Raw genomic sequence first — 54102 nt, 5'->3', positions numbered from 1 at the left:
ATCACTGCCCATTGCCGATCATCAAGCCAGAATTCTCCTGCCATGCTCCAAAACTCCCGTTATCAGGAGAGTGAATCATGAAGAAGTAATTTGATCAAATGTTTAATTGGGTTTGGAGCTAAAGCATGTCTCCCAAAATGGGACCCGGTTTTGGGATAAAGACATGCGTAAAAACAAATAGTTACTGCGGTTCCAACGATTCAGTCTTAATTGGAACCGCTATAAGACATATCGGATCGATATGACTAACCGCGACCTCAAATAGTTTGAATTGTGTTATGGTAGATGCTGAATAAACGGATCAGCCAATAAAAAACCTCCGACGATGTCGGAGGCTTTGATATTCATATTCGTAATATTTTACTCTCAGGCAGCTGATACATTCGCCGCATTGGCAACCAGACGACGAAGCATTTCTTCAGCCTGCGGTTCGCGCTCTGAGCGCCCGATAAACCCACCGCCAAACACGCGCGCCGTATTGCTGTCATCAGAATAGAGAACGCATGCCTGTCCGGGTGCAATGCCGCTTTCGCCGTCAACGAGCTCTACCCATGTCTTTCCATCAGCATGATGGAGCACAGCAGGCCGTGGCGGGCGTGTCGAACGAACCTTGGCGAAGACCTCCACACCACCTTCTGGCAGCGCATCAAGGGAACCATCCCCTAGCCAGTTCACGTCGCGCAGGAACACCTTGTGTGTTTCCAGTGCCTCACGTGGGCCAACGATAACGCGCGTATTGGCGGCATCCAGATGCACTACATAAAGTGGCTCACCCGTTGCAACACCGATACCGCGGCGCTGACCAACGGTATAATGCACGATGCCTTCATGACGCCCCAGAACACGGCCATCGATATGTACGATATCGCCAGGGGTCGCTGCTTCAGGCTTCAGCTTGGAAATAATGTCAGAATATTTGCCCTGCGGCACGAAGCAAATGTCCTGGCTATCCTGCTTCTTCGCAACCGTCAGCCCCATCTCTTCTGCAATTTCGCGGACCTGCGCCTTCGGCAGATGTCCAAGCGGGAAGCGCAGATAATCAACCTGGTCCTGCGTGGTGGCAAAGAGGAAATAGCTCTGATCACGATCAGAATCGACCGGACGGAACATCGCGCGATGGTCGCCATTCTGGCTGCTGCGGATATAATGACCGGTTGCCAAAGCGTCCGCACCCAATTCGCGCGCAGTCTGCAAAAGATCAGCAAACTTGACGGTCTGATTGCACGAAACACACGGAATCGGCGTTTCACCACTCACATAGGAATTTGCAAATGGATCGATAACCGCTTCACGGAAGCGCGCTTCATAATCCAGTACATAATGCGGAATGCCGAGGCTTTCAGAAACGCGACGCGCATCTTCGATGTCCTGGCCCGCGCAACATGAACCCGCGCGATGCACCGCCGCACCGTGATCGTAAAGCTGCAGCGTCACGCCAACGACATCATAGCCCTCACGTTTGAGTATCCCCGCCACAACGGATGAATCGACGCCGCCCGACATGGCGACGACAACGCGCGTGTCTTCCGGCTTTCCCGGCAGATCGAGGCTGTTCAGGCTCATGATTGATTCCAGCTTCCGGGCAAATGCCCTGCTTCTCAAAGTTTAGGTTTGCGCCCTATATAGGTCACACAAAGGGTGCTTGCCAAGATGTCGCAGCAAAAACAACGCGCATTTTGCAGCGTTGCAGTCACAATTTCGCGTGAGACATAAAATAAAATACCGGCATAAGCGGGTTTTTTTATGACTTTCTCTCTAAATAAGGCATTTTTTTGCAAGTGTTACCAGAGAGTTACCGGCTGTTTAGGTAATTCTTAAAGCTGTGGCGCTAGTCTCGGTCTCGATTAGGTCCTTGAGTGTTGTGTAGAGAGTACAATGACCGATCTGACAAGACCGCGTATAAAATATGTTATTGGTCCAGATGGCAGTCCGCTGACCATCGCAGACCTCCCCCCCGCCACTACGAGGCGCTGGGTCATTCGCCGAAAGGCAGAAGTTGTCGCCGCTGTACGCGGCGGCCTTCTCAGCCTTGAGGAGGCATGCCAGCGTTATACGTTGACGGTGGAGGAATTTCTGGGCTGGCAGTCCTCGATCGATGAGCATGGTCTCGCCGGTCTAAGGACCACACGTATCCAGCAGTATAGACACTAAGATTCTGCCGGTTCTTCGGAAACAGCAGATACGCAAATTAAGCCCCGGCCGGGTCAATCGGCCGGGGTTTTTCTTTGGCCAGTACTGCCTATATGAAGAGAGGAGCCAAGCCTTGTGAAGGAGTTCGCCGATGAGCGAAAACATCCAGATAAAGAAAAATGATGATGCTGATAGCGGACGTTACTTTGTCGTCATTGATGGTGATGAAGCAGAGATGACCTACACAACGCTGGGTCCCGCTCTGATTTCCATTGATCACACCTTCGTACCCGATTCGATGCGCGGTAAAGGTGTGGCACAGGCATTGGCATTGAACGCCGTCGAAGATGCTCGCAAAACCGGCTGGAAGATCATTCCACGCTGCAGCTTCATGCAGGCACAGGTGAAACGGCATGCCGATTGGGCCGATGTTATCAAAGCAGAATAGGGAGCGAGCAGTTTTAACTCGCAGCTCCCGTTTTCAAGCTTTAGCGTAAATCGCGAATGCGGCTGGCAAGACTTTTAGGGCGAGTCGTGTTGCCCTCATTTCCACCTTCTGATCCGCTTGCATTCACGAGAGCGTCGATGGGCGAATCTTCGCCTTCTTTTTCCGCAGTTGCTGCAACCATCCGGGCCGCTAGAGCCGCCATCTCCTCGCGGAGTGCGGCATTTTCCTTTGAAATCTCCGCGGACTGCTCACCCCCCACAATAGAGCTGGAGCCATTACGCGTATAACGCTCCAGTTTCTCCTGCGCATCGGAAAAATCAGAAATCAGCTTATCCAATCTTTGCTGCAGCTCGGTGTTCCGGCGCCGTTCGCTCTTCAGTTCAGTTTGTGCTGCGGTCAATTGCGTCGAAACCTCGTTATAGCGCACAGATGCATCTTTGCGTTCCCGACGCATCTCGCTCATCTCATTTGCCAGACGACCGTGTTCGGCCTCCTTGGCACTTATTTCAATACGAAGCGTATCGGCCAGATCTTGCAGAGATGAAAGGTGTTTCTGAAGGCGCTCCACTTCGGCTTCGACAATTTCTGCCTTTTCCGATGCATTATCACGTTCGATAATCGTCTCCTCGACGACCCTTTCGCGCTCAGACAAAGTCTGTCTGAGCTGGGAAATGTCACTCTCAAGGGACGCGAAGCGTTTGAGTTCGTCATGCTGCTTGCCAAGTTGGATCAGCTGCTCGGACGATTGTCCACGTTCCTGCTTGAGTTTCTGTTCAAGTTTGCTGAAAGCCACCGCATGTTCGGCACGTAATCCATCGCGATCCGCTCGGATTTCCGCAAGCGTTACCGGAAGTTCGGCGTGCACCTGCCGCCGCGCCAGAAAAAACGCACGTCGCCAAACCGAGGGGCCAAGCAGAACCACGACGAAAACCGCCACGAGAACGCCGAGAATGAAAATGAGCGCAGACTGGATCACGGCTTTGTCACAAAGAGAAAAAAGGACCAGCCAAACGACAATGGCTGGCTATTATTCGTAGATCGGCACTTCCGATGCTAGCTGCGCGACTTACGCCACGCAATATGTATCAGAATGGGTTCCAGGTCGGTGCAGCTGAAAGCTTGAGATAGCCGATATTGACACCCAATCTTGCGCCAACGCCCGTGCGGATGGGCAACAGCATAATATTCTGACGCTTAAGCACGTTAAAACCAGCACCCGCGATCACATAAGCTGAGCCTGCAACGCCGGCATAACGACCGTAGAGGCTCTGGACGTCGTCAAGGTTATAGACGAGCATCATCACGCGTGAGCCTTGGCCACCAAAATCCCAACCCAGCGAAGGGCCCTGCCAGAATGTGCGATGGTCGCCAGCATTCTTTGTATAGAGCGTGCCTTCACCATATGTGAGACCGCCTATGAAGGCACCAGAACCTTCTTCACCTAGAATATATCCATTCGGAAGGCCAAAGCTCTGAAAAGCTTTTTCGACGGCACTGGCGATTCCGCCGGACGTAGATCCAAAGAACCGGTGTCCGGATTCAACAACTTCCTCGGCCGTGTATGTGTTGCTGCTCTGTGCCTGCGCTTTGTGCGGCACGACGATAATGGAGATCAGAAACGCCGCAAAAAACGCTACAAAATACGCCGCGTTGCGGAACCTGATCTGCGACAGGGACGGTATGGCCATTTATAATTCCTTTTGCCTACCAGCTTCTCTGCCTGACGGCCCTGTTAAAAGCCTAGCTACTACGTCTCTTGCGAACGCTTTGCCGAATCGCGCTTATTCTAACCGCGAATTTATTGTCTAAATCTTTATGCTCTGAAATTGGCTTTAGAATGGCGGCAAAAAACAGCTTTGTTGCGGCAACCCAATGTCGCGTGTATCCAGATTCTCAAGGTTCCTGATGATGATTCGTCAGGATTTACGCTCACCAACTGATAGCGGCCCGTCATTCGGCTTGAATGTCGATTTTCAGGGTCGGTTCGTGCCTGGAGAAATCACCATGCCATTGCCCGTTACCCTTTCCGCACTCGATCTCGGTGCGCTTCTGTGCAGCAGGATCTGTCATGACATCATCTCGCCGGTTGGCGCGATCAATAATGGTCTCGAACTGCTTGAAGAAGGTGGTGCGGACGAAGACGCAATGGCGCTTATCAAATCGAGCGCGCGCAATGCCTCTGCCCGCCTTCAGTTTGCTCGCATCGCTTTTGGTGCAGCTGGTTCTGCAGGCGTGCAAATTGATACCGGCGATGCACAGCATGTTGCCACACAATATTTTGCCAATGAAAAGCCGGAACTGACCTGGGAAGGTACACGCGTTCTGCTGCCCAAGAACAAAGTCAAGTTGCTGCTCAACCTGCTGCTTATCAGCAATGCAGCCATTCCGCGTGGCGGCTCGCTAGCTGTACGGCTGGAAAATGGCGACGCCGATCCACGCTTTGTCATTACCGCCAAGGGTCGTATGCTGCGCGTACCACCAAAATTTCTGGAATTGCATTCAGGCGCTGAACCAGAAGAGCCGATCGATGCACATTCCGTGCAGCCCTATTATACGCTGCTGCTCGCTGAAGAAGCTGGCATGAAGATTTCTATTCACGCGACTGCAGAAGACATCGTTTTCGCCGCTGAATAATTCCATTCTGATCGAACACAAAAGGCGCAAGATAAAACCTGCGACTTTTATTTTTCCAATATTCAAAAGAAAAAGCTCCGCCGAAGCGGAGCTTTTTGTCATTTCACTATCTACAGCGTCCTGTTGTGCGCGCCCAAGAAGGCGCACGCGCTCTAAGACGCTTATGCGCTTTCACGCAGTTCGCTGCCATCTGGCTCGCGCAGCACATAACCACGGCCCCACACGGTTTCGATGTAGCTCTGGCTGCCGGAAACGGCATCGAGCTTCTTGCGCAGCTTGCAGATAAACACGTCGATAATCTTCAGCTCAGGCTCGTCCATACCGCCATAAAGGTGGTTGAGGAACATTTCCTTGGTAAGCGTCGTGCCCTTACGCAGGGAAAGAAGCTCAAGCATCTGATACTCTTTGCCGGTCAGGTGAACGCGCTGACCGCCAACTTCAACCGTCTTGGCATCAAGATTGACAACCAGATCGCCAGTTGTGATGACCGACTGAGCGTGGCCCTTCGAACGGCGGACGATCGCATGAATGCGAGCGATCAACTCATCCTTGTGGAACGGCTTCGTCATATAGTCATCTGCGCCAAAACCAAGGCCGCGAACCTTATCCTCAATGCCGGCCATACCGGAAAGGATCAGGATTGGCGTCTTAACCTTCGAAAGGCGCAAGGTACGCAGAACTTCGTAACCGGACATATCCGGCAAGTTCAGGTCCAGCAAGATGATGTCGTAATCATAAAGCTTGCCGAGATCGATGCCTTCTTCACCCAGATCGGTGGTGTAGACATTGAAGCTCTCGGACTTCAGCATCAACTCAATGCTCTGTGCGATAGCACTGTCGTCTTCAATTAAAAGGACGCGCATATCTTATCCCCTTTCCGCCGCTGACCAGATATCCCTCACGGCAGCACACGGAACTGTCGTTGCCATAGCATGAAGGTGCCTGCAAATGGTTAACAAAATATGATTCCTGTTGGCAAGCATAATTCTATCCTGTTTAGAAAAAACTCTTATCCGACTGAATCATATGCAATTATTCAATTCGATCGACTCTTATGAATCACATTAAGAAGTTCCCTTAAGTGATTCATTCGACTCTATGTTTCACCTGTTACCCAAAAACCACACAAGATTTACCGAGCCTTAATTCCTAACGCGTATGATTAACGTTGCCGGTAAAGGAATGGTTACCAAAAGCGCAAAATCTTAACTTTTTGTTTCGCTTATGAAGACTGTTCTTATGATTGGCGGCAAAGCCGAGGCCCTGAAAAGCAAGGCATTGCAACGGATTTCGCGGTATATTGCAGGAAAATCGCCCGCATATATGCCTGTTAATAAAGTCGGGGGGAACGCCCCAACGGTAGGAGCGCATCCCGAAAAACGTGAAACGGTTTTCGGACAATGCGTGTGAAACAAAAAGTTAGAGCGCCGGTCTGATAAAAATCGGATCGAAACACGCTTTAATAAAGCTGGTTGGTGTTCAAGGAGTATTGCGTAATGAAGCCACGTGAAAGCCTCGTCAGGCTTAAACTGTTCCAGGTGAAGGAAAAACGCCGTCAGCTGGGCCAGCTCGACCTGATGATTGGCGAGTTCGAACGTATGGCGGGAGAACTCGACGCCCAGATTCTATCCGAGGAAAAGAAGGCAGGCATCACTGACATCAATCATTTCGCCTATCCGACCTTCGCAAAGGCAGCGCGCCAGCGACGCGACAACCTGTTTGGATCGATTCGCGATTTGATGTCTCAGAAAGAAGCTGCTGAAGCCGAACTGGTCTATGCGGAAACCGAACTGTCAAAGGCGGAAGCACTCGAAGAACGTGACGGTGGCAAAGCGCCTCGTGAAATCGTCGAGCGCCCGGTCAATCAGCGCCGCGCTATGATCGGCTAAAGCATCGTTTGACCGGCGCGAAATTGCGCGCCGGTGAACGAGTTATTGAAACAATGGGCTTGGAGTGCCGATCATTCAGCGCTCTACGCCGTACTTTAGTAATATTCGTAATGCTGCCCGTCAGAGGGGCGCAACTTTTTAGACAACGACCCCAAATCTTGGTTTGCCTTTGTCCCACACACGGTTGTAGGGAAGAAGCGCAATGCAGAAACTCGTCTCATCAGGACCGGAAAAAGTCCCCAGTAAATTCAATTTCGGCAAGGCGCCCAAACCTGTTCAATGGGGCGCAATGCTGATCATATCTGCATTTCTTATCTTCATCGGAGAGATGCTGGGTCTGCCAGCCGCCCTTCTTTTAGGCGCAATGCTTGGTGCGATCATTCTTGCCACCCATGAAAGCACGATCCGGGTTCATAAAAGTTTCTCGCTGCTGGCGCAGGCAATCGTCGGTCTGCTGATCGCGCGCGCCATGACCGCTGAGTTCTTCAGCAATATGGGGCAGCATCTGCCAATCATACTGTTTTCAACCGGCTTCACGTTGCTGGCCAGCACAACGATTGGTTATCTTCTGGCACGCTTCCGCGTTTTGCCCGGCACAACCGCCGTATGGGGTGCCTCGCCCGGCGCTGCCACCGCAATCGTCCTGATGGCTGAATCCTTTGGATCTGACGCGCGCCTCATCGCCTTTATGCAATATTTGCGTGTGGTATTGGTCGCAACCACCGCTTCACTTGTAGTGATGTTCACCGCTGACGTCGAAACAGTCACCCCAGCGGCCGTGGAGTGGTTTCCAGTGATTAACTGGCACACTCTTGGCCCTACCCTCGCCTTGATCGTCTGCGGGGCCTTTCTGGGTGAATTATCGCGCATTCCAACGGGAGCGATGCTCGTACCGCTCGCACTTGGCGCATTATTGCAGGATACAGGTCTGATGACCATTGATCTGCCGCCGTGGTTGCTGGCCGCAAGCTACATCTTCATCGGCTGGCGGATTGGCCTTGGCTTCACACGCGCAATCATTGCTCACGCAGCGCGCGCCTTCCCGGCAGTGCTGGCTTCAGCCCTTATTCTGATCGCGGTCTGCGGTCTGTTTGGCATGACACTTGGCCATGTGCTGGGGCTTGATCCCCTCACCGCTTATCTGGCCACCAGCCCTGGCGGCGCGGACACTGTCGCCATCATTGCAGCATCAAGTAATGTCGATCTACCGTTCATCATCGCCATGCAAACCAGCCGCTTTTTCATCGTTCTGCTGGCGGGCCCGGCAATTGCGCGATTCGTCGCTTCCCGTATTGCCAAGCGGCAAAAATAAAAAACCCGACTTTCGCCGGGTTTTTCTAATCAATAATTTTTCAGCTTATTTGCCGTGGAAACCACGGATAGCGCCAATAATCTTGTCCTGATCTTCTTCCGAAAGATACGGATGCATCGGCAAGCTCAGAATGCGTGCAGGTAGCGCCTCGGAAACAGGCAGACCACCCGGTGCGATTGGATAATGCTTGTAAGCGGTCTGTAGATGCAGCGGTTTCACGTAATAAATAACCGACGGAACTCCCGCCGCCTGAAGATGCGCCTTCAGACCATCGCGGTTTTCGCTTTCAATCGAATACTGCGCCCAGGCCGAACGGTTGCCAGCAGGCAAGCCCGGAACCTTGACCACATCCTTGAGCAGTTCATTGTAACGCTTGGCAATACGATCACGCGCTTCCATTTCATCTTCAAGGATCGCCAGCTTTTCCAGAAGAATAGCTGCCTGAATCGTATCGAGACGCGAGTTGAGACCAATGCGAACATTGTCATACTGCGTTTCGCCCTTGCCGTGGAACAGCACGGAGCGCAGCGTGTCGGCCAGTTCAGCGTCATTGGTGAACATTGCACCGCCATCGCCATAGCAGCCGAGCGGCTTGGCAGGATAAAAGCTCGTCGCACCGACATGGCCAAAAGCGCCGCACATGACGTTGTCGCGCTTGCCGCCAATTGACTGCGCCGCGTCTTCAATAACGAACAGACCTTCACGATCAGCAACTGCGCTAATACGGTTGTAATCGGCAGCTAGGCCGAACAGATCAACAGGGATGATTGCCTTTGGCTCGAGGCGGCCTTCCTTGCGGATGGCTGCAATAGCGGCTTCCAGCTGTTCGATATTCAGGTTGTAGGTGTCGGCATCGACATCGACGAAAACCGGCTCCGCACCAACAAGCGCAACCACTTCGGCGGTTGCCGCGAACGTAAAGGACGGAACGAAAACGGCATGGCCAGGGCCAATGCCGCGCGCCATCAAAGGCATCTGCAAGGCGTCGGTGCCATTGGCGCAAGCAATGACATGTTCCACGCCCAGATATTCACCAAGCTTCTTTTCGAACTCAGCCACTTCAGGGCCCAAAATGTAACGGCCTTCCGCAACAACCTTGGAAACGGCGGCATTAAGACGGTCTTCGATACGCGCGCGCTGCGCCCCAAGATCAATGAACTGCATGTTGGCTCCAATTTATCTGGTTCGCCCTATCAAAAGCGAATCCACGGCAACCTGTTTATTCCTTCACGCCCCGCCCTGCCATGGGTGGAGCGTTCAAAGTTTTGCTAACTCCGTAACACCGCTTGACAGAAGCTTCCGTCAAAAGCGGATTAGCTGGAATGATTGACCGAACCTTCAGTCAGAATGCGCAAGACGCTGATTGCCTCCCGCCCATCGGTACGCGGCGTTTCGCGCGTTTCGATGCAATGCAGGAAGTGCTGCAATTCGCGTGTCAGCGGCATCCCTTCTTCAACGGGGATATATACCGGATCGACCGATTTGAAAGCCCACTGATCATTCTCGCGCCATACTTCGTGCTTGTAGAAGGCGAGCTTGCGATCCCACGGTTCAGCATCGTCAAAAACCAGCATACCCTTGGTTCCAGTCACACTCAAACGGCGCTCGCGATATGAGTTCAGTCTGGATGCAAAAAGATGACCACGAATACCGCTCGGGAATTCAAGATGCACATGCGCAAAATCGCTGATCTTATCGATGATTGCAGCGCCCTCGCCGCGGACCGCTGACGGTTCTTCACCGGTGATGGCGAGGATCATTGAAAGATCGTGAGGGGCAAGATCCCAAAGCGCATCGAACTTGTCGTGGAACTTGCCGAAACCGACGCGGTGCGAATGCACATAGCGGATATCGCCAAGTTCGCCGCTTTTCACCATATCGAGCAGTTTTTCAAACGCTGGATGAAAACGAAGGATATGACCGACCATGAAGACGCGGCCATTGGCGCGTGCAGCTTCGACTTCGGCTTCTGCATCCGCCACTTCAAGCGCGATCGGCTTTTCAACCAGAACGTCTTTGCCGTTCTTCACCGCTTCAATAGCATACTGCGCATGAAACTGCGCTGGCAGCGCCAAAACGATGCCGTCAATGTCGGGACGCGTGAAGAGTTCATCGACGGGAATATTGGGAACGCCGAACTCAGAAGCGAATCTTTCCGCGTTCTGTGGATTGGCGTCTGAAACACCCTGAAGCACGCCGAGGCTCTTCAGGGTACGAATATGGTTGCCGCCCCAATAGCCACAACCCAAAACCGCAATACGAGGTGCCATAAAACTAAGCCTTTGCTTTCCGCTAGTTACTTATCTACGCAAATCATGGAAAACAAGACGAAAGCTATGCGAAGAGTGCTTGACAGGGTTTCATTCCCCACATATACCGCCGCCATTCCTTGCATGAAAACGGTTCGTTAAACGCTGGAGACGGCGCTGAAAACTGTTTCACTGCAATGTGTGGCGGAGTAGCTCAGTAGGTTAGAGCAGAGGAATCATAATCCTTGTGTCGGCGGTTCGAATCCGTCCTCCGCTACCATCACTTCACTGTGAAGCAACTTCTTTCCCAAAAAATCAGGCTGATAATCTTAAAGCTGCAACTGCTTTGCGCAGGACGCTGCTTGTCTCAGACCAATATTTTCGCGCAGATCGTGATATCTCGGTGGAAATGCGGCGTAAATCATAAGCTGTGCCGAATATCCATTTCCATTCAACAGTTCGACAAAGCGGCGCTGCAATAAAAACGGCGTAACCCGATCTCTCGGATTTCCAATCACAATGATATTCAACCGCGGATTTCGTGCGATTCCGCTGATATGTTCCATTGGATCATAGGGCGCTGGCAGTCCAGTCGTGTCACGCCCCGGCCGTTGCTTCAGTCCAGACTCGGCACGCAACATCTGCGCACGCTCCAGAAGACCGAATGCCCCCGAAGTCAGCACCGCACAGGAAACATCGCCTCGCCCAAGCGTCAGCAAGGCGGCAGCCGCAGTTGCACCGCCGCTATGCCCCATCAGCACAAACTGCTTGATGCCATATCGCTGTTTAATTGCATCTAACGCAGAATTCAGCGCCATGAACTCGGCGGCCTGTCGTCGCCGCAAGTGGTTGCCACTTGAACCGAAGGTTCCAGGCCGCGCCAGTACGATTACAGGGACACCAGTCACCTGCGCCGTTCGTTCCGCGCGGCCTTTCTGTGCTTCCACCGTATTATCGGGAATATCTGCTGGCTTGCGCTTCACCCAGCCCTCAGTGTCCCCCCGCAAAAGAACCAGCGCAATAGGCGCATTCTTAATGGTGCCGCCGGAGAAGAAACGGATGCAATCCTGTCCCCCGGCATATTCAACCCAGACAGCATCGTCTGTTTTCTGGCAGGTCGCAAAATCGGGTTTCAAGCTCCACTGTAGCAGCTCAGCTCTGGCAGCACCAATGCCGACAATACTCAGCAGCAGCCCCAACGAAAGAACCCAACTACCTCTGAACCGGTGACTTTCGCAAACCATTCTCCACATCGCACCGCCTCAGCACCTAACGTTCGCGCAGCGCTTCGCTTGCCCTGTTCAGTGGCTTGATCAAATAATCGAAGACTGTCTTGCTGCCCGTGTGAATATCGACTGTTGCAACCATACCAGGAACGATGGGAAAGCGTTCTTCGTGCTTGTTCAGAAGCGCATCTTTCTCTGTCTTGATGAAGACACGATAATAGTAATTTTCAGGCTTTGCCTCGTCCTGGATCGTGTCTGCAGAGATACTGACAACCTTGCCTTCGAGACCGCCATAAATCGCATAATCATAAGCGGTAATTTTAACGGTCGCCCTCTGATCAGGGTGGATATAAGCAATATCCCTCGGTGAAATACGGGTTTCAATCAGCAACTGCTCATCGAGCGGCACGATAATCATCAGCTTGCCGTTAGGAGGTACGACGCCACCGATTGTCGACACTTCTATATTCTTGACGATACCACGCACAGGCGAACGCAAGGTCAGGCGAGCGAGTGCATCGGATCGCCCACGAATGACGGAGGAGAGCGATTCCACCTCGGCATTTGCCTTCGCCAGTTCCTCTCGCGCCTGCACGATATAGTCGGATTTGATTTCCGTTTCCTTGAGCTGAAGCTCGACCAGCTGCCGTTTCAGACGGATCACTTCGACATTGCTGGCCGCACCCATTTTGCTCAGTGACTGGCTGATGTTGAGTTCATCCTGCACGAGCTTCTTGGATTCGGCGATCCATTCAAGCGACTCTTGCAAACTGCGTTTACGCGCTTCAAAAAGCCGTGTCTCCGCACCGACCAACATCGGAAATGCATCAAGCTCCGGCGAAAACTGTAACTCTGTTTGGCTGACTTCGGCGTTTAGACGAGCAGAGCTTGCCAATGCCGCGCGATATTTCGCAGCGCTTTCCTGTACGCTCGATTCCGTAACCGTTGGATCGAGTTGTGCCAAAATCTGTCCCGGCTCCACGACATCATCCTGTCGTACCATCAGTTTGGCGACAACACCGCCTTCCAACGATTGAATGACCTGTTCTTGTGAAGTCGGCACCACTTTGCCTGTCCCGTTAGAGACTTCATCAAGCAAAGCCCAATAAGACCAGCCCATCAAAATGATCAAGAAAACGAAAACGAGCCGAACAAAGCGCTTCTTCTTCTTGAGCTGAAGCCCTTGCTCACTTCCGTTTACCCAGGCACCAAAGTCTCCGCCGATGGCCGCCATGCTGTATCCCTCCGGATCATGCCTATTTTGGTGTTTCTACCTTGCTCATTCCCAACAACGTCTGCAGACCGCGTTCCTTGCCGTCGTCCAATGCGACCTGCCCGTTCTCAACGACGATCAGGCGCTGTACGAGTTCGAGCACGCGCATTCGATGCGTTGCGATGACGACCGTGCGTCCGACGCTCCATTTCGCGAATTGTTCGATGAAATGCCGTTCTGTGGCCTCGTCCATTGTTGATGTCGGCTCATCGAGAAGCACAACCGATGGATCGCGGATCAGAAGTCGCGCCAGCAGAATGGCCTGTTTCTGGCCACCAGAAAGACCGCCGCCGCCTTCCTGAACCAGATGTTCCAATCCTTTCGGCAAACGTCGCACAAAGCCATCCGCGCCAACCATGGCCAGCACCCGCTGGATCTCGGCATCCGAAGCGTCGGACGCCCCCATGGTGATATTCTCGCGCAGTGTCCCAAAGAACAGACGAGAATTCTGTGTCAGCAGCCCTACATCCCGGCGTACATCAGCAGGATCTATCTGTGGCAATGCGAGATCATCGAGCAGGACCTCGCCTTCGGCCGCATCAAGCAACCCGGAAAGAGCGAGCAACAGGGTGGATTTACCTGCGCCATTGCGCCCAAGCACGGCAATGCGGTCACCATGTTTGATCTTCAGATCCTTGATCAGAAGAACGGGAAGCGAATTTTCATCGCCATAACGAAACAGAGCGTCTTTAAGCCGATAAGAACCGTCGATCTTCGGGCAATGAATACGGGTTTCGCTATCGGGATGATCGACCGGCATTTTCATCAGCTGGTCGAGGCCCTTTTTGGCAATGCGTGCATGTTGCAGGCGTCCCATGATCTGAGACAGTTGCCCCATCGGCGCAAGCATGCGTGATCCGAGGATGGATGCACCAACAAGCGCGCCGGTGGTCATATCGCCTGAAATGATCAGCGGTGCGCCCACGAAAACCGTCAGCGCATAGACCCCGCCCTGCACATTTTGCGTCCACACGCTGAGACTATTCGTCAGGGCACGGAGCCTGATCTGCGCTTCGCCAGTTACGGCATTGAAGTGGTTCCACTGCTGCTGGAAGCGATCTTCGGCCTGCAGGCCCTTAATATCTTCGATGCCCTGCACGGTTTCAACCAGCATGGCATTGCGAAGTGACGCTTCGCGCATGGCTGCATTGGCATAAGCGCGCAAACGCCGCTGCAAGAACAAGCCCGGCAAAATCAGGAGAACCAGCGCGCCAAGTGGTATGAAGACCATCCAGCCAACCAGCGCTGAGTAGATAACCAGGAACAGGAAAAAGAACGGCAGATCGGCGAGTGCTGAAACCGTTGTTGAGGTCAGTAATTCACGTACCTGATCGACGTCCCGCAACTGAGCAATAAACGACCCTGTCGATGTCGGTCGGGCGCGATTGCGAACGCGTAAAGCGTGGCCGAACACCACATCGGACATCTGCAGGTCCGTCTGCTTGCCCAGCATATCGATGATGCCCATGCGTGCGCGACGCATCATGAAATCGAAGAATATCGCCAGCAGAACACCGCTGAACAGCACATAGAGCGTGTTGAAAGACTGTGCGGGGACGACGCGGTCATAGACCTGCATCGAGAACAGAATGCCTGCCAAGCCCAAGGTATTCGCGATCAGCGAGGCAACCAGCACATGGCTATAAGAGCCAATGTCGCGGAAAATGATCTTTCGAAGCCAGTTCTCTTCATATGGTTTGATGTACGCATCGACACGCGCATCAGGCACGGTTTTCGAAGGGCGAGCGAGAACAACCCGCTCAGTCTCGGCCAGAAGATCGGCCAGCGCAAATGGCTGTTCAAGCCCTTCTTCACCGCTCAGCCAGACGCTGGCCCGCCCATCCTTCGAAAGCGTATGAACGACTGCGAGCTGGTTATCCTTGAGCATCAAAACAAAAGGAAGATGCCATGTCGAAAGACTGATCTTGGACGGTTCAACAAGCCTGACGCCAAGGCCCATATGACGGGCCATCGCTCGGATTTTTGCATTATCGTCGGTGTTGAGATCAGCAGCTGCCGCAAGCTTGGTGCCTTGAACGGACATCGGCATACGATAATGCTTTGCCACCAGTTCGAGCGCTTCTAGCCAGCCTTCGACATTGAAGCGTGATGGCGTGTCAGGCTCTGGTTGTTCACCAATCAGACCAAATTCAATCGACGGATCGATAATTGGAGGGTTCTCGCCGCGCTTCATTGATTGCTCCCGCCTCCCCGCAATGCTGATGCCTGAAGACCAAAACTCTGACGCATTTTTCCTGAGCTATAGAGACAGTTCAGATTCAGGCGCCTGATATCATGCACTGTGTTGGCTGACTGGAAGCGCGCCTCATGCAACTCCTGCTCTGCATTGAGCAGATCAAGCAGGGTTCTCGTACCCAATTCGACATATTGTTCGCGATAGAGATCGCGCGTCTTGACCATCATGTCGGCACGCAATTCGAGTGAAGACATCAGCCGGCTCAATGTGCCGATCTGGCTCCGCGATTCCATGAGATTGCGCTCCATGTCGATGCGCGCGGTGCTGATCGCAGACTCCGCTGCCTGAAGACCATAAGTCGCCGCCCGCTTGCGTGCGCCGGTCTGTCCACCATTGTAAAGGTTTGAGGAGACGTTCACGCCTACCGAATATTCAGGCTGACGATCATTGCTCGTCGTATTGTCGCGCGAAGCGTTCAGGTCATAACCCGTAGTCGCTTCAAGCGAGACCGTTGGATAAGCTTCTGCCTTGCTTGCTGCCAGCTGCGCTTTCGCTTCTTCCTTCTCAGCCTTGGCCTGTAACATAGCCGGAACCTGATCCCAATCGGGGGCGGCAATATCACAAGACTTGCCAAGCCATGCAGGAGCTTCCGAGGACGGATTAGGCGCTCCCCCGCCGATCATGGCTGCAAGTACTACCTGCCAGCGATTAAGCTCAGACTGATACTGCAATTGCGTCGCCAACGCAGATTCCACACGCGCATCGGCCTGAATCTTATCGGACATGGTGCTTGCACCCTTGTCCGTCCTCTCATGAACCAAGCCAGCAATGCGTTTGACACCATCAACCTGTTGCTGTGCAAGAGAGGAAAGACTGCGATAGCGCTGTATCTCGACAACCGCGTTTGCTGTGTCTCGCGACAGATTATCAACGGCAAGCAGCAAACGCGCCTGATTAATATCCTTGCCCGCGCGTTCAGCATCGACGACGCTCGAGACTTTGCCGAAATCATAAAGTAGCTGAGAAGCAGCGACATTGAGTTGAGGACGCCAACCTTCCCGATTGCTGCTTTGATAGCCAGAGTTCACACCTGCATTGAGCTTCGGATAATAGCCAGCTTGCGCGGCCCTGATCCGTTCATCGGCCTGATAGATACGGTCTGAAGCTTCATTGATGGTGGGATGCCATCCAACAGCACGGCGGACCGCAGTTTCCATCGTAAGGGAACCGCGGTCCGACGCCTTGGGGGCGCTGGCATTTGTCACGTTTTCCCTGTCAACAGCAGGTACGGGGGTGGAACCCGCCGCTGACAGGGGCCGTGAGGCCTCGGTGTTCTTTGACTGCGTAAGTGTCTTCTCGCCCAAAGCGAGATTGTTTGCAGACATCTGGCACGCAGCCAAAAGGCATGAAGTAAACATTATTGTCGCGAAACGTCTTAAAATCAGAATTTTTCGCATTTATTTCCCATTATAACCGGCAATAGCGCCGGTGATCTGTCATCTGAGCCTCCGCCGCCAAAAGGCTCAGCGGCGAAGGGGGGAAGCTGAAAGATCAGACAGTATGTGTGGTATGAAGATCATCCTCCTGCGTGAGCGGATCTGGAACCAGATGTCCGAGCGGATCATCCACTGCTGCCGTTTCTTCAACTGCGGCCGTACCCAGACCTGCTTCAGATATCTGAGTGGGGCTGTCCTCGCTGGACGGCTGATCGTTGCCGGATGGCAATGTCACTTCGCCGCTGCCGTCGTCGAGCAATATGCCTTCGGTCAGACTGTGCTCAAGTGGGGTTTCTCCAGCGTCTGCATCTGATGTCGCCAGATGATCGCCAAGCGGAACAACATCGCTTTCATGTTGATCTGCAACGGTTTCACCCTCACCGGCTTCAGCCGAAGCACTTTGCTCGGTCGTCTGTGTGGCCTCCTGATCCACAGGTGTCTGAGTTGAAGCGGCAACATCACCACTGCCATCATCCGGTGCGTCATTGTCCGCGGCCTGATGCTCATCCGCCTGATGGGTCGTATGTGCATCAGAACTATCACTATGCTCACTCAAGGATGCAGCAGCAGCCGTGTCGTGATTTGCCGCAGCCACGGCATCATCATGGACAGTGTCCTCTGCAATCCGAGCACTAAATGCCTGAGTGCCCTCTTCCAGTGTGATGGTGATATTCGCCGCCGTCTCATGACCGTTTGGCAGCACGATCTTGTAGTTGAAGGTGTCCGTCGCAAACCGATCCGCATAAGCAAGATCGGTATGCGGCTGATACTTGTACTCACCGTTGCTGTAGATTGTCAGATCGCCATGCAGCCCCTGAATGACGGTGCCGGTAGCACTTGCATTCACAAAACCACTACTGCCCTGAACCTGCAGTTTTGCAGCAAGTGGCAAGGTTCCGTCATTATCGAACAGATTCCCTGTTGTGCCCGGATTGTTCTGGATCACATGCTGGTCGGTCAAGGTGACATTGACATCCGAGATCGTATTAACCGCACCGGCAACACCACTGATCGTGGTATGGACACGATACTGGCCTGGAACCAGATTAAGGCTGCCAACGTCAAGGGTCTTCACCACGCCTAGGAGACCGAGCGTCATATTGTAGGTTTCTGGCGTACCTACATTCTGCCAAGTACCACCAACGAACCTTTGAATGACAACCGTACCACTCGCAACAGCCGCGACCGTAACCGAAATGGTTATGGTTCCAGTGGCATCCATATTACTGCCGATAGTGAACGTATTACTGTCCGATTGGCCGCTACCCAGAACGGCTGCGAGAGGCTGCGTTTGGTCAAAGAAGCTATTATTGACCGCATTGACCCAGACAATTCCCGACGTATCGGTATCGTTAGCGGCAACGAACTCATAGGTTGCTGGTTCTGTGAAGTTTTCTTCGTTCCAGACAAGACCCTGACCATCGCTACCGATACGAATATTCAGGTTTGCTGTCGTGTCTGCATTGGTGAGTGGGTCATGTACCGTGTAGGTAAACTGCTCAACCTGACCAATGACCGCCGCATTCGCATTTGGCGTGTAGGTATAGGAACCATCCTGATGAATAACCAGTGTTCCGTACTGCCCGACGATCGTCGAACCCTGTGCGCCGGCAACCACATCATGTGGAACACCATTGACGGTGATGCTGGTTACCAGATGGCCGGCTTCGATCGCAGTGCCGTCATTGGCCATGACGTTGCCCTGAATAGGCGAGGCCTGAACACCGGCAGGTTCATGATAGTTCAGATCTTGACCCGAAACAGCAAGGTTACCTAACAGGCCAAGGCTAACGGTATTCTGTACGGCAGCAAAGGCGCGATATGTGCCCTCGCCGAGAAGGACATTGGCTTCAGCACGATTACCCAGCAAGGTCAGGGTAAGGAGCGTAGCATTGCCATTACCGTCAACGGATGACCACGTACCATCCGGCATCAGCTTCTGAACCACAATTGCCGTGCCACCGGCAAGGTCGACACCAAGCAGCTGCTCATAGCTCAGCTGCAGGTTCTGCTGATGGCCTTGCGCCACCGTAATACTGACGGAGTCCACGCTCAGAACACGCAAGTCGATACCGAGAAGGCCAACAAGCGCGAGATAGGACGCACCCGGATAAGTGACGGCAGTCGTCGTAGGCTGAATGACTACTTCTGCAGTCACGTTATCGTCTATCGGAGCAGTACTCCCGGGGTCGATAATCGGTGCGGTTACCGAGCCTGGGCCTGACACATTGCCTGCAGCATCTTCCAATGTGACCGAAAGTTGCTGACCATCTCTCTGCGGAGTTGTAAGCGTGATCTGGAAATCACCATTCCCGTCTACATCGCCTTCACCGATCACGTTATTATCCGGATCGCGGATCTCCACCTTTGAATTCGGCTCGCCCTTACCACTTACGGTTACACCATCTGGCGTGATGACAATATCCGTTGGAGCAGGCGGTGCCAGCGTGTCTGGCAATGTGGCCGGGCTTGCTCCCGACTCATTCCCCGCAGCGTCACTCTGGGTGACCAACACATCCTGACCGTTACTTGGATCCAACGTATAGGTCGCAGTGCCACCAGCGCCGAGTTCGACTGTGGCAATCGGCTCACCAAGAGCGTTATGGATCGTGGCCGTGCCATTCGGCTCACCTGTTATCGTGAGCGTCAGTCCGTCCGCCCCGACAACCACTATTGGCGCATCTGGTGCAAGCGTGTCCGGCAAGGTTGCAGGCGTCTCCAGGGATTCGTTGTTGGCAGCGTCGGTCAAAGTCACAGTGACGTCTTGACCATTGCTCGGATCGAGCAAGAAGGTCGCCGTGCCCTCACCCGATAGACCGACGGTGCCAATCACTCCACCAGTAGAATTGTAGATCGTAGCAGTGGTGTTCGGCTCGCCGGTGATGGTGAGCGTGCGACCGTCTGCACCAACTGTCACGCCGGGCGCATCTGGAGCATCCGAGTCCGCGTCAGCATCAGCGTCGGCGTCGGCATCAGCATCCGCGTCGGCGTCCGCATCGGCATCAGCGTCAGCGTCAGCGTCGGCATCAGCGTCCGCGTCTGCGTCGGCATCCGCATCAGCATCAGCATCAGCATCCGCGTCGGCATCAGCATCGGCGTCCGCATCCGCGTCGGCATCCGCATCGGCATCAGCATCCGCATCAGCATCCGCATCTGCGTCGGCATCAGCGTCAGCATCCGCATCCGCATCGGCATCAGCGTCAGCATCCGCGTCAGCATCCGCATCAGCGTCAGCATCAGCATCCGCGTCAGCATCGGCATCAGCGTCGGCGTCAGCATCCGCATCGGCATCAGCGTCAGCATCAGCATCAGCATCCGCATCGGCATCGGCATCCGCGTCAGCATCGGCATCAGCGTCAGCATCCGCATCCGCATCAGCGTCGGCGTCAGCATCCGCATCCGCGTCAGCATCAGCATCGGCATCCGCATCAGCGTCAGCGTCAGCATCCGCATCCGCATCAGCGTCGGCGTCAGCATCCGCGTCCGCATCAGCGTCGGCATCCGCATCAGCGTCAGCATCCGCATCGGCATCAGCGTCCGCGTCGGCATCCGCATCGGCATCAGCGTCGGCATCCGCATCAGCATCAGCATCAGCATCAGCGTCGGCATCCGCATCAGCATCGGCATCAGCATCCGCGTCTGCGTCGGCATCAGCATCAGCGTCAGCATCAGCATCCGCATCGGCATCAGCGTCCGCGTCGGCGTCGGCATCCGCATCGGCGTCGGCGTCGGCATCCGCATCGGCATCCGCATCAGCGTCAGCGTCGGCATCAGCATCAGCGTCAGCATCCGCATCCGCATCAGCGTCGGCGTCAGCATCCGCATCGGCATCAGCGTCCGCGTCGGCGTCGGCATCCGCATCAGCGTCTGCGTCAGCATCCGCGTCCGCATCAGCGTCCGCATCGGCATCCGCATCGGCATCAGCGTCCGCGTCGGCATCTGCGTCAGCGTCTGCATCGGCGTCCGCATCAGCGTCCGCATCGGCATCCGCATCGGCATCAGCGTCCGCGTCTGCGTCGGCATCTGCGTCAGCGTCAGCGTCGGCATCAGCGTCACCTTCAACAACATTTGGTGCGATTACTGAGCCGGGACCAGAAACGTTTTGAGCAGCGTCGGTGAGAGTCACCGAAAGGTGCTGGCCATCATCTTGTGGAGGGTTGAGATCAACGGTGAAATTACCATTTTGATCAACGGTGCCTTCACCAATAATATTTCCATTAGGATCTCTTACTATAACCTTTGCACCCGGTTCGCCTTTACCGCTCAGCTGACTTCCATCATTGCTCACAACAAGGTCAGTCGGCGCATTTGGGGCCAACGTATCTGGCAAAGTTACCGGTGTCTCAGAAGACTCATTCCCCGATCCATCGGTCAAGGTAACGGTGACGTTCTGACCATTGCTTGAAGGAAGCGTAAACGTGGCAGTACCATCGCCCGAAAGCACGACGGTACCAATAACGTCCCCTGCAGCGTTGTAGATCGTTGCGGTTGAGTTCGGCTCACCTTTGATCGTTATGGTTCGACCATCTTCTCCAACTGTCACCGTCGGAGCACTTGGTGCTTCAGTATCAGTATCAGCATCGGCGTCGGCATCAGCATCGGCATCAGCATCAGCATCATTGTCGTCGTCACTTCCAGAAGATGCAGCGATCGCAGCGCCAACTGCGCCCAAACCAAGAAGGCCCAGCAGAACCGGGCCTAGATCACCACCACCTCCTGCGAGCTGATCAACAGATTGAATTTCCGAAAAGTTGAAATCGGCCAGACCATCACTGTGGCTACCAGCCCAAAGCTTGCCATCCTCGTCCTGAAGAACGAGGTCATTATCCTGACCATCCTGATAATGTGTGTAAAAATTTACGATTCGAACGGTTTCGCCATTGTGCAACCGAATAAGAAGATCGTCGCCAATTCTTTGATATTCTGAGATAGCATTAGGATTAAGCGATAGTTTTACAACGCTCGGCCCCGACAGAATAACGTCATTCCCAGCAACGGTACGAGAACTGCCACTCGCCTTATTCGTTACAACTGCAACCATGACTCTCTCCTCAATTCGAAACTGAGCTTCAAGGGTCGATGTGAAACAGAACGCAGACTACTATCAACACACTGATATATGGCAGGAATATTAATTAAAATATTAACTAAACATTTGACACAAATTGACCTATCCGCAAAGTATAAAACCGTTGCGAAAAAATAATGCCATAAACCTGCATTTCATAATAGTTGCTAAAGCCACCCCTCGAAGACGATAAATACCAGCTTCAAAATTTCTTTATCGCGAGAGGTTTGTCTATGCTGATATTGACTCCCTTTGTACAATAAATACAAAAGATACTAATTAAGGTGCATATTTTTGAATAAGTTATCTCTGGGCTTTTCTCCTGAACGACGCCGGACTCGTCCCGATTATTCGCCCGAAAAACCGCGTGAGGTGGACTTGATCTGCAAACCCGCACTCATGAGCGATCTCTGCAATCGGCATTTGCGTTTCAACTAACAGTTCTCGCGCCTTTTCCACCCGCCGCCGAATGATATATTGATGCAAAGTTACTTTCGTCGCCCGTTTGAACAAACGAGCGAACTGGGCCGCACCAACACCCGCTGTATTCGCAAGCCTGTCTATGACTATGCGACGGTGCAAATTTTGCTCAATATAATCGAATGTCTTCTGAATGGTTGGCAGAGAAAGCCCTGCTTCAGGATTAAGATCGCCAGAAGTGAGCGTAGAATATTTTGAGATAACCCGCGCAACAAGAACGCGTGCTATGTATTGCACCTCAATTGAGGAAAACCGTCCGCCGACATATAATATATCTTTTACCGAGCTTATTGTCTGACCTAAAAAATCATCAAATATAGAAAGACTATAATCCAACTTGAATAAGCTATTACCGACCGATGAGAATTCTATAAATACATCTTCCATCAGCTTTCTAGATATATATATATTTATAACTTCAGCATTACTATTTATTGATACCTTTACCGATTCGTCGGGAGGGATGATAATGATTGATCCTGGTTGCAAATAGAGTTCGGATATCTCATCTCCAATCTGCCAAGTTCCCTGCAAATGCCCCTTAAGGACCATGGCGACTAATAACGAGTCCACCGGCTTGAATATCGATCGGAACGGCCGCAAGCGCGCCGTATAAGCGTATAAGTTCTTCCAGCCCTGGTCAGAACTTGTTCTTATAATATCAATAGCTTCAACAGTTTCTACGTCGTGGAATGCAACCAAATTCCCCTCAGTATTTGGCATATATCCTCCATAGTTACGGATACTTTGGATTATCATAAGCTAATAATAAACTAAAAAAAATCAAATGCATTCCCCACCAATTATGTGAATATCTTTAAATTTAAACGATAATATAAGCTTGGAAATTAATTCCGAACCCAAAATTGATACAATTCTCTATTTAGAAATCTCCAAAAGATTCATTTTAGATAAATTTTACAGTTTTAGTTATTTTTTTCTATTTACAGATTCGTTCGATCAGAAGAAAAAACTCAGTAAATCAAAAGCAAAAATAGATAAAAACGCCGCGCGTTACCGCGTGCGGCGGATGGTCATTTATTACTGACGATATAAAAAGTCGCTGTTTTATGGACTAGAGCGCGTTTCGATCTGATTGGATCAGATCGGCGCTCTAATTATCTGTTTTAACGCGCATCTTTGTCCGAAAACCGTTTCACACCTTTCGGGATGAGCTCTAAAGTATTTCCAGAAAAAGTGGGAACCGGTTTTGCGGTCGGAAATGCGTAAAAACAAACAATTACAGCGGTTCCAACGATTCAATGTTAATTGGAACTGCTGTAATGTAGCAACTCCTGCCTGTTGAGAAAACGCTAAGTACGCGATCTTTATGAAATGACACAACTTTAACGCGCTTCGCCGCTAACATGCGGCAATGCCTCACTGGATAGAACGTTTCCGCGAGACTATATCAAGGCTACGAATGCTCCCTCGGCATAACTCAATTCGGCAAGAGAGAATGACCGTTCTTATCAATCAGCCTCATCCATCCATCGACAGAGCATCAATCGACAGGTTGGTTAGCATTTTTTATGGAAGAGCCCGCGAAGACGACCTTATTGGCCCGGTCTTTTCAAAGGCCGTGGATGATTGGGATCACCACATCGAGCGCATCAGCGAATTCTGGTCATCCGTCATTCTGAAAACAGGGCGCTATGACGGACGCCCGATGCCGCCACATCTGCGCCTGGGCTTAAAAGGCGAACACTTTGATCGCTGGCTGCAGTTGTTTGAACAGACAGCGCGCGACGTTTTCCCACCTGAGGGTGCAATCATTTTCATTGATCGCGCCCGCCGCATTGCCGACAGTTTTGAAATGGCAATCGCCACGCATTCGGGGCAGATCGCGGCACCACGCCATTCGCGCAAGCCCTTGTAAAAACAAGCCCTTGTAAAAAAACGCCTGCCTCTGACAACAGAGACAGGCGATCCAATAGTTTTCAACGCGCGTCTTATCCGAAAACTGTTTCACACTTTTCGGAACGCGCCCCGATTATGCGGCAGGTTTGGTTTTTTCTGCCTGAAGCTGCAACTTATGCCGCAACAGCATTCCATAAAGGTCACGCGGCTCATCTGGATCAGCGAGCAGATCAAGCTGCTCGTAGAAACCCGTATCCTGCAGCTTATCGCGTACATAACGCAGTGCAGAAAAATCCTCAGTCGCAAAGCCAACAGAATCGAACAACGTGATCTGGCGGGCATCCTTGCGGCCTTCCGTTTTACCCGTGATGACTTCCCACAATTCGTTGACCGGATAATCTTCCGGCAACTGCTGGATTTCACCTTCAATGCGGGTCTGTGGCGGGTATTCAACGAAGATGTCCGAGCGGCGCAGGATATCTCCATGCAACTCGGTCTTACCGGGGCAGTCGCCACCAACCGCATTAATATGAACGCCTGCACCAACCATGTTGTCGGTCAGGATCGTCGCATTGAGCTTGTCTGCCGTAACTGTCGTGATGATCTCTGCACCCTCAACGACTTCTTCAACGTCCTTGCAGATCACAATATCGAAGCCAGCGCCTTCGAGATTGCGTGCGCATTTTTCTGAGGCGCTACGATCAATGTCATAAAGACGCAGCTTGTCTACGCCCAGTATCGCCTTGAATGCCAGAGCCTGAAACTCGCTCTGTGCTCCATTGCCAATGATCGCCATAGTGCGAGCGTTCTTTGGAGCGAGATGCTTAGCGGCAACTGCTGAGGTTGCAGCCGTGCGCAGTGCAGTCAGGATTGTCATCTCAGTCAGAAGCATTGGATAACCATTGCCCACATCTGAAAGCACGCCAAATGCCGTTACCGTCTGCAGACCATCACGCGTATTCTTTGGATGACCATTCACATATTTGAAGCCGTAAAGCGTACCGTCGCTCGTCGGCATCAGCTCGATCACGCCTTCATCGGAGTGCGAGGCGACACGTGGTGTCTTGTCGAAACTCTCCCAGCGGCGGAAGTCTTCTTCCACATAATCGGCGAGTTCCTTCAAAAAGGTCTCAACGCCAACGGAAAGAACCAGCTTCATCATGTGATCAACACTGACGAATGGAACAATATTGAGGTTAGGTTGCGTCATCATTACTCCTAAAGCGCATCCCGAAAAGTGCGAAGCGGTTTTCGGAACAAAATGCGCGTAAAACGAAGAAATAGAGCCTCCAATGGCCAGACGATTGCATCTGGCCACGAGAGGCGGTCTTCTGATTCAATAGTTGATGGTTGGACGGTCCATGACGCTGCGGCCAAGCAAGCTCGCCATCAGATCAACCATCACAGTTGCAGTGCGTCCACGTTCATCGAGAAACGGGTTAAGTTCCACCAGATCGAGGCTCGTCACCAACTCACTGTCATGCAGCATTTCCATAATCAGATGGGCTTCGCGGAAGGTTGCTCCACCTGGAACAGTGGTTCCAACAGCAGGCGCAATCGAAGGCTCTAGGAAATCGACATCAAGGCTGACATGCAAAAGGCCGTTTTCTTCCTTCACGCGCTGGAGGAACCGGCGTAAAAGAGCGGCCACGCCATGCTCATCGATTAGGCGCATGTCATAAACAGCCACGCCAGTCTGCTTGATTGCAGCGCGTTCTGCCGGATCGACACTTCGAATACCCATCATGCAGACATTGTCAGGATCAATCGGCGCTGCTAATGGCGGGAAATAGCCCTCAAAGCCCTTCTGGCCAGTGTAATAAGCAACGGGCGTGCCATGCAGATTGCCACTGTCTGTGGTTTCCAGCGTATGGAAATCCGTATGGGCATCAAGCCAGAGCACAAACTGCTTGTGGCCCTTTTCTGCAGCACGGCGCGCAATGCCCGGAACTGTGCCTGCGGCGAGCAGGTGATCGCCGCCGAGGAAAATCGGAAACCCTTCTTCGCTTTCGCGATAAGCAGCCTCACTAATTGCTTCGATCCAGGCAACGGCCTGTGGCAACGCCTTGATTGCAGGATTGGGATGGGTCAGCGGACGCAGTTCGGCCTGTGCCAGATTGCCCAGATCGGTAAACTCGTGGCCGAGTTCGCGAATGGCTTCTGCAATGCCCGCAGCCCGATAACCGTCGGGGCCCATATTGCAGCCCAGACGACCAGTGCCTTCCTGAACAGGTAATCCCAAAATCTTGCAATGCATAAAGTGCTACTCCTGAGAAATTATCAGATAAGGTTGACCATTAACCCTTGGCGATGTGAACCATACGGATTGGCAAATTTATCGTTTTGCTTTATCAAAACGGCAGATTTATATTTCAAATTGGAGAAATCATGGACGAGCTGGATGAAAAGCTGATCACCGTCCTGCGCCATAATGGTCGTCGCAGTATCTCGGATGTCGCCATTGACCTTGGCGTTTCCCGCGCAACGGTGCGCGCACGTATGGAACGCTTGGAGCGCTCGGGCGACATTATCGGCTATACCGTCATCTTGCGTTCAGATGCTGTTGATCTGCCGGTTCGCGGCATCATGATGATCGAAATTGAAGGCCATGTTGCCGACCGCGTGGTGAAATCATTGGGCGGGTTTTCGGAAATATCGGCCATCCACACCACGAATGGCCGCTTCGATTTGGTGGTGGAACTGGGGGCTGCAACACTGACCGATTTCGATGCTGTCTTGCGCCGTATTCGACTGGTGCCGGGCATCAAGGCCAGCGAAACCAATCTTCTGCTTGCCACCCCGCGCTCAACACGGGCGCGTCTGTAATAAAAGCGCATCCCTGAGAGGGTGAAGTAGTTTTGGGAAAAGATGTGCGTCTGTCATAAAAAAAGCCCGGCAATTTGCCGGGCTTCTTTTTGCTTTCGTGATCAGGCAAGGATCGGATAATCCGTATATCCCTTGGCACCACCGCCATACATGTGCTGCTGGTCAAGCTCATTAAGCGGCGAATTGTCCTGCAAACGACGGACAAGATCAGGGTTTGAGATGAATGGCTTACCAAAGGCAACCACATCAGCACGACCACTTTCGATCTCTTCTTCAGCCAGCTCACGATCATAGCCATTATTGACCATCCAGGCAGCCTTGCCACCAGCATCACGATAAACCTGCCTGAGATGCGCATAGTCAAAAGGCTGCGAACCCTGCTGGAAATCGCGTGGACCGCCAGTCGCACCTTCAATGATGTGGATATAGGCAAGACCATAATCGGCAAGCTTTTCGATCACATAATCAAAGAGTGGTTGTGGATCTGGGTCCGAAGCATCATTGGCTGGCGTCACAGGCGAAAGACGAATGCCGACCTTGCCCGGTGAAACCGACTTGGTGATCGCATCAACCACTTCAAACAGGAAGCGAGCACGATTTTCAATGGAGCCGCCATATTCGTCGGTGCGATGATTGCTGCCCGAACGCAGGAACTGATCAATCAGATAACCGTTTGCTGCGTGGATTTCGACACCATCAAAACCAGCGACTTCAACCGCATCCTTGGCAGCCTTGGCGTAAGTGGCAACGATACCCGGCAATTCGCTCTTTTCGAGCGCGCGTGGTTCGGACGTTGGTGCAAATTCGCCGGTGCCGTCTTCGTGCACGAGATAGGTCTTCGATTTTGCGGTGATGGCCGAAGGCGCAACCGGCTTGCCGCCATTTGGCTGCAATGTGTCGTGCGAGATACGACCCACATGCCACATCTGAACGACGATCTTGCCACCGGCGCTGTGCACAGCATCCGTCACGCGTTTCCAACCAGCGAGCTGTTCAGGCGAATAAAGGCCCGGCACATCGGCATAGCCCTGTCCCTGATGGCTGATCGGCGTTGCCTCGGTGATGATGAGACCGGCGCTTGCACGCTGTTCATAATAGGTGACGTTGAGATCGTTCGGCACTGCCTTTGGCGAGCGATTGCGCGTCAAAGGGGCCATAACAATACGGTTGGCAAGCTTTAAATCACCGATGGTGACTGGATCAAACAATGTGGCCATGGATGCATTCCTTCAAATTGGAAAGATTGGGCGAATTGATAAAGTGGGCTAAAGATCGGACAGCGATTGAAGCAAGGCGGCTATCGCCTCCTCATCGCGTTTGTAGAACGTCCATTGGCCGACACGGTGAGGCGCGATCAGCCCCGCCTTCGTCAACACGGACAAATGAGCAGAAACGGTGGATTGGGAGAGACCACACCGTTCAAACTGACCGGCGCACACACCCATCTCCAAAGGCATGTGCTGAGCAGAGAAATGCTTCTCCGGCTCCTTGAGCCAGCTTAAAATGTCGAGACGAACAGGATGAGCGAGTGCCTTGAGTATTTCGTCCAAAGGCATAGCTAATGCTATGGTTTGAATGTCCGACATCTCATTCACCTCGCTAATCTTTGTTCATATCGTCATTTCACGATATATGTATCGCTTATGATCGATTTAAAAAGAGGGAAGCCGTTCACATGCGCGTGAACGGTAAATATAGCTGCTTTCCTGTGGACCACCATATTGGCCTTGATTGCGTCAAACGGGCATCCGACTATGTTCGCTGCAAATATTTGAGATTGGAATGATTATGGCCGACGACATTAAGCGCATTGCCGGGATTATCGCAGCAGAAATCAATGCAAGACCGGAGCAGGCTATTGCCGCCATTGGTCTTCTTGACGAAGGTTCGACCGTTCCTTTTGTTGCGCGCTACCGCAAGGAAGTCACCGGCGGGCTTGATGATACGCAGCTGCGTCAGCTTTCAGAACGCCTCGGCTATTTGCGCGAACTCGAGGCACGTCGCAGCTCAATTCTCGAATCGATCCGCGGCCAGGAAAAACTGACGCCGGAACTCGAACTGAAAATCGCAGGCGTTCAGACCAAAGCCGAGCTTGAAGACCTCTACCTTCCCTATAAGCCCAAGCGCCGAACCAAAGCGGAAATCGCCCGCGAACGCGGCCTTGGCCCACTTGCCGAAGCCATTCTGACCGACCGCAGGCTGGTCCCCACAGAGATTGCTGCGCAATATGTTACTGGTGAAGTTGCCGATGTGAAGGCAGCCCTTGATGGCGCGCGCGACATCGTCGCCGAAGGCTTTTCGGAAAATGCCGAACTCATCGGTAATCTGCGCAACTATCTCAAAGATCGAGCTGTTCTGCGCTCGCGCGTTGTCGATGGCAAACAAGATGCAGGCGCAAAATTCTCCGATTATTTCGACCATTCCGAACGCTGGGCAAATGTTGCAGGCCACCGCGCGCTGGCCATGCTGCGCGGTCGCAACGAGGATTTTCTGTCACTCGACATTGAAATCGACGCCGACGACACATCGCCTGTAAAGCCGGTCGAACGCAAAATTGCAGCCGCTTATAATATCGGCGCGACCTTGCCCGGTGACCGCTGGCTGATGGAAGTTGCAGGCTGGGCATGGCGCGTCAAACTCTCGCTCTCCTTGTCGCTCGATCTCATGCGCGATCTGCGTGAACGCGCCGAGGAAGAAGCCATCAACGTCTTCGCCCGCAACCTCAAAGACCTGCTGTTAGCCGCCCCTGCGGGATCGCGCGCCACCATGGGTCTTGATCCGGGCATCCGCACCGGCGTCAAGGTCGCAATCGTCGATGATACCGGCAAGCTGCTCGACACAACGACGGTCTATCCATTCCCTCCGAAGAACGACGTGCGCGGCACGCAAGCAGAACTTGCAAGCCTTGTGCGCAAACACAAGATCGAATTGATTGCTATCGGCAACGGCACAGGAAGCCGCGAGACGGAACGCCTCGTCGTGGATATGCTCACCGACATGCCAGCGCCAAAGCCGCTCAAAGTCATCGTGTCGGAAGCAGGCGCATCGGTCTATTCGGCATCAGAAGCAGCAGCGGCAGAATTCCCCCAGCTTGATGTGTCATTGCGCGGTGCTGTTTCCATTGCCCGCCGCTTGCAGGACCCGCTGGCGGAACTCGTGAAAATTGAACCTAAATCCATTGGCGTCGGCCAATACCAGCATGATGTTGATCAATTCCGTCTGGCACGATCGCTCGATGCGGTGGTTGAAGACGCTGTGAACGCGGTTGGTGTTGATCTCAACATGGCATCCGCACCACTGCTGGCACGTGTATCGGGGCTTGGAAAGTCGCTCGCTGAAGCAATCGTTGCGCATCGCGATGCAACAGGAGCTTTCAAAAACCGCAAGGAACTTTTGAAAGTCGCCCGCCTCGGCAACCGCGCTTTCGAACAATGCGCAGGCTTCCTGCGTATCGCCAACGGCACCGAGCCGCTTGATGCGTCCTCCGTTCACCCGGAAGCCTATGGCGTTGCCAAGAAGATCGTTTCCGCCTGCGGTCGCGATGTGCGCAGCCTCATGGGTGATAGCACAGCACTCAAGGCGCTCGATCCGCGCGTCTTTGTCGATGAGCGTTTCGGCCTGCCCACCGTGCGCGACATCATTGCCGAGCTTGATAAGCCGGGCCGCGACCCGCGCCCGGGCTTTAAAACCGCGACTTTTGCCGACGGCATATATGACATTAAGGACTTGAAACCCGGCATGATGCTGGAAGGCACCGTCACAAACGTTGCGGCCTTTGGTGCCTTCGTCGATATCGGTGTGCATCAGGACGGACTTGTCCATGTTTCGCAGCTTGCCGACCGCTTCGTCAAAGACCCGCATGAAGTGGTCAAGGCTGGCGATGTGGTGAAGGTGCGCGTGACGGAAGTTGATGTGCCACGCAAGCGCATCGGCCTCACAATGCGCAAAGACGGCGGCGAAGCCCCTGCCCCGCGCAACGATGCCCCACGCGATGCAAGGCCCCCGGCCAAGCAGAACTTCACCCCGCGCAAACAGGAACAACCGTCAACCGGCGGTTTTGGTGCAGCCCTTCTGGAAGCGATGAAGAAGAAGTAGCCAAGTGCGACAGCGCAGCCCCTCATCCTGAGGGGCGACTTGAGCTTCGCGAAAGGCGCCGTCTCGAAGGGCGAGGGGCGGCTCAAAAAACATAATAGATGCATTTCCCCTCGTCCTTCGAGACGGCGTTTTCAACGGCTCCTCAGGATAAGGGTGGTGGCGGCAAAAAACTTTTCAAAAACGCTATATCTTATTCCCGATTGGAAAACCGGTTGAGACTTTTCTCACCGGCATATCATCGGTGGGAATGATCCAGCCACCGCGAATGGCAATGCGAACCTCATCGCCTTCTTCCAATCTCACTGGATCGCGCACCTCAAAATGCAGCTGGATATCTGGTTTTGCGATAGAGTGTGCTTCGATGCGTGAACCACCACCGCGATAGATCGAACGTTTCACGCGCACCGGAATGCCGCCGGTTTCAGTCAACTGCAAATCCTCGGCCCTGACACAGAATTTTGCATTCGCACGTGGCATTTCAATGTCAGAACAACGCACCTGCGCACGGCTTCCCAGCACCAGCGCCTCGCAATGCCCCTGCTGCGCGAAGGAAAGTACCTCCGCAGGCAAAACCATGCCGTGAGCGATAAAGGACGCGACCATTTCGCTCGCAGGTTCTTCATAAAGCTTGCGTGGTGTGTCGAACTGTTGAAGCTTGCCATGATCAAGCACTGCGATACGATCCGCGAGCGCCATGGCCTCAGCCTGATCGTGGGTGATGTAGATAATCGTCGTGCCGGTACGCTTGTGGAATGAGGCAAACTCATCTTCCATCGAAGCGCGCAGATGCACATCGAGATTGGCAAGCGGCTCATCGAACAGCACCAGCGATGGTGCAGCCACAAGACAACGAGCCAGTGCCACACGCTGCCGCTGACCCCCAGACAAATTAGCTGGGCGACGATCACCGAAACCATCGAGATCGACCAGCGCCAGGGCTTCCTTCACACGGCGTTCGCGCTCGGCCTTGGCAACCTTTGCCACGCGCAGACTATAACCGACATTTTCGGCAACCGTCATATGCGGCCATAGCGCGTAATTCTGGAAGACAATGCCGACTTGCCGCTTTTCCGGCGGCACATTACCGTCAACATGCGAGACGCGCCTTTCGCCGATATGAATTTCACCACCATCAAGCTCTTCAAAGCCTGCAATCATGCGCAAAAGAGTGGTCTTCCCACAGCCTGAAGGTCCAAGAATGGCAACAAACTCGCCGTCCTTCACGTCCAATGACACTTCAGACAGAGCCTGAAATTCATTGAAAGTCTTGGAAACCTGATCAATTTTCAGTCGCGCCATGGCAGCACTCCATTTGGAAGACGTCGCGCAAACAGATTGGTTGCAAGCATCAGTATGAATGTTACCGCAACGGCCAAAATGGAAATGGCCGCTGCATAAGCGGAATCCCCGGCTTGCTCAAAAGAGAACATAACTACGCCCAACGTCTCTGATCCTGACGCCCAGAGAAGAGCGGAAACGGTCAGTTCGCAAAAGGCAGTCATGAATATGAGCACACCACCTGCAAGCGTAGCCGGAGCCACCAGCGGAAATATAATGGTTCGCAGACGATAGAAAAGTCCAGCGCCTGCAATTCGGGCCGCCTCCTCCAGTGCTCGGTCGATCTGGTGAAGGCCAGCCACCGTTGGCCGCAAGGCCAACACGAAGAAGCGCGCAAGATAGGCAAACAGGATGATCCAGATCGTGTTGTAGAGACTGACACCTACGACCGGAAACGGCTTCAGGAACAATAACAAACATGCAATCGCCAGCACCACACCGGGCAATGCGTAAGGCATCTCGGCTGCAAAGTTGAGGATCGGCGTCCAGCGTCGTTTGCGCCATGCCAGCATATAGGCAAGCGGGACGGCAAGCAGAATCGCAAAGAGAGCCGCTGCCAGTGAAAGCATTATGCTGTTCACAAAAGCCCGCGCGGCACCCCCATGTTCAAGCATAACAAAGCGGAAATTTTCTGACGTTGCGGTCGCAAATGTCAGCGGCACGCCATAAGCGGGAACAAGAGCGGACAGCGTGAGCCCGATAAGCGGCAGAAACAGCACAATAATGATGAGCAACCACGCGGCAATTTCTGCCAACAAACGCCATGAGCCAAGTGCGAAAGGCGCAGATGGCAGCGAGGTTGAAACAATGCGGAAATCACGTCTGCGCGTCGCATAATCCTGTGCCGCGATCCCCGCCATGGCAATCAATCCGATCAGCACAGAAAGCACAGCAACGCTGGACAGCACAGCAGGCCCACCGCCTGCAAGACGTTGATAAATCAACGTGGGCAAAACCAGATAGTTGGACGGAATGCCGAGAAATGCCGGAATGCCGAAATTACCAACGCAGGAGACAAAAGCCAGTGCAGCAGCACCAATGATTGAGGGCGTCATTAGCGGCAGAATGATCGTCCGCAGAACCGTCCATTTGCTGGCACCGGCACTTAAGCCCGCTTCGACCAGCTCACGTGGCAGCTTTCGCAGGCCTGCACGCACGATCAGAAATACCAGTGGGCCATATTGCACCCCCAGCAGAAAGATGATGCCCCATACCGAATAGAGCGGATTGCGACTACCGAGCGGTGGAGCCATACCAATGATTTTAAGAAGCTGGCTCGATGGCCCAAACAGCTGCAGCCATGCCAATGCAGTGACCTGCGGGGCAATGAGAAGCGGTGTGACATAAAAAAGAACGAAGACGTTGCGTCCGCGCATGTTTGTGAGGCCGACAAGTAATGCAGCAGCAATACCAAAGACCAGCGCTAGCAACGTTCCGCCAATGCCGATCTGCAAAGAATGCCAGGTCGCTACCCATGTCGATTGATTACCGAGCGTCTCGACTAGCACCGAAGTCGAAAACTTGCCCTGCGGCGCAACGAGCTCAACAAGCAAGCGTGCCATCGGCAAAAGCGACAGCACAGCTACGATCAAGGTTATTCCAATGATCAGGGCCGCATCACGGCCCTGAATATCTCGAAACATGCGCATAAAAACGTCTTGCCTTATCCGCCGAAGAGTTCGGAAAACTGCTTCTTGTCAGCGCCAGTCTGCTCCAGCACCTTCTGAGTGTCGATAGGCATGATATTGATCTTGGTGCCTTCCGGTAGCCAGGCAGGACGACCAACGCCTTCCTTGGCAGGCAGATAACCCTGCTCAAGTGCAAGCTTCTGACCATCATCTGACAGAATGAAGTCCACGAATTTCTTGGCACCATCAACGTTCTTCGCAGTCGCCATAATTGCAACCGGTTCCGTCACGGCGGGCACACCTTCCGATGGGAAGACGAACTCGATTGGCGAGCCTTTTGCTTTTGCATTCAGCGCCATAAAGTCCACGAGAATGCCGTAAGGCTTTTCACCACTGGCAACCGATTTCAGCACAGCACCATTGCCTTTGACGCTTGCCAGTTCATTGGTCTTGAGGTTCTTGAAATAATCCCAGCCGAGATCTTTGTTAAGCGCGAAACCACTCAGAAGGTAAGCTGCGGCACCCGAGTAAAGCGGGCTTGGCATAACCACCTGCCCCTTATACTCAGTGGTCGCAAGATCTGCCCAATGTTCAGGCTTCTGGCTCGCACCCGTATTATAGGCGATGCCGGTGGTGATCAGCTTGGAGCCAAAATAGGTCTTGTCGGCGTCATAGCTATCCGCTGCAAAACCATCAACCTTGGCGTCCGTATAAGCGAGCAGGCGCTTATCCTTCTTCAGACCTTCCATCGTCACTGCATCGGCGATGAGGAGAATGTCAGGCTGCGGTGCGCCGGCCGAAAATTCAGCCGCAAGCTTGGTGAGAAGTTCGCTCGTGCCCGAACGGAAAATCTGAACATCCGTATCCGGGTTTGCCTTGCGGAACGCCTCGACGGTCTTTGCCGCGTCTGCTTCAGGCTGTGACGTATAAAGCGTCAGCGTATCGGCCTGAGCGACAGCGATAGAGAGAGCAAGAAGAGCAGGAATGGCACTGGCCCGCTTCAGCATCTTGTTCATGGAGTTGGCTCCTCGAATTTCTGTGTGATTTTCCGCAGTGTGTCCTGCCGCTCCGGCATGACGGCGCTGCATACGGGCCGAAAGGGCGCAGATACTGTCGTATTGAGAAGCGCGATCATTCCTGTTCATGACTCACCTGTCAAACAAGCTCTAAAACATATGCCTCAAAATCGGAACCGATTTTGAAAAGCAAAATGCCCTCCGGCAGATTTCTATTCTGCAGAAGGGCATCTATCACTTGAATAGATCGATTTCACCTTCCGCATCTCTTCCGACTTGGAAGCGATGCGGATGCCATAACGGGCTTTGGCTTCAATTATATGACAGTGTGAGGCAGCTTTAGATGATTATCCCGGCTGCATGTGCCACCTGTGCACCAGCTTCATAATAGGCTTCACGCAAGCCGCGGAAATTCTGTGCCTTGGGATCACTGACAGGCAAAGGCAGATCATCCTCGGAAATCGCGCCGGAAACGAGTTCTGCCAGCAAACGTCCGAATACGGTGCCCGGTGCAATACCGCGACCATTATATCCGGAGAAGCCAACCACATTCCGGTCAAGACGATGGAACTTCGGCAGGCTGTCATTGGTCATACCGATCTTGCCATACCATTCGGCTTCAAACTGGACATTTCCGATCTGCGGGAACAGGCGCTTCAACGATTTTTTAGCCCATGCCGTATGAACGGCCGCGCCCGTATTGCGCAACGCTCCAACGCTGCCAAACACCAGACGGCCTTGGCTGTCGAAACGGAAAGACGATAGAACTTCCTTCGTATCCCAAGCGCCCTGACGTTCTGGCAGAATGCTCTTTTTTAAATTGTCGGAAAGCGGCTTGGTCGCCATGTTGAAATAAGGCAGATGCACCAATTCCGCGCGAACCTCTGCCCAAGGCACATTGGTATAGGCATTGGTTGCGACCACAACCCAGTCAGCTGTCACAGTACCTGTGGCAGTCTTCACCACCCACTTGCCATTCTGCTCGGTGGCACCCGTTACCGGGCTTGCCGTATAGATTTGCGCACCTGCTGCAACCGCTGCATGTGCCAGACCGCGCACATAAGCAAGCGGCTGAATCGTACCGGCCCGCAGATCAAGCAGCGATCCGGCATAGGCTTTCGTGCCAACCTTGGCTTCGGTTTCCTTCGCATCAAGCAGCTTCACATTGGCACCGCGCCGCGCCCATTGCTCATAGCGATCTTCAAGTTCCTTGAGACCGTTCTTGCCAACAGCGCAATGCAGCGTTCCCTGCTTTTCAACTTCACAGCTGATCTTATGCTTCTCAATCAGTTCAAACACCAGCTTCGGCGCATTTCCAAGAACGTCGAGCAAACGATCGCCGTGCTTTTGGCCCAGCACACCTGGCAGATCATCAGGCATGACCCACATGCCTGCATTGACCAGACCGACATTGCGACCCGAGCCGCCATAGCCGATTTCGATCCCTTCCAGCACGATTGCTTTCGTGCCCTTTTCCGCAAGATGCAGCGCCGTAGAAAGGCCGGTAAATCCGCCGCCGACAATCACCACATCGGCGGTCAAATCGCCTTTAAGCGTTGTGGTCTTCGGTGCGGCTGGAGCGGTCTTTTCCCAAAGGCCATGAGAGCGCGGATCGTTGAGCATGAACGGCAACCATTTCATATGATGAAAAACAGACGGCATTTATCGCCAAAACTATTTCACGTGCTGGCAGTCTCAAAGACAGCAATATTTATGCAACAATTCATTCCCGTTCGGAATGAACTAAGCCTGAATAGTCTGTGTTGCCGACCTGCCCCGCGATCCACTGACAGAACACCTGTGTCAGCGGGTTCTCAAGCTTGCCTTCGGGAACCACCAGATAATAGTCATTCTCGGTACGCATCGGCTGCTCAAAAAGCATAACCAGTTCGCCGTTACGCAATTCCTGTTCGATCAGATAAAGCGGCAACAGCGCAAAGCCAAGACCTGCGAGAGCGGCACCGATCACCATCGAAAACTGATCAAAGCGATGGCCACGATAGGCAGACTTGCCTTCCACTCCACAGCTTTCAAACCATTGCGCCCACATCTTGGGGCGCGTCGCCAGATGCAGCAGCGGCTCATCTTCCAGCTCTTCCGGGGTTGCCGGATGGCACGCTTTGAGAAGACTCGGACTTGCAACAGGCACAATCACCTCTGAGCACAGGAAGGCGCAGGTCGCATGTGCCCAGACCGGCTGGCCATAATGGATGGCAAGATCGAAAGGCTGTTCTTCAAAGTCGAAAACGCCGGAACGCGAGGCCACATTGATTGCGATACCGGGATGCTTTTCAATAAAATCTGGAATGCGCGGCATTAGCCAGCGCGTACCAAAGGTCGGCAGCGTTGCCACACTAAAGGAAGAGGTCGATTGCGCAGACGCCATGGCGCGCAACATCGTATCCTCAGTCTGATTGAGCAGACGCCGCACTTCCGGCAGGAACTTTCGCCCTGCGTCAGAGAGGAGAATGCGCTGGCGGATTCGCTCAAACAGCAATACACCGAGCTGGCTTTCGAGATCCTTGATCTGACGGCTGACAGCACTCTGGGTGAGATTGAGTTCATTGGCGGCTTGCGTGAAACTGCCATGTCGGGCCGCACATTCAAACGCCTGTAGCGTGGCAATGTCGGGGATCAGTCTCCTGCTAAGCTTCATTCCAATCTCGCATTAACATAGTTGCGTTCGTCGCGATCATAACGGCAAAACGGCTGATATGATACATTTTCATCATAATCCCGGCATGTTCCTCCCGCAAATAACATGTCCGTCCCCAAGATGACACAAGTTCTACGGAAGCTTTCGCAATGAACGAGCATAAATTCATTTCGCCAGACGCCATTCGCTCTGCGTTCTCAGCAGCGATGTCGGCCATGTATAAGCAAGAAGTGCCTGCCTATGGCACATTGATGGAGCTCGTCGCCGACGTTAACGCCAAGGTTCTGGCGGATGACACTCATCTGCACGAGCGCCTGACGGAAACCGACTCGCTCGAGCGCATTTCCGAAGAGCGTCACGGCGCAATCCGCCTCGGAACGGCTGCTGAACTTTCCATGATGCGCCGCGTTTTCGCTGTCATGGGCATGTTTCCGGTCGGTTATTACGATCTGAGTGCTGCTGGTGTGCCTGTGCATTCCACCGCCTTTCGCCCGATCGACGACGCAGCACTCAAGCATAATCCGTTCCGCGTTTTCACCTCTCTGCTGCGTCTTGATCTGATTTCAGATGAAAAGCTGCGTGAAGAATCGGAAGAGGTCCTTTCCAAACGCAATATCTTCACGCCGGGCGCTATCGCTCTCGTCGAGAAGGCAGAGGCTGAGGGCGGTCTGAGTGATGCAGACGCCAAGGCATTGGTTACGGAAGTTCTCGAAACTTTCCGTTGGCACGACCATGCCAATGTCAGCGCCGATCTTTATCATCGCCTCCACGATGCACATCGCCTGATTGCTGACGTTGTGTCGTTCAAAGGCCCACACATCAACCACCTGACCCCACGCACGCTCGACATCGATGCCGTGCAGGTTCAGATGCCAGACCGCGGTATCAACCCGAAGGCAGTTGTTGAAGGCCCGCCAACCCGCAAATGTGCGATTCTTCTGCGTCAGACCTCGTTCAAGGCACTGGAAGAAGAAGTCTCGTTCATCGGTGAAGATGGCAAGTGGACACCTGGCTCGCATACCGCTCGTTTCGGCGAAATCGAACAGCGTGGCGTCGCTCTCACACCAAAGGGCCGTGCGCTTTACGACAAGCTGCTCAACGACACCCGCGCAGTTGCACGCCCTGCCCCTGATGGTTCAAACTCGGCTGAATATGTGAAGGCACTGAGCGACACCTTTGCGGCTTTCCCTGACACATGGGCTGGCATTCGCGAAGAAGGCCTTGGTTATTTCGCCTATTCGGTCAAGGATGCCGCACGTCTTGCAGCCTTCAGACCAGATACCGATATTGAGACCCTGATCGAAGGCGGCGCAGTCCAGTTCGATCCTATCATCTATGAAGACTTCCTGCCGGTCAGTGCTGCTGGTATCTTCCAGTCCAATCTAGGCGACGACGACGCGCAGGATTTTGTGGAAAGCCCGAACCAGAAGCGTTTCGAGGAAGACCTTGGCGCCAAAGTTCTTAATGAATTCGAGCATTATGCTCGTATCGAACGCGAATCCATCGAAGCTGTACAGGCCCGCCTGAGCGGTCTTGAAGCAGCAGAATAATAATAAAGCAGTTTAAGAGGATAAACATGAACACCGCTGTTAAAAAACTCGACGTGAAAAAAGAAGCCGCTGATCTGCTTTCCAAGCTTGGCGTTGACGCCTCAATCTACACGTCGGGCGACCTCGCTGGCTTCAGCCCGGTCTCCGGTGAACAGATCGCTTCGATCAAGACCCACAGCAAAGAAGATGCAGTCAAGATCATCGACAAGGCTGACGAAGCTTTCCGCGCATGGCGCACTGTTCCAGCTCCAAAGCGTGGCGAACTGATCCGTCTCTTGGGTGAAGAACTCCGCGCTTCCAAGGAAGATCTCGGCCGTCTCGTTTCGCTCGAAGCTGGCAAGATTACTTCGGAAGGCCTCGGCGAAGTACAGGAAATGATCGACATCTGCGATTTCGCAGTCGGTCTGTCGCGTCAGCTCTACGGTCTCACCATCGCAACCGAACGCGCTGGCCATCGCATGATGGAAACCTGGCATCCGCTCGGCGTTGTCGGCGTTATCTCGGCTTTCAACTTCCCAGTTGCTGTCTGGGCATGGAACTCCGCTCTCGCTATCGTTTGCGGCAACGCAGTTGTCTGGAAGCCATCGGAAAAGACCCTGCTCACCGCTATTGCATGTGACGCAATCCTGAAGCGCGCCATCAAGCGTTTTGGCGATGCTCCAGAAGGTCTGGCTGAAGTCGTACTCGGTGACCGTACTGTTGGTGAAGTTCTCGTTGACAGCCCGAAGGTTCCTGTTCTTTCGGCAACCGGTTCGACCCGCATGGGCCGCGAAGTTGGTCCACGCCTTGCAAAGCGTTTTGCTCGTGCAATCCTCGAACTCGGCGGCAACAATGCCGGTATCGTCTGCCCATCGGCAGATCTCGACATGGCACTCCGCGCAATCGCTTTCGGCGCAATGGGCACCGCTGGTCAGCGTTGCACCACGCTCCGTCGTCTGTTCGTGCACGAAAGCGTTTATGATGCGCTCGTTCCACGTCTTCAGAAGGCTTATGCAAGCGTTTCCGTCGGCTCGCCGCTCGAAACTACTGCTCTCGTTGGTCCATTGATCGACAAGGTTGCTTTCGACAACATGCAGAAGGCACTCAAGGAAGCAGCCGCTCACGGCGGCAAGGTACAGGGCGGCGAACGCGTCGATGCTGGCCATGAAAACGCTTACTATGTGCGTCCGGCTATCGTCGAAATGCCAAAGCAGCAGGGTCCAGTTCTCGAAGAAACCTTCGCTCCGATCCTTTACGTCATGAAGTATTCTGACTTCGACGACGTGCTGACGAGCCACAACGAAGTTGGCGCAGGTCTGTCCTCGTCGATCTTCACGCTCAACCTGCAGGAAGCAGAACGTTTCCTCTCGGTTGAAGGTTCGGATTGCGGCATTGCCAACGTCAACATCGGCACTTCGGGTGCTGAAATCGGCGGCGCATTCGGCGGCGAAAAGGAAACTGGCGGCGGTCGTGAATCGGGTTCGGATGCGTGGAAAGGCTATATGCGCCGCGCGACCAACACCGTAAACTATTCGAAGGCTCTGCCGCTCGCACAGGGCGTTTCCTTCGACATCGACTAATCGGTCTGATTTCGGATCAAAAGAAAACCCCGCTTTTGGCGGGGTTTTTTATTGGCTTAATCTTTGAATTGGCACAACGCATCAACCGGTTGAGATTTTTGCAATGACGCGGCGAGAATGGTGCTTTCTCGAGAACCGGAGCGGAGTGTACTTTAAGGTACATGAGCACCGGAAGCACAGAGAAGCGCCATTTGCAGACCGTCAGTGCGTAAATATCGACTGGTCGATCAGCCCATGCGTTCGGAGGCGAATGAACCGGGAGAGGCCGGGAATACGACGGTGCGATTGCCGTTGAGGAATGAACGGTGATGGATATGCGCGTGAACGGCACGCGCCAAAACCTGCGCTTCGACATCACGTCCGATGGATACGTAATCCGCAGCACTCTGCGCATGGGTTACACGCGCCACATCCTGCTCAATGATCGGACCTTCATCAAGATCAGCGGTGACATAATGTGCGGTAGCACCAATCAGCTTCACCCCGCGCTCATAGGCCTGCTTATACGGGTTCGCACCCTTGAAAGACGGCAGGAAGGAGTGATGGATATTGATGATGCGGCCCGACATTTTCTGGCAGAGCGGGTCTGACAAAACCTGCATATAACGCGCAAGAACCACCAGTTCAGTGCCGGTATCGTTGACGATATCAAGAAGGCGCTGCTCGGCCTCTGGCTTGTTAGCCTTGGTTACAGCGACGTGATGGAAGGGAATGTCGTGGTTCACGACGACCTTCTGGTAGTCAAAATGGTTCGACACGACACCGACGATATCGATTGGCAGTGCCCCGATCTTCCAGCGATAGAGGAGATCGTTGAGGCAATGACCAAAACGCGACACCATCAGCAATGTCTTGGTGCGATGTGCATTGTCGTGGAAATCAAAATTCATCTCGAAAGGTGCAGCGATCGGTGTAAAGCCGTCGCGCAAAGCATCAAGCGGCACGCCTTCCTCAGAAATGAAGCTAACCCGCATGAAGAAGCGGCCAGTATCCAAATCGTCAAACTGCGCACTGTCGACGATGTTGCAACCCTTGCCCGACAAATAACCGGAAATAGCGGCAACGATGCCACGCGTAGATTTACAGGTGACGGTCAGGACAAAGTTATGCATCGGACTTCCTCAAAAGCATTCCCAGCAAAAGTACAGAGCGGTTTACGCCGTACATTGCGTAAAAACTAAATGATAGAGCGGTTCGTATTATTCAGTTTAACCAGAACTGTTCTATCGTGCAGGCACAACCACATCGTGATTTCTACTGCACGACGCAGTGCCAGCCATGCCAGAATGCGTAATGCACTGACCGGATTGCGCTATCAAGTGCTTTACGCGGCAGATGTCGTGAATTTGGCCTGCTCGTTATACGGTGGACGTGACCTTGGCGAGATTACGCGGCTTGTCTGGATCAAAGCCCTTGCGTCGCGTCACTGCTTCAATAATACGATAATAGTTGATTAGCGACACAAGCGGGTCGAGATGTCCATTGCCGGTGCTGGCCGATGGTATGCGATAACCTGGCACTTCAGCATTTCCAAATGATACAAGGTTGGCACCAAACGAGCCGAGACGGTCGAGTGCTTCAACGCTTGTTTTCAATGCCTCGTCCCGCGGGATGAAAGAGATAATTGGAAAGCCATCTTCCACCAGACGCATCGGGCCGTGCATCAATTCTGCGAGCGAGAAAGCTTCTGCATGGATGTTCGCCGTTTCCTTGGCTTTCAGCGCCGCTTCAAGCGAAATGGCATAGGCTGTGCCGCGTCCACCTGTGAACAGCGACCGGGCATTGAAAAGCAGATCTTCGACTGTCTCACGGCCTTCGGGCTTCGTCGCAGCGAGCGCTTCCGGCAAGCGTCCCAATCCGACTTGCAATCCTTTGTCCTCGCTTGCCGCAGCGACAACCCCACACAGTGCGGCCACAGACGCGATGAAAGACTTGGTTGCGGCAACGCTTTTTTCTTCACCAGCGTGAAGTGCCAGGACAATATCGGCAGATTTTGCCAGTGGGCTATCAGTGACATTCACCACCGCGACGGTCGTTGCACCACCACGTTTTGCTGCCTCCTGCACGGCAATAATGTCGGGACTTGCGCCCGATTGCGACACGGTAAAATGCAGACCACCCTCCAGTTTCAGCTTCGCGCCATAAACGGAGGCCACTGATGGACCAATCGAGGCAACGGGAATGCCGGTGGCGATCTCCATCAGATATTTGAAGAATGTAGCCGCATGATCGGAAGAGCCACGTGCAGCGGTCGTGATCACCCAAGGCGAATTTTCAAACAGCCGCCCGATCTCCGCAAATGTTGCCGCCTCTGCTGCAAGAAGTTTCGCCACCACAGATGGCGACTGTTCGGTTTCCTGTAGCATCAATGATGGGGCAGTCTGCATGATCATTCTCCGAAAAAGAAAAGTCTGCACGAGGCAGACTTTCTTCATATCAATGTTGCGGCTGTGGCTCCACCGCCGTTTGTGTGTTTTTTGCGTCAGGTTCCTTGATACGGAACCATGCCACATAGAGCGCGGGAAGGAACAGCAGCGTAATGGCCGTACCGGCAATGATGCCGCCCATCATGGCATAGGCCATCGGCCCCCAGAACACCTCACGCGCAATGGGGATCAGTGCCAGACTTGCAGCTGCTGCTGTCAGCGCAATCGGCCGCATACGGTGCTGACTGGCCATCACGACAGCATCCCAAGGATGAATGCCATCCGTTATATGCTCCTCTACCTGCACGATCAGAATGACCGAATTTCGGATGAGAATACCGATGAGTGCCAACACCCCAAGTATCGCCACGAAGCCAAGTGGCTTGCCACTTGGAAGCAGTGCTGCAACCACGCCAATCAGACCCAGCGGAGCCACTGCCACCACGAGGAACAACCGCTGGAAGCTCTGCAATTGCAGCATCAGCACTGTTGCCATGACGAACAGCATCAGTGGCACCACAGCCGCAATCGGCCCCTGACTCTTGCCACTTTCCTCAACTGTGCCAGCCGTTACAACGGAATAGCCAGCGGGGAGCTTATCGACGAACGCCTTCACCGAAGGTTCAAGTTCTTTGACGATAGTATCCGGCATCGTTTTATCAACGATACCAGCAGCAACCGTTATCGTTGGAATGCGCGAACGGCGATAAATCACCGGCTGCTCAAGCTCGTAGCGGAAATTGGCAATAGCTGCCAGCGGCACCGAACTGCCGTTGCCAGTCGCAATCTGCAGGCTTTGCAATGTGTCGATGGAATCGCGTTCATGCTTCTGCGCGCGAACAATGACATCGATGAGATAGATTGAATCGCGAACCTGCGTGATGCTGATGCCGCCAACAACGCCATTCAATGTCGTGGCAATATCCTTGGATGAAATGCCAAGCTTCCGCGCTTTATCCTGCATCACGTCGACACGGATAACGCGCCCCGGTTCATTCCAGTTGTAGTTGACAACACCGAGCCGCTTATCAGCACTCATAATGCCAGCAAAATCCTGAGCAATGCCGCGCAGCTTCTGAACATCAGGGCCGGAAATGCGATACTGCACCGGACGCCCGACCGGCGGTCCAAGTTCAAGGAATTTCACAAACGTATCTGTACCCACATAATCCTTGCGCAGAACGTCATCGAATTTCGCTTTCAGGCGATCACGCGCTTCCACATCCTTGGCCACCACCACCATCTGTCCGAAATACGGATTGGCTGGCTGCACATCGAAAGAGAGAATGAAACGGATCGCGCTTTGTCCGACATAGGTACTCCAATGCTCGATATCTGGATTGTCCTTGAGCATTGTCTGTTCAAAACGCTCCATCTGTGCCTTGGTATCGGCAATGGAACTGTTCTGCGGCAGGGTCCAGTCGATCACCAGTTCCGGACGGTCGGACTGTGGGAAGAACTGACGTTCGATAAAGCCCATACCGAACACAGAAACAACAAACAGAGCGATTGTCGTGATAATGGTGATCCACTTATGGCGCATGGCCAGAAGCAGGGTCGCCGAAAAGGCTTTGAAAAAGCGACTGCGCTTTTCCTCATGATGCTTCATTTTCTTAGGAAGAAGCGTCACACCGAGAAGCGGCGCAAACAACACGGCCACAATCCATGAAACGATCAGCGAAACCGCAATCACCACAAAAAGCGTGAACGTATATTCGCCCGCCTGACTGGTGTTGAGGCCAATCGGAATGAAGCCCGCGATGGTCACGAGCGTACCCGTCAACATCGGAAAAGCCGTGTGCGAATAAACATAGGTCGCGGCCTTGTTGATGGGGTCGCCCTGCTCCAGCCGGGCAACCATCATTTCCACCGCAATCATCGCGTCATCGACCAGAAGCCCCAGCGCGATAATCAGCGCACCAAGTGACACGCGTTGCAATGAAATATCCATCAAAGACATGGCAAGGAAAGTAATTGCCAGCACCAGCGGGATGGACAGCGACACCACGAAGCCTGCTCGCAAGCCAAGGCTGATGAAGCTCACGGCCAGAACGATCACAACCGCCTCAAACAGTGCCTGCGTGAAACCCGAAACAGCATCTTGAACAACTTCGGGCTGATCGGCCACTTTCAATACATTGATACCAACCGGCAGTTCCGCCTTCACTTCTTGCATCAATGCGTCCAGCTTCTCACCGAACTCAAGCAGATTGCCATTTGGCTTCATGCCAATGCCCAGACCAATCGCATCTTGGCCGTTGACCCGGAAAATCGATGATGGTGGATCGACATAACCGCGCGTGATGGTCGCCACGTCCGACAAGCGGAAGAAACGATCATTCACACGGAGGTTGACCGCACGAAGATCAGCTTCCGAATTGAACTGCCCGCTGACGCGAACGCTGATCCGCTCAGGCCCGGCCTGCACCACACCGGACGGCGTAATGGCATTTTGATCCTGAAGCGCTTTCAGAATGGCCTGCTGATCAAGGCCAAGGGCTGCCACTTGTCGGGTCGAGAACTCGAGATAGATTGCCTCATCCTGCGCGCCAATGAGTTCAACTTTACCGGCATTGGGTATGGTCAGAATTTTCGTGCGTACATCTTCCGCATAATCACGCAGCTGCCGCATCGACAGCCCATCCGCAGTGAAGGCAAAGATATTGCCAAAAACATCGCCGAACTTGTCGTTGTAATAGGGACCATAAACGCCTTCGGGCATGTTTGGTTTGATGTCGTCGAGCATATGACGCACTTCGGACCAGGCTTTTGTGACCTGTTCCTTGCGAACCGTATCCTTCAAAAAGACGAAGACGACCGACTTGCCTGCCGTGGTGACGCTGCGTGTATAATCGAGTGTGTCGAGTTCTTCGAGCTTCTTCTCGATACGATCCGTAACCTGATTCATCGTTTCATCGATGGATGCGCCCGGCCAGTTGGCCTGCACCACCATCGTCTTCACGGTAAATTCCGGATCTTCCGCGCGCCCAAGATCAAGATAGGAGATGAGCCCCGCGACCAGAAAGACGAGCATGAAATACCAGACCAGCGACCGGTGGTTCAAAGCCCAATCAGAAAGATTGAAACCTTTTTTCATAGGCTGCTTCCCTTCGCATCCAGACGGACTTTTTGCCCTTGCTTGAGTATGTTCACTCCGGCAATCGCCACATAGCTGCCAACTTCAACATTATCGGCAACAAAACTCTCGCTGCGACGTTCGACAACCTGAATGTCTTGGAGGCTTACGGTCTGTGTTTTAGGATCAATGACCCAGATTTCGGTTTTGCCGTCTTTCTCAAGCAAAGCCTGTATCGGCAAAATCACGTGGTCTTTTTCCGCTCTTGCAAGCCCCGCCCTGATGGTCGCGCCAAGGCGGAAACCTTCTGGCGGATTCTCAAGTGCGATCCGAACCCGACGTGTACGGGTCTGAGCATCGGCCTGGGGCGCAACCTCGCGCACAGTGCCATTTCCAGTCACCGTCGGATCAGCTTGCAGCTGCACACTAAACGGCGTTCCCGCCACGAAATATTCTGTCATGCTGTCGGGGATATCGAGAACCGCTTCACGAATGTCGGGCCTTGCAACCGTCATCACTGCCTGCCCTGCGGCCACCACCTGACCAACTTCGGCATTGGTGGCTGAAATGACGCCATCAAAATCCGGACTTAAAACAGCATATCCGCGCTGATCTTCCGCCTTGCGCAATCCAGCCTGCGCTTTTTCAAGCCCGGCCTGGGCGCTGTCACGCGCCTGCTTTGCAGCATCATAATCGGCCTGTGAAATATTGTTGCCTTTGAGCAGAATACGCAGACGTTCTTCACTGGCCGCAGCATTAGCATATTGTGCTTCAGCACTGGAAAGATCAGCTTTTGCCGACTGCACCGAAAGATCGAGCGTGGAAGGGTCGAGCATCGCAACCATTTCGTCTTTCTTGACGAGATCGCCCACGATAACCGGGCGCGCAATGATGCGACCAAGAACCCTAAACGCAAGGTCGGTCGAATATCGTGGTTCGATGGTGCCGGCAAAACTGGTCTGGATCGCAGGCTTGGGTGTTGCAATCGTGTAAAGCACCGGGCGAATTGCTTCGGCTTCCGATGATTTGTCATCATCCTTGCCACAGGCCGCAAGTATTATGAGCGAACCAACAATAGCGAGGCAGCTCAAGAGCTTCATGGTCGGCTTCATTGTGCACCGGCTCCTTCAAGACCCTGCATAATCTCGGTCTGAGCGCCCGAACGAAGCATTTGTGCGCCTTTGGTAACAATGAGTTCGCCAACACCCAAACCGGAAGCAACGATCACTCGTTCTTTTTCATAGGCCAGCACCTTAACCGGCACGAGGGTCGCAACTTGTGTGTCCTTCGCTACGCGCCAGACAGCTGTGCGGCCCGAATCGGACGTCATGGCGCTCCATGGCAGGATCACCACTTGCTGATTTTCCATATGGACGGTGCCCGTTATAGTGGCACCAAGCGCCATCTGTTCAGGCGTATTGGCAATGCCAACTTTCACGCGCACGGTGCCAGTCTGTGCATCAACCACTGGCGAGATTTCGCGAATTTTTCCTTCCGCCTGAACGCTATCATCCGACAGCAAAGCGAGGGTAACGTCCATGCCAATCTTGGCATAATTGACCAGCGTTTCCTGAACATCGAAGATCGCATCACGCGGACCATCTTCGGCAATCGAAAACGCCGTTTGCGCAGCCTGAACCACCTGCCCGGTTTCAATATTGCGGGCCGTCAACACACCCGAAACCGGCGCATGAAGTTCTGTATAGGAAAGCTCATCACGCGCATTGCCAAGCTGGGTTTCAGCATTCATCAACGTGCTTTGCGCCGTGCGGTAAACTTGCTCGGACTGATCGAATTGCGAACGCGTGGTAAACCCTTGTGCAAGCAAGGCTTGCTGGCGTCTGAAACTGGCTTCTGCCTGCACTAGCTGGGCTTGTGCGGCGTCCTTGGAAGCCTGCGCGACGCGCATATTGGATTGCTGCTCGGCATTGTCGATCCGCGCAAGGATTGCACCTTTTTCGACATGCTGGCCGATTTCGACCATACGCTCCACAACCTGCCCATTAACGCGGAACGATACATTGACCAGCGAACGGGCAGCTATCGCGCCTGACAGCGTAAGCTTTGGCTGATAGTCGATTAACTTGCTTTCTGTCACGGCAACAGCAACGACGCCGCTGGTTTCAGCATGAGCATAAAACGCTGAAGCGAGGACCCCTGTTGTAACAACGAGAACGCCCATAATCGCTCGAAGCGCACTATGTGCCGCTTTCACAAGAGGATAAAATTTTGTGGCCATCTATACGATTCTCGCTCTTTTCCTGGAGGGCACAATGCAACCAAAATAATGCTGAGAAAAGCATGCTTTAAAAACATCATTAATCATCATGTTCGCATATAAAAATGCGTCTCTCAAAATAGCTTTGGGAAAACGCTGGAAATCTAAATAATAAATCAGAATAATTTATAGTCGTATTTCTTCAACAAGCCGATTGCCTGTTGCATTCAACTCATAACGTGTGCGCTGCGTCCGTTCATCACGCTGCCGGATGCGGATATAGCCCCCATTAGCGCCAAGAGCTACAACCTCACGCAACACAAGAGCGTGAGCTACTCCAAGTATTCGTGAAAAACTGCGACTGTCCGATGCTATATCAAACGCAAGCGCAGCAATAATACCGGCGCCAAGCCGCGAAATCCTACCCGATGCAGCTTCAAGCGCATCCACCAGTGCCATATACTCGGCTTCTTCCATCAGGCATTCACCGCCTGAACTGGGCGGAAAGAAACGATCACCGATTTTGACGTTGGCGTGTAACTTTCGTCACCGGCACTACTAAGCGGCACCAGCACATTCATTTCCGGGTAATAGCCCGCGATACAACCACGCGGAATATCATAGGGCACAAAGCGGAAATCACGTGCAACGCGTTCAACCCCATCTGCAAAATCACCGACAACATCGGCTCGATCACCCGCTTCAACACCAATGTCCGACATATCAGCAGGGTTCATGAAAACCACCTGCCGCTCGCCATAAACGCCACGATAGCGGTCGTCCATGCCATAAATCGTCGTGTTGTACTGATCGTGACTGCGGAAAGTCTGCAAGACATAGCGTCCGGGCTTTCCACGCGCCTGTTGATGCTCGACGGCCTCTGGCATCGCCCCGCTCCAGAACGTTGCTTTACCGTTAGGCGTTACCCATTCCAGTTCGCGCGCCGTGTTGCGTAAATGGAAACCACGCGGCACACGGACACGCACATTAAAGTCATAGAAATCGGGCAAGACCCGCGAAATATGATCGCGGATAAGGTCGTAGTCATCAGCCAGTTCTAACCAATCGACAGGCTTTGCACCCAATGTTGCATTTGCCATGCCTGCAATGATTGCAACTTCCGAGCGGAGCAACGCCGAAGCCGGGTGGTTGATGCCGCCTGATCCATGCACCATGCTCATGGAATCTTCGACGGTAACAATCTGCGCCACACCTTTGGAATTAAGATCAATCTCGGTGCGCCCGAGACACGGCAAAATGAACGAATCCTGCCCCGGCAAAAGGTGCGAATGGTTGAGTTTCGTTGCGATATGCACGGTCAATCGCTGGCTGGAAAGTGCCTTGATAATCATCGGACTGTCAGGCGTTGCGCGGGCGAAATTGCCACCCAGAGCAATAAAGGCTTTCGCCGATCCATCGAGCATGGCTCCGATCGCACCAAGCACATTGTGCCCCGGTTCGCGCGGCGCTTTGAAACCAAATTCCTTTTCCAGCGCATCCAGAAAGTCGGCAGACGGGCGTTCATTGATTCCGACCGTGCGATCACCCTGCACATTGGAATGGCCACGAACCGGGCACAGCCCCGCGCCTGGCTTTCCAATATTGCCGCGCAGCAGCATGAAATTGGTGATTTCGCGGATCATAATCACCGAATGACGATGTTGCGTGATACCCATCGCCCAGGTGCAGATAACGCGGCCTGCCTGCATGTAAATGTGAGCGGCATGTTCCAGCGATTGGCGCAGAAGCCCCGACTGGTCCTCAATTTCGTCCCATGAAGTTGCATCGACAGCTGCACGATAAGCTTCGAATTCCGCCGTATGCTCTGCCAGAAATTCACGATCCAGAACCGACGGTTCACCAGCTGCGAGCGCTGCATCATCAGCCGCAAAGACCGCCTTGGCCATGCCACGGAACGCGGCAAGATCGCCACCAAGACGCGGTTGATAATAATCGCTGGCGATAGCTTCACTGCCGCCATGCATCATTTCAAGCTTGTTTTGCGGATCGGCGAAGCGCTCAAGTCCGCGTTCGCGGACCGGATTGAAGACCACGATCTTGGCACCGCGCTCTGCTGCGCGCCGCAGATCGCCAAGCATGCGGGGATGGTTGGTGCCGGGATTTTGTCCGACTACAAAAATAGCATCGGCTTGCTCGAAATCCTCAAGCAAAACAGTTCCCTTGCCAACACCTACCGATTGTTTGAGCGCCACACCGCTGGCCTCATGGCACATGTTGGAGCAGTCAGGGAAATTGTTCGTGCCATATGCCCGCACGAAAAGCTGATAGAGAAATGCCGCTTCGTTGGATGCACGGCCCGAGGTATAAAATTCCACACGGTCTGGCGTATCGAAGCTCTTCAATATGTCGCCAATAGCGCCAAAAGCTTCATCCCACTCAACGGCTTCGTATTTGTCGGTTGCTGCATTGTAGCGCATCGGATGCGTCAGACGCCCCGTGTTCTCGAGCGCATAATCGGTCCACGATTGCAGTTCCAAAACCGTATGCTCTGTGAAGAACTTCGGTGTTGTGCGTCGCTCGGTCGCCTCCCAGGCCACCGCCTTCACACCGTTCTCGCAGAACTCGAACGACGAGCCGTGCTCGGGATCGCCCCATGCGCAACCAGGACAATCGAAACCGTCTGGCTGGTTGGCCTTGAGAAGAGCACGCGCACCGGTAAGCGGTGCACCGCTGGCAAGCAATTGCTTGCCACAGCTTTTCAATGCGCCCCACCCACCTGCAGCACTCGACCGCTTGCCGATGAACTTGGTTCCCGAAGCTTTGCTCATGTCGTCATCCTCAATTGCATAGCTTTTGCGCTCAACGCGTATCACATAACGATGCAATATTTCTCACAATTTCGGCATCCACTATGCGCCCAAAATGGCCAATCGCCGTCGTAAAGACACTACTGGTCACTCCAATATCGCACCGACCATAGAAGCCGACTTTTAATATAGTTGAATTACACAGCCCATTAAATAGAGTGCTCCCCAAAAGTGTGAAACGGTTTGCACTTGATTTCAGGTCAACAATCCTTCATGCGATTGGTAAAGAAAACTGACCACAAGGGGTGGGAGAATGCCGAACATCGTTGAGATTGCCGATCTGAAACGGCTTGCACAACGTCGTGTCCCGAAGATGTTCTTCGATTATGCTGATTCCGGCGCTTGGACTGAGTCTACTTATCGGGCAAACGAAGCTGATTTCGCAAAGATCAAACTGCGTCAGCGCGTGTTGGTCGATATGACCAATCGTTCGCTTGAAACAACAATGGTTGGTGAAAAGGTGGCCATGCCGGTCGCCCTCGCCCCGACAGGTCTCACCGGCATGCAGCATGCCGACGGCGAAATGCTCGCAGCGCAAGCCGCAGAGGCCTTCGGCGTACCATTTACACTGTCGACGATGAGCATTTGCTCCATTGAAGATGTTGCATCCGTGACCAAGAAGCCATTCTGGTTCCAGCTTTACGTGATGAAAGATCGAGAGTTTGTAAAGAACCTGATCAGCCGCGCCAAAGCTGCTGGCTGCTCTGCATTGGTTCTCACGCTTGACCTTCAAATTCTGGGCCAACGCCACAAGGATCTGCGCAACGGACTTTCGGCTCCGCCAAAGTTTACGCCGAAGCACATCTGGCAGATGGCAACCCGTCCCGGCTGGTGCATGGGGATGCTCGGCACGCAACGCCGTACGTTCCGTAACATTGCAGGCCACGCCAAGAATGTAGCCGATCTCTCTTCGCTGTCCTCATGGACTGCGGAACAATTCGATCCGCAGCTCAACTGGAACGACGTTGCGTGGATCAAAGAACAATGGGGCGGCAAGCTGATTCTCAAAGGCATACTCGACGTTGAGGATGCAAAGATGGCAGCGAAGACCGGCGCCGATGCGATTATCGTGTCGAACCATGGCGGCCGTCAGCTTGATGGTGCGGTCTCCTCAATTTCGATGCTCAAGCCAATTGTTGACGCTGTCGGTGACAAGATCGAAGTACATATGGATGGCGGCGTCCGTTCAGGTCAGGATGTATTGAAAGCCCGTGCCCTTGGTGCACAGGGTGTCTTCATCGGCCGTCCATTCCTGTATGGGCTTGGTGCAATGGGCAAAGAAGGCGTAACGCTCGCGCTGGAAATCATTCGCAAAGAACTCGATATCACCATGGCGCTTTGCGGCAAGCGCAACATTAACGATATCGATCAATCGATCATCCATTCGGTCGATTTCAAGTAAAAATTGTAGAACCCGGCTCAGGCCGGGTTTTTCAACGCCTGTATCATGGCTTTACCAACTACGAATACTACCTCTAGTTTAGTGTTCACTAATAAGAAGTAACGATAGTTTAAGCATATTCATTTACCATCTTTAGCCAACGGTTCGGGAACCGCGATTATTTCGGTTGGAGTTGGGTAGATGAGATATGTTTCCGCGATAGCGCTCATGGCATGCAGTATGCTGATCAGTGCAAATGGAGCGCACGCTGCTGACATTGTTTATGAAGAACCGGTCGTGGTGGCACCCGTCCCTCTTGCCTCTGCCTGGTATATTCGCGGCGATATTGGCTATAATTTCAAGAATAAGACTGATGGCGATTGGGCATTCTGGAATCAGTTTGATCCACCTTATCGTGGCATCGATGACACTTTGCGCTATGACGATTTCAAACTCAAAGGTGGCGCTTCCTATGGTGTGGGTGTCGGCTATCGTTTCAATGAAATGTTCCGTACCGATGCAACGCTGGATTTCTTCCGTGCAGGCATCAGAGGTCGCACCGATTGCCCAAGCTACGTAAAATCGGCGCTCGGCTTCAACCCGATTGAAGACAATTGCCATTATGAAGACTCTTCGACAGCCAATGTCTGGACAGCAATGGCCAATGCCTATGTCGACCTGCCTAAAATGGGAATGGTAACACCTTATCTCGGCGCAGGACTGGGTGCAGCTTATGTGAAGTACGATACCTGGAAAACCAAGGAAATCTGCTCCATATGCACCTATACCAGCGACAAGGACGGCCTCGACAGCTGGCGCTTTGCCATGGCTCTGATGGCCGGTGTCAGCTACGATCTGACCGATCAGCTCAAGCTTGATCTTGGTTACCGTTATCTGAGGGTGAACGGCGGCAAGGCCTATGGTTACGATGCTGCTGACCGCAGCACAAACCCGTTTGGCAACGTTGAAGGTCCGGGCGCAACTGGAACACAGGCCAAGGACAACGGCTTCAATATCCATACGGTCCGTGCGGGTCTTCGCTACGAATTTCGTTAAAATTGGCCTACTACATAATTTAGAGCGCATCCCGAAAAGTGTGAAACGGTTTTCGGACAAAGATGCGCGTTAGAGCGTGGGGCGATTATTTTGAATCGTTAAAGAGGGTGATATTTGTTGGCATTTCGCGCTTTTTAGATTGATGATTCATTGGGTCAGGAGGAAAAGCTATGTTCCAGCAAGCTTA

The 54102-nt window shown here is 53.3% G+C and carries 40 protein-coding genes and 1 tRNA gene; 13 read left to right on the top strand and 28 right to left on the bottom strand.

Annotated features, from left to right (window positions below; genetic code table 11):
- Positions 1-366 precede the first annotated feature (366 nt).
- Positions 367-1563: a tRNA 2-thiouridine(34) synthase MnmA gene (gene mnmA, locus OIV19_RS19825; protein ID WP_191794042.1), complete on the bottom strand. Its 1197-nt coding sequence runs from the start codon at positions 1561-1563 to the stop codon at positions 367-369.
- A gap of 312 nt (positions 1564-1875) precedes the next feature.
- Here mnmA and sciP point away from each other — a divergent pair, with 312 nt between their 5' ends.
- Positions 1876-2151: a CtrA inhibitor SciP gene (gene sciP / locus OIV19_RS19820; RefSeq protein WP_007876112.1), complete on the top strand. Its 276-nt coding sequence runs from the start codon at positions 1876-1878 to the stop codon at positions 2149-2151.
- A gap of 130 nt (positions 2152-2281) precedes the next feature.
- Positions 2282-2578: a GNAT family N-acetyltransferase gene (locus OIV19_RS19815; RefSeq protein ID WP_264233246.1), complete on the top strand. Its 297-nt coding sequence runs from the start codon at positions 2282-2284 to the stop codon at positions 2576-2578.
- 40 nt (positions 2579-2618) lie between these two features.
- On the opposite strand, the gene OIV19_RS19810 is transcribed toward OIV19_RS19815, so the two are convergent.
- Positions 2619-3530, bottom strand: coding sequence for a coiled-coil domain-containing protein (locus OIV19_RS19810; protein ID WP_264233253.1), 912 nt, complete (start codon positions 3528-3530; stop codon positions 2619-2621).
- Positions 3531-3663: 133 nt separating this feature from the next.
- A complete protein-coding gene (locus tag OIV19_RS19805) occupies positions 3664-4266 on the bottom strand; it encodes an EipA family protein (RefSeq protein ID WP_264233244.1) in 603 nt (200 codons plus the stop codon).
- Positions 4267-4582: 316 nt separating this feature from the next.
- On the opposite strand from OIV19_RS19805, the gene chpT reads away from it, so the two are divergent.
- Positions 4583-5212 (top strand): histidine phosphotransferase ChpT, encoded by a 630-nt coding sequence (gene chpT / locus OIV19_RS19800; RefSeq protein ID WP_095447952.1) that lies wholly within the window; start codon positions 4583-4585, stop codon positions 5210-5212.
- Positions 5213-5373: 161 nt separating this feature from the next.
- Here the strand turns inward: chpT and ctrA are convergent, their stop codons facing one another.
- Complete coding sequence (gene ctrA, locus OIV19_RS19795; protein WP_094577785.1) at positions 5374-6075, bottom strand: response regulator transcription factor CtrA; 702 nt, start codon at positions 6073-6075, stop codon at positions 5374-5376.
- A 633-nt stretch (positions 6076-6708) separates the two neighbouring features.
- Between ctrA and OIV19_RS19790 the strand changes: the two genes are divergently transcribed.
- Entirely contained in the window at positions 6709-7101 is a 393-nt protein-coding gene (locus OIV19_RS19790; protein ID WP_024899365.1) for a hypothetical protein, read from the top strand.
- Positions 7102-7303: 202 nt separating this feature from the next.
- The gene (locus OIV19_RS19785; protein ID WP_264233240.1) at positions 7304-8413 is read left to right on the top strand and encodes an AbrB family transcriptional regulator; all 1110 of its coding nucleotides are present in this window, start codon (positions 7304-7306) and stop codon (positions 8411-8413) included.
- Positions 8414-8458: 45 nt separating this feature from the next.
- Here OIV19_RS19785 and OIV19_RS19780 read toward each other — a convergent pair whose 3' ends face one another.
- Positions 8459-9577, bottom strand: coding sequence for a DegT/DnrJ/EryC1/StrS family aminotransferase (locus OIV19_RS19780; RefSeq protein WP_264233238.1), 1119 nt, complete (start codon positions 9575-9577; stop codon positions 8459-8461).
- 149 nt (positions 9578-9726) lie between these two features.
- The gene (locus OIV19_RS19775) at positions 9727-10683 is read right to left on the bottom strand and encodes a Gfo/Idh/MocA family protein (protein ID WP_264233237.1); all 957 of its coding nucleotides are present in this window, start codon (positions 10681-10683) and stop codon (positions 9727-9729) included.
- 182 nt (positions 10684-10865) lie between these two features.
- Between OIV19_RS19775 and OIV19_RS19770 the strand changes: the two genes are divergently transcribed.
- Positions 10866-10942, top strand: a tRNA-Met gene (locus OIV19_RS19770).
- Between the two features lie 49 nt (positions 10943-10991).
- Here the strand turns inward: OIV19_RS19770 and OIV19_RS19765 are convergent.
- From OIV19_RS19765 to OIV19_RS19740, 6 genes are all read right to left on the bottom strand, one after another.
- Entirely contained in the window at positions 10992-11861 is an 870-nt protein-coding gene (locus tag OIV19_RS19765; protein WP_264233235.1) for an alpha/beta fold hydrolase, read from the bottom strand.
- Between the two features lie 70 nt (positions 11862-11931).
- Positions 11932-13122: an HlyD family type I secretion periplasmic adaptor subunit gene (locus tag OIV19_RS19760; RefSeq protein WP_264233233.1), complete on the bottom strand. Its 1191-nt coding sequence runs from the start codon at positions 13120-13122 to the stop codon at positions 11932-11934.
- 22 nt (positions 13123-13144) lie between these two features.
- Positions 13145-15355, bottom strand: a complete 2211-nt coding sequence (locus OIV19_RS19755; RefSeq protein WP_264233232.1) for a type I secretion system permease/ATPase — start codon at positions 15353-15355, stop codon at positions 13145-13147.
- Positions 15352-16743 (bottom strand): TolC family outer membrane protein, encoded by a 1392-nt coding sequence (locus OIV19_RS19750; RefSeq protein WP_264233231.1) that lies wholly within the window; start codon positions 16741-16743, stop codon positions 15352-15354. The genes OIV19_RS19755 and OIV19_RS19750 overlap by 4 nt, the downstream gene beginning before the upstream one ends.
- A gap of 166 nt (positions 16744-16909) precedes the next feature.
- Complete coding sequence (locus tag OIV19_RS19745; RefSeq protein WP_264233230.1) at positions 16910-21895, bottom strand: BapA/Bap/LapF family large adhesin; 4986 nt, start codon at positions 21893-21895, stop codon at positions 16910-16912.
- Between the two features lie 330 nt (positions 21896-22225).
- On the bottom strand, positions 22226-23125 hold the full coding sequence (locus OIV19_RS19740; protein WP_095447153.1) for a helix-turn-helix domain-containing protein: 900 nt from the start codon (positions 23123-23125) through the stop codon (positions 22226-22228).
- A 736-nt stretch (positions 23126-23861) separates the two neighbouring features.
- Here OIV19_RS19740 and OIV19_RS19735 point away from each other — a divergent pair.
- Entirely contained in the window at positions 23862-24281 is a 420-nt protein-coding gene (locus tag OIV19_RS19735; protein ID WP_095447154.1) for a group III truncated hemoglobin, read from the top strand.
- A gap of 114 nt (positions 24282-24395) precedes the next feature.
- Here OIV19_RS19735 and ocd read toward each other — a convergent pair whose 3' ends face one another.
- Complete coding sequence (gene ocd / locus OIV19_RS19730; RefSeq protein WP_134155177.1) at positions 24396-25472, bottom strand: ornithine cyclodeaminase; 1077 nt, start codon at positions 25470-25472, stop codon at positions 24396-24398.
- Positions 25473-25598: 126 nt separating this feature from the next.
- Positions 25599-26519, bottom strand: coding sequence for an arginase (rocF, locus tag OIV19_RS19725; protein WP_264233227.1), 921 nt, complete (start codon positions 26517-26519; stop codon positions 25599-25601).
- 131 nt (positions 26520-26650) lie between these two features.
- On the opposite strand from rocF, the gene OIV19_RS19720 reads away from it, so the two are divergent.
- Complete coding sequence (locus tag OIV19_RS19720) at positions 26651-27088, top strand: Lrp/AsnC family transcriptional regulator (protein WP_094577800.1); 438 nt, start codon at positions 26651-26653, stop codon at positions 27086-27088.
- Positions 27089-27189: 101 nt separating this feature from the next.
- Here the strand turns inward: OIV19_RS19720 and OIV19_RS19715 are convergent, their stop codons facing one another.
- A complete protein-coding gene (locus OIV19_RS19715; protein WP_264233225.1) occupies positions 27190-28305 on the bottom strand; it encodes an alkene reductase in 1116 nt (371 codons plus the stop codon).
- Positions 28306-28353: 48 nt separating this feature from the next.
- Positions 28354-28674 carry an ArsR/SmtB family transcription factor gene (locus OIV19_RS19710; protein ID WP_095447158.1) on the bottom strand — a complete coding sequence of 107 codons (321 nt, stop codon included), beginning with the start codon at positions 28672-28674 and terminating at the stop codon, positions 28354-28356.
- Between the two features lie 202 nt (positions 28675-28876).
- Here OIV19_RS19710 and OIV19_RS19705 point away from each other — a divergent pair, with 202 nt between their 5' ends.
- Positions 28877-31183 carry a Tex family protein gene (locus tag OIV19_RS19705; protein WP_264233223.1) on the top strand — a complete coding sequence of 769 codons (2307 nt, stop codon included), beginning with the start codon at positions 28877-28879 and terminating at the stop codon, positions 31181-31183.
- A gap of 183 nt (positions 31184-31366) precedes the next feature.
- On the opposite strand, the gene OIV19_RS19700 is transcribed toward OIV19_RS19705, so the two are convergent.
- The 5 genes from OIV19_RS19700 to OIV19_RS19680 form a co-directional block, all read right to left on the bottom strand.
- The gene (locus OIV19_RS19700; RefSeq protein ID WP_264233221.1) at positions 31367-32482 is read right to left on the bottom strand and encodes an ABC transporter ATP-binding protein; all 1116 of its coding nucleotides are present in this window, start codon (positions 32480-32482) and stop codon (positions 31367-31369) included.
- Positions 32470-34170, bottom strand: coding sequence for an ABC transporter permease (locus tag OIV19_RS19695; RefSeq protein WP_095447160.1), 1701 nt, complete (start codon positions 34168-34170; stop codon positions 32470-32472). The genes OIV19_RS19700 and OIV19_RS19695 overlap by 13 nt, the downstream gene beginning before the upstream one ends.
- 14 nt (positions 34171-34184) lie before the next feature.
- On the bottom strand, positions 34185-35165 hold the full coding sequence (locus OIV19_RS19690; RefSeq protein WP_095447161.1) for an ABC transporter substrate-binding protein: 981 nt from the start codon (positions 35163-35165) through the stop codon (positions 34185-34187).
- Between the two features lie 339 nt (positions 35166-35504).
- Positions 35505-36788, bottom strand: coding sequence for an NAD(P)/FAD-dependent oxidoreductase (locus tag OIV19_RS19685; RefSeq protein ID WP_264233252.1), 1284 nt, complete (start codon positions 36786-36788; stop codon positions 35505-35507).
- A 100-nt stretch (positions 36789-36888) separates the two neighbouring features.
- Positions 36889-37821, bottom strand: coding sequence for a LysR family transcriptional regulator (locus OIV19_RS19680; RefSeq protein ID WP_264233219.1), 933 nt, complete (start codon positions 37819-37821; stop codon positions 36889-36891).
- A gap of 149 nt (positions 37822-37970) precedes the next feature.
- On the opposite strand from OIV19_RS19680, the gene hglS reads away from it, so the two are divergent.
- Positions 37971-39371 (top strand): 2-oxoadipate dioxygenase/decarboxylase HglS, encoded by a 1401-nt coding sequence (gene hglS, locus OIV19_RS19675; RefSeq protein ID WP_264233217.1) that lies wholly within the window; start codon positions 37971-37973, stop codon positions 39369-39371.
- Positions 39372-39397: 26 nt separating this feature from the next.
- Positions 39398-40930: an L-piperidine-6-carboxylate dehydrogenase gene (amaB, locus tag OIV19_RS19670; protein ID WP_264233215.1), complete on the top strand. Its 1533-nt coding sequence runs from the start codon at positions 39398-39400 to the stop codon at positions 40928-40930.
- A 227-nt stretch (positions 40931-41157) separates the two neighbouring features.
- On the opposite strand, the gene purU is transcribed toward amaB, so the two are convergent.
- From purU to OIV19_RS19635, 7 genes are all read right to left on the bottom strand, one after another.
- Positions 41158-42042, bottom strand: a complete 885-nt coding sequence (purU, locus tag OIV19_RS19665) for a formyltetrahydrofolate deformylase (protein ID WP_095447165.1) — start codon at positions 42040-42042, stop codon at positions 41158-41160.
- Between the two features lie 246 nt (positions 42043-42288).
- Entirely contained in the window at positions 42289-43317 is a 1029-nt protein-coding gene (locus OIV19_RS19660) for an SIS domain-containing protein (RefSeq protein ID WP_264233212.1), read from the bottom strand.
- Positions 43318-43366: 49 nt separating this feature from the next.
- Positions 43367-46453 carry an efflux RND transporter permease subunit gene (locus tag OIV19_RS19655; protein WP_264233209.1) on the bottom strand — a complete coding sequence of 1029 codons (3087 nt, stop codon included), beginning with the start codon at positions 46451-46453 and terminating at the stop codon, positions 43367-43369.
- Positions 46450-47544 carry an efflux RND transporter periplasmic adaptor subunit gene (locus tag OIV19_RS19650; RefSeq protein WP_264233208.1) on the bottom strand — a complete coding sequence of 365 codons (1095 nt, stop codon included), beginning with the start codon at positions 47542-47544 and terminating at the stop codon, positions 46450-46452. Before OIV19_RS19650 ends, OIV19_RS19655 begins: the two co-directional genes overlap by 4 nt.
- Positions 47541-48671: an efflux RND transporter periplasmic adaptor subunit gene (locus OIV19_RS19645; RefSeq protein ID WP_095447169.1), complete on the bottom strand. Its 1131-nt coding sequence runs from the start codon at positions 48669-48671 to the stop codon at positions 47541-47543. Before OIV19_RS19645 ends, OIV19_RS19650 begins: the two co-directional genes overlap by 4 nt.
- Before the next feature lie 165 nt (positions 48672-48836).
- Positions 48837-49127, bottom strand: a complete 291-nt coding sequence (locus tag OIV19_RS19640) for a hypothetical protein (RefSeq protein ID WP_498831067.1) — start codon at positions 49125-49127, stop codon at positions 48837-48839.
- Positions 49127-51439 (bottom strand): FdhF/YdeP family oxidoreductase, encoded by a 2313-nt coding sequence (locus tag OIV19_RS19635; protein ID WP_264233207.1) that lies wholly within the window; start codon positions 51437-51439, stop codon positions 49127-49129. The genes OIV19_RS19640 and OIV19_RS19635 overlap by 1 nt, the downstream gene beginning before the upstream one ends.
- A 292-nt stretch (positions 51440-51731) precedes the next feature.
- Here OIV19_RS19635 and OIV19_RS19630 point away from each other — a divergent pair, with 292 nt between their 5' ends.
- On the top strand, positions 51732-52880 hold the full coding sequence (locus tag OIV19_RS19630) for an alpha-hydroxy acid oxidase (RefSeq protein WP_095447171.1): 1149 nt from the start codon (positions 51732-51734) through the stop codon (positions 52878-52880).
- 180 nt (positions 52881-53060) lie between these two features.
- Positions 53061-53915: an outer membrane protein gene (locus tag OIV19_RS19625; protein ID WP_095447172.1), complete on the top strand. Its 855-nt coding sequence runs from the start codon at positions 53061-53063 to the stop codon at positions 53913-53915.
- The last annotated feature ends 187 nt before the right edge of the window (positions 53916-54102 follow it).

The sequence above is a fragment of the Brucella sp. HL-2 genome, assembly GCF_025846885.2.
GTDB lineage: Bacteria > Pseudomonadota > Alphaproteobacteria > Rhizobiales > Rhizobiaceae > Brucella > Brucella quorumnocens.
The sequence above is the reverse complement of the archived record's forward strand: the minus strand, read 5'-3'. Positions and strand labels throughout refer to the sequence as shown.

Excerpts from the sequence above, each read along its gene's own strand:
- mnmA (WP_191794042.1), bottom strand. The coding sequence starts at position 1,563 with ATGAGCCTGAACAGCCTCGATCTGCCGGGAAAGCCGGAAGACACGCGC.
- sciP (WP_007876112.1), top strand. The coding sequence starts at position 1,876 with ATGACCGATCTGACAAGACCGCGTATAAAATATGTTATTGGTCCAGAT.
- OIV19_RS19815 (WP_264233246.1), top strand. The coding sequence starts at position 2,282 with ATGAGCGAAAACATCCAGATAAAGAAAAATGATGATGCTGATAGCGGA.
- OIV19_RS19805 (WP_264233244.1), bottom strand. The coding sequence starts at position 4,266 with ATGGCCATACCGTCCCTGTCGCAGATCAGGTTCCGCAACGCGGCGTAT.
- chpT (WP_095447952.1), top strand. The coding sequence starts at position 4,583 with ATGCCATTGCCCGTTACCCTTTCCGCACTCGATCTCGGTGCGCTTCTG.
- ctrA (WP_094577785.1), bottom strand. The coding sequence starts at position 6,075 with ATGCGCGTCCTTTTAATTGAAGACGACAGTGCTATCGCACAGAGCATT.
- OIV19_RS19790 (WP_024899365.1), top strand. The coding sequence starts at position 6,709 with ATGAAGCCACGTGAAAGCCTCGTCAGGCTTAAACTGTTCCAGGTGAAG.
- OIV19_RS19785 (WP_264233240.1), top strand. The coding sequence starts at position 7,304 with ATGCAGAAACTCGTCTCATCAGGACCGGAAAAAGTCCCCAGTAAATTC.
- OIV19_RS19780 (WP_264233238.1), bottom strand. The coding sequence starts at position 9,577 with ATGCAGTTCATTGATCTTGGGGCGCAGCGCGCGCGTATCGAAGACCGT.
- OIV19_RS19775 (WP_264233237.1), bottom strand. The coding sequence starts at position 10,683 with ATGGCACCTCGTATTGCGGTTTTGGGTTGTGGCTATTGGGGCGGCAAC.
- OIV19_RS19760 (WP_264233233.1), bottom strand. The coding sequence starts at position 13,122 with ATGGCGGCCATCGGCGGAGACTTTGGTGCCTGGGTAAACGGAAGTGAG.
- OIV19_RS19755 (WP_264233232.1), bottom strand. The coding sequence starts at position 15,355 with ATGAAGCGCGGCGAGAACCCTCCAATTATCGATCCGTCGATTGAATTT.
- OIV19_RS19750 (WP_264233231.1), bottom strand. The coding sequence starts at position 16,743 with ATGTCTGCAAACAATCTCGCTTTGGGCGAGAAGACACTTACGCAGTCA.
- OIV19_RS19745 (WP_264233230.1), bottom strand. The coding sequence starts at position 21,895 with ATGGTTGCAGTTGTAACGAATAAGGCGAGTGGCAGTTCTCGTACCGTT.
- OIV19_RS19740 (WP_095447153.1), bottom strand. The coding sequence starts at position 23,125 with ATGCCAAATACTGAGGGGAATTTGGTTGCATTCCACGACGTAGAAACT.
- OIV19_RS19735 (WP_095447154.1), top strand. The coding sequence starts at position 23,862 with ATGACCGTTCTTATCAATCAGCCTCATCCATCCATCGACAGAGCATCA.
- ocd (WP_134155177.1), bottom strand. The coding sequence starts at position 25,472 with ATGACGCAACCTAACCTCAATATTGTTCCATTCGTCAGTGTTGATCAC.
- rocF (WP_264233227.1), bottom strand. The coding sequence starts at position 26,519 with ATGCATTGCAAGATTTTGGGATTACCTGTTCAGGAAGGCACTGGTCGT.
- OIV19_RS19720 (WP_094577800.1), top strand. The coding sequence starts at position 26,651 with ATGGACGAGCTGGATGAAAAGCTGATCACCGTCCTGCGCCATAATGGT.
- OIV19_RS19715 (WP_264233225.1), bottom strand. The coding sequence starts at position 28,305 with ATGGCCACATTGTTTGATCCAGTCACCATCGGTGATTTAAAGCTTGCC.
- OIV19_RS19710 (WP_095447158.1), bottom strand. The coding sequence starts at position 28,674 with ATGTCGGACATTCAAACCATAGCATTAGCTATGCCTTTGGACGAAATA.
- OIV19_RS19705 (WP_264233223.1), top strand. The coding sequence starts at position 28,877 with ATGGCCGACGACATTAAGCGCATTGCCGGGATTATCGCAGCAGAAATC.
- OIV19_RS19700 (WP_264233221.1), bottom strand. The coding sequence starts at position 32,482 with ATGGCGCGACTGAAAATTGATCAGGTTTCCAAGACTTTCAATGAATTT.
- OIV19_RS19695 (WP_095447160.1), bottom strand. The coding sequence starts at position 34,170 with ATGCGCATGTTTCGAGATATTCAGGGCCGTGATGCGGCCCTGATCATT.
- OIV19_RS19690 (WP_095447161.1), bottom strand. The coding sequence starts at position 35,165 with ATGAACAAGATGCTGAAGCGGGCCAGTGCCATTCCTGCTCTTCTTGCT.
- OIV19_RS19685 (WP_264233252.1), bottom strand. The coding sequence starts at position 36,788 with ATGCTCAACGATCCGCGCTCTCATGGCCTTTGGGAAAAGACCGCTCCA.
- OIV19_RS19680 (WP_264233219.1), bottom strand. The coding sequence starts at position 37,821 with ATGAAGCTTAGCAGGAGACTGATCCCCGACATTGCCACGCTACAGGCG.
- hglS (WP_264233217.1), top strand. The coding sequence starts at position 37,971 with ATGAACGAGCATAAATTCATTTCGCCAGACGCCATTCGCTCTGCGTTC.
- amaB (WP_264233215.1), top strand. The coding sequence starts at position 39,398 with ATGAACACCGCTGTTAAAAAACTCGACGTGAAAAAAGAAGCCGCTGAT.
- purU (WP_095447165.1), bottom strand. The coding sequence starts at position 42,042 with ATGCATAACTTTGTCCTGACCGTCACCTGTAAATCTACGCGTGGCATC.
- OIV19_RS19660 (WP_264233212.1), bottom strand. The coding sequence starts at position 43,317 with ATGCAGACTGCCCCATCATTGATGCTACAGGAAACCGAACAGTCGCCA.
- OIV19_RS19655 (WP_264233209.1), bottom strand. The coding sequence starts at position 46,453 with ATGAAAAAAGGTTTCAATCTTTCTGATTGGGCTTTGAACCACCGGTCG.
- OIV19_RS19650 (WP_264233208.1), bottom strand. The coding sequence starts at position 47,544 with ATGAAGCCGACCATGAAGCTCTTGAGCTGCCTCGCTATTGTTGGTTCG.
- OIV19_RS19645 (WP_095447169.1), bottom strand. The coding sequence starts at position 48,671 with ATGGCCACAAAATTTTATCCTCTTGTGAAAGCGGCACATAGTGCGCTT.
- OIV19_RS19640 (WP_498831067.1), bottom strand. The coding sequence starts at position 49,127 with ATGGAAGAAGCCGAGTATATGGCACTGGTGGATGCGCTTGAAGCTGCA.
- OIV19_RS19635 (WP_264233207.1), bottom strand. The coding sequence starts at position 51,439 with ATGAGCAAAGCTTCGGGAACCAAGTTCATCGGCAAGCGGTCGAGTGCT.
- OIV19_RS19630 (WP_095447171.1), top strand. The coding sequence starts at position 51,732 with ATGCCGAACATCGTTGAGATTGCCGATCTGAAACGGCTTGCACAACGT.
- OIV19_RS19625 (WP_095447172.1), top strand. The coding sequence starts at position 53,061 with ATGAGATATGTTTCCGCGATAGCGCTCATGGCATGCAGTATGCTGATC.